Genomic DNA, 49,694 nt, shown 5'->3' with positions numbered 1-49,694 from the left:
CATCTTCGAGAAGGACCGTGCGCTGGCACGGCGCTTCCAGAAGGTGGACGTCAGCGAGCCATCGGTCGAAGACACCGTGGGCATTCTGCGCGGCCTGAAGGGGCGTTTCGAAAGCCACCACAACATCGAGTACAGTGACGAAGCCCTGCGCGCCGCCGCTGAACTGGCCTCGCGCTACATCAATGACCGGCACATGCCGGACAAGGCCATCGACGTAATCGACGAAGCCGGCGCCTACCAGCGTCTGCAACCGGAGGCCAACCGCGTCAAGCGCATCGATGTGCCGCAAGTCGAGGATATCGTCGCCAAGATCGCGCGGATTCCGCCGAAGCATGTCAGCAGTTCCGACAAGGAGCTGCTGCGTAACCTTGAGCGCGACCTGAAACTGACCGTGTTCGGCCAGGACCAGGCAATCGACTCGCTGTCCACCGCGATCAAGTTGTCTCGTGCCGGCCTCAAGTCGCCAGACAAACCGGTTGGTTCGTTCCTGTTCGCTGGCCCCACTGGTGTCGGCAAGACCGAAGCGGCGCGGCAGCTGGCCAAGGCGCTGGGCGTGGAACTGGTGCGCTTCGACATGTCCGAGTACATGGAGCGCCACACCGTGTCGCGCCTCATCGGTGCGCCGCCTGGTTATGTTGGTTTCGACCAGGGTGGTTTGCTGACCGAGGCGATTACCAAACAACCGCACTGCGTGTTGCTGCTCGACGAAATCGAGAAGGCTCACCCGGAAGTCTTCAACCTGCTGTTGCAGGTGATGGACCACGGTACCCTGACCGACAACAACGGGCGCAAAGCCGACTTCCGTAACGTGATCCTGATCATGACCACCAACGCCGGTGCCGAAACCGCGGCGCGGGCGTCGATCGGCTTCACTCATCAGGACCACGCGTCCGATGCCATGGAAGTGATCCGCAAGAGCTTCACGCCAGAGTTCCGCAACCGCCTGGATACCATCATCCAGTTTGGCCGCCTGAGCACAGAGACGATCAAAAGCATCGTCGACAAGTTCCTTATCGAACTGCAGGCGCAGCTGGAAGACAAGCGTGTGCTGCTGGAAGTCAGCGATGATGCGCGTGGCTGGCTGGCGGTTTCGGGGTACGACGCGCAGATGGGTGCGCGGCCGATGGCGCGGCTGATCCAGGACAAGATCAAGCGGCCGCTGGCCGAGGAGATCTTGTTCGGCGAGCTGGCCGAGCATGGCGGCGTGGTGCACGTCGACCTGCGCGATGGCGAACTGGTGTTCGACTTCGAGACCACGGCTGAGGTCGCGTGATGCAGGGGGGGCTGCAAAGCAGCCCCCTTGTAATCTGGCAGGCACAAAAAAGCCCGGCACATGGCCGGGCTTTTTCATGGCTGGAGCTTAGCGCGCACGGTAGGTGATGCGGCCTTTGCTCAGGTCATAAGGCGTCAGCTCGACGCGGACCTTGTCGCCAGTGAGAATACGGATGTAGTTCTTGCGCATCTTTCCGGAGATGTGCGCGGTTACGACGTGCCCGTTTTCCAACTCCACGCGGAACATGGTGTTGGGCAGGGTGTCGACGACAGTACCTTCCATTTCGAAGCTGTCTTCTTTCGACATGCAGTAGAGCCCTCGGATCCAGTGTTGGCCCGACGCATAACCGCACCGGGCAAAAAAGTGGCGTGGATTATGCCGGAAAACTGCGTGTCAAGCCAATGTCTTTCAGTTGAGGGTGACCCAACGCTGGTTTATCAGCAGCTCGATAGGCCGATACTGCGTCTTGTAGTTCATTTTCTTGCAGTTCTTGATCCAGTAACCCAGGTACACCGCTTCCAGGTCCTGGCGCAGGGCTTCGGTGATCTGCCAGAGGATGGCGAAGCGGCCAAGGCTGCGGCGTTCCTCATCCGGCTCGTAGAAGGTGTACACCGCTGACAGGCCATTGGGCAGCAGGTCGCACACGGCCACCGCCATCAGGTGGCCTTCGAGGCGGAACTCGTAGAACCAGCAGAACGGCAGGTCACGTACCAGAAAAGTGGAGAACTGGTCGCGGCTGGGTGGGTACATGTCACCGTCGGCGTGGCGCGTTTCGATGTAGCGCCGGTAGAGCTCGAAGTACTCTTCCTTGAACGCCGGGCGAGCTGCCGTCACGGTCAGGTCGGCGTTGCGTTTGAGGATGCGCCGCTGCTGGCGGTTGGGGATGAAGCGCGCCGCCGGGATGCGCGCCGGCACGCAGGCGTTGCAGTTCTGGCAATGTGGGCGGTACAGGTGGTCGCCGCTGCGTCGAAAGCCCATTTCCGACAAGTCGGCGTACACATTCACGTCCATCGGCTGGCTGGGGTCGAGGAACAGCGTGGTCGCCTGCTCGTCTGGCAGGTAGCTGCAGGAGTGGGGTTGAGTGGCATAGAACTTCAACCGCGCCAGCTCTGTCATGATCAACCCCCCTCGGTGAGACTTTGATTTAAGTGTAAGCCAGCTACGGCAACTCGCCTAGGCAACCCATGTAGCGCTGTTGGGCTGGTCGAGGTGGCGTGCCAGGTAATCGGCGAACTCGGCGCGGCTGATGGCATGGGCACCCAGGCTGTGCAGGTGGTTGGTGGGCATCTGGCAGTCGATAAGCGCAAAGCCCGCATCGCGCAGGTGGTTGACCAGGGTGACGAAGCCGACCTTGGAGGCGTTGTCGGCGCGGCTGAACATCGATTCGCCAAAGAACAGCTGGCCCATGGCCAGGCCGTACAGGCCGCCGACCAGCTTACCGTCCTGGCGTACCTCCACCGAATGGGCGATGCCGCGGCGGTGCAGCTCGCAATAGGCGTTGCGCATGGTGTCGGTAATCCAGGTGCCGTCGGCGTAGTCGCGTGGCGCAGCGCAGGCGGCGATCACGGCCGGAAAGTCGGTGTCGAAGCTGACCTGGTAGCGGCCTTGGCGCATCAGCTTGGCCAGCGAGCGCGACACGTGCAACTGGTCGGGGAGCAGCACTGTACGTGGGTCGGGTGACCACCACAGGATCGGCTGGCCGTCCTGGTACCACGGGAAGCAGCCATGGCGATACGCTTGTACCAGGCGCTCGGGGCTCAGGTCACCGCCAGCGGCCAGCAGGCCGTTGGGGTCATGCAGGGCCTTTTCCAGGGGTGGGAAGGTCAGCGAGTCGCGAGTCAGCCAGGTAAGCATGGTCTATCGTGCGGTGGGGGAGGGGAGAGGGCAGCATGGCGCGGGTGAAATGCAGGGTCAATCTCTTTGGCTTCTTCGCGGGCGATGAAAACAGGCAATTTAAGACACATTCATCAAGCCGCAGGCACCATCCGCTACATTTGCTGTCACACCTGTGCAAAAACACAGCATAAGCCTTTGTCACAAAAGAAAATGCGTGCTCAAATTGCAGCTATATGATTCGCCCCCGCTCAAACACCCATACGGCGTGCCGTCATGGCGGCTGGCGGGCAGTAATGTTAAAAGTAGTGGTTCATTGGTCGCGCAGCGGCCGATCACTATTGGACGCGCACCACGCGCAGGAATAGACGCGTTTTGAAGAAATCCACCGCAACCCCAGCTCCCTTGCCTGTGCCTCTGTGGCGGCAGCAGCTGCATTATCGCCTCAAGGAAGGTGCGTTGATCGCTGTCGGCGCCCTGTGCCTGTACCTGTGGATGGCGCTGCTGACCTACGACACCTCGGACCCAGGCTTCAGCCACACCAGCAACGTCGACCAGGTGCAGAATGCTGCCGGGCGTGCCGGTGCCTACTTCGCCGACATCCTGTTCATGGTGCTGGGCTACTTCGCCTATATCTTCCCGCTGCTGCTGGCGGTCAAGACTTGGCAGATATTCCGTGAGCGCCACCAGCCGTGGGATTGGAGCGGCTGGTTGTTCTCCTGGCGGCTGATCGGCCTGGTGTTCCTGGTGCTGTCGGGGGCGGCGCTGGCGCATATCCACTTCCACCCGCCGGCGAGCCTGCCGTTCTCCGCCGGTGGTGCACTGGGCGAAAGCCTCGGCGACCTGGCGCGCAACCTGCTGAACGTGCAGGGCAGCACGCTGATGTTCATTGCCCTGTTCCTGTTCGGCCTGACCGTGTTCACCGATCTGTCGTGGTTCAAGGTGATGGACCTGACCGGCAAGATCACCCTCGACCTGTTCGAACTGGTGCAAGGGGCGGCCAATCGCTGGTGGGAAGCGCGCAACGAGCGCAAGCGCCTCGAGGCACAGCTGCGCGAGGATGAGCCAGTGGTCAGGGCTGCACCCATGGCCACCGAGAAGCGGGAACCGGCCAAACCGGCGCTGCGTGAACGTATCTTCAAGCGTGAAGCGTCGCCCGCCCCGGTGGTTGAACCCCGTGAGCCAACCCTCGGCCGCGAGCCTGCCGCCCCGCCGCGCGAGCCAACCCTCGCCCGTGAGCCGGTCGTGCCGCGTGACGCGGTGGTGCCACGTGCGCAGCCTGCAACCCCGATGATCGTGCCACCGGCAGCCGACAAGGCGCCGGAACCGAGCAAGCGGGTGATGAAGGAGAAGCAGGCGCCGCTGTTCGTCGACAGCGCCGTGGAGGGCACCTTGCCGTCGATTTCCATTCTCGACCCGGCCGAGCAGAAGAAGATCGAGTACTCGCCGGAGTCTCTGGCCGGTGTCGGTCAGCTGCTGGAAATCAAGCTCAAGGAATTCGGTGTGGAAGTGGCGGTGGACTCGATCCACCCGGGCCCGGTGATTACCCGCTACGAAATTCAACCGGCCGCCGGTGTGAAGGTCAGCCGCATCGCCAACCTGGCCAAGGACCTGGCGCGTTCGCTGGCCGTGACCAGCGTGCGGGTGGTCGAGGTCATCCCTGGCAAGACCACCGTCGGTATCGAGATCCCCAACGAAAACCGCCAGATGGTGCGCTTCTCCGAAGTGCTGGCCACGCCGCAGTTCGACGAGCAGAAATCGCCGGTCACCCTGGCCTTGGGCCACGACATCGGCGGCAAGCCGGTGATCACCGACCTGGCGAAGATGCCGCACCTGCTGGTGGCCGGTACTACGGGTTCTGGTAAGTCGGTGGGTGTCAACGCGATGATTCTGTCGATCCTGTTCAAATCCAGCCCGGAAGACGCGCGGCTGATCATGATCGACCCGAAAATGCTCGAACTGTCCATCTACGAAGGCATCCCGCACCTTCTGTGCCCGGTGGTCACCGATATGAAGGACGCCGCCAACGCCTTGCGCTGGAGCGTGGCCGAGATGGAACGGCGCTACAAGCTGATGGCGGCCATGGGCGTGCGTAACCTGGCCGGCTTCAACCGCAAGATCAAGGACGCCCAGGAAGCCGGTGAAGTCATCCATGATCCGCTGTATCGCCGCGAGAGCATGGACGACGAGCCGCCTACACTGAAAACCCTGCCGACCATCGTGGTGGTGGTGGACGAGTTCGCCGACATGATGATGATCGTCGGCAAGAAGGTCGAAGAGCTGATTGCCCGTATCGCGCAGAAGGCGCGGGCAGCCGGTATCCACCTGATCCTCGCCACGCAGCGCCCGTCGGTGGACGTGATCACCGGCCTGATCAAGGCCAACATCCCGACCCGTATGGCGTTCCAGGTGTCGAGCAAGATCGACTCGCGCACCATCATCGACCAAGGCGGCGCCGAGCAGTTGCTGGGCCACGGCGACATGCTGTACATGCCGCCGGGCACCAGCCTGCCAATCCGCGTGCACGGTGCGTTCGTTTCCGACGACGAAGTGCACCGCACGGTCGAAGCGTGGAAGCTGCGCGGCGCCCCGGACTACAACGACGACATCCTCAACGGCGTCGAAGAGGCCGGCAGCGGCTTCGATGGCGGCGGCGGTGGTGGCGATGGTGACGATGCCGAAACCGATGCACTGTATGATGAAGCGGTGCAATTCGTGCTTGAGAGCCGTCGTGCTTCCATTTCTGCAGTGCAACGCAAGTTGAAGATCGGCTACAACCGTGCTGCGCGCATGATCGAGTCGATGGAGATGGCTGGCGTCGTCACCCCGATGAACAGTAACGGCTCGCGGGAAGTGATTGCCCCAGGTGGCCCGCGCGACTGATGAACACCCTGTCGGGCGCCAACGGTGGTGCCCGGCCTTTTCAACGCTCAATGAGGATTCCCATGCGCGCGATTCGCATGCTGTTGGTTTCTGCCCTGGCTCTGGGCACTGTTACGGCTTATGCCGGTGAGCAAGATGTACAACGCTTGACCCAGCTGCTGGAGAAGTCGCAGACCATCGAGGCCAACTTTTCCCAGCTGACCCTGGGCGCCGATGGCACCAGCCTGCAGGAAACCTCGGGCAAGATGACGGTCAAGCGCCCAGGCCTGTTCTACTGGCACACCGATGCGCCGCAGGAGCAGGTGGTGGTGTCGGATGGCAAGAACGTCACCCTGTGGGACCCGGACCTGGAGCAGGCCACCATCAAGAAGCTCGACGTGCGTCTGAACCAGACCCCGGCTCTGCTGCTGTCCGGTGACGTGTCGAAGATCAGCCAGAGCTTCGATATCGCCTCGAAGGAGCAGGGCGAAGTGATGGACTTCACCCTCAAGCCCAAGACCAAGGACACGCTGTTCGATTCGCTGCGCGTCTCGTTCCGCAAGGGCCTGATCAATGACATGCAATTGATCGACAGTGTTGGTCAGCGCACCAACATCCTGTTCAATGGCGTCAAGGCCAACCAGGCGGTGCCGGACAGCAAGTTCACGTTCGACATCCCCAAAGGCGCCGACGTGATCAAGGAGTAACCAGAGCCCGTCATGGACCTGTTTCGAAGCGAACCCGTCGCCCAGCCCCTGGCCGCCCGCCTGCGCCCGTCCAACCTGGATGAATACGTTGGCCAGGAGCACCTGCTGGCGCGCGGTAAACCGCTGCGCGAGGCGCTGGAGCAGGGGGCGCTGCACTCGATGATTTTCTGGGGGCCACCTGGGGTGGGCAAAACCACCCTGGCGCGGCTGCTCGCGCAGTTCTGCGATGCGCACTTCGAAACGGTGTCGGCGGTGCTGGCTGGGGTGAAAGAGATTCGCCAGGCGGTGGAGGTGGCCAAGCAGCAGGCTGGTCAATATGGCCGCCGCACCATCTTGTTCGTTGACGAAGTGCACCGTTTCAACAAGTCGCAGCAGGACGCCTTTCTACCCTATGTGGAAGACGGCACACTGCTGTTCATCGGCGCCACCACCGAAAACCCGTCGTTCGAGCTGAACAACGCGTTGTTGTCGCGGGCGCGGGTCTACGTGCTCAAGAGCCTGGACGAGGCGGCCCTGCGCAAGCTGGTCAACCGTGCGCTGACCGAAGAGCGTGGCCTGGGCAAGCGCAACCTGCGGGTGGGTGACGAAGCTTTCAAGATGCTGATGGCCGCCGCCGACGGTGATGGCCGGCGCATGCTCAATTTCCTCGAGAACGCTTCGGACCTGGCCGAAGATGGCAGCGAGATCGACGTCGAGATGCTGCAGAGCCTGCTGGGTGACAGCCGTCGCCGTTTCGACAAGGGCGGCGAGGCGTTCTACGACCAGATTTCCGCGTTGCACAAGTCGGTGCGCGGCTCCAACCCCGATGGTGCTTTGTATTGGTTCGCCCGCATGCTCGACGGCGGCTGCGACCCGCTGTACATCGCCCGCCGCGTGGTGCGTATGGCCAGCGAGGACATCGGTAATGCCGACCCGCGCGCGCTCAGCCTGTGCCTGGCAGCCTGGGACGTGCAGGAGCGCCTTGGCAGCCCCGAGGGTGAGCTGGCGGTGGCCCAGGCCATCACCTACCTGGCCTGTGCGCCCAAGAGCAACGCGGTGTACATGGGCTTCAAGACGGCGCTGCGAGAAGCCGCCGAACATGGGTCGCTGGAAGTGCCGCTGCACCTGCGCAATGCCCCGACCAAGCTGATGAAGCAACTGGGCTATGGTGACGAGTACCGCTACGCCCACGATGAACCCGACGCCTACGCCGCCGGTGAGGATTACTTCCCCGATGAGCTGGAGCCACGCCAGTACTACCAGCCAGTGCCCCGTGGCCTGGAACTGAAAATTGGCGAGAAACTGCGCCACTTGGCCGACTTGGACCGAAACAGCCCCCGTCAGCGGAGAAAACCATGATCGCACTCATTGCCGCGGTCAGCGCGGGCGGTGTTGCTGGCACTTTGTTGCGCTTCGCTACCGCCAATTGGGTCGCGGCCCACTGGCCACGGCACTTCTATGCCGGTACGCTGGCGGTCAACCTGGTTGGCTGCCTGCTGATCGGCCTGCTCTATGGCTTGTTCTTGCACAAGCCGCTGGCGCCGATCGAATTGCGCGCTGGCTTGATTGTCGGCTTCCTCGGTGGCCTGACAACCTTTTCCTCTTTCTCGCTCGATACCGTGCGCCTGATGGAAAGCGGGCAAGTGCCCCTTGCCTTGGGCTATACCAGTATCAGCGTGGTGGGTGGGCTGCTTGCAACCTGGGCTGGCCTGTCCCTGACCCGATTCTGAACCAACACTTACATATAACGAGAGAACGATATGCTCGATTCCAAACTGTTACGCGGCCAACTTCAGGAAGTGGCGGATCGCCTGGCCTCCCGTGGCTTCAGCCTGGATGTCGCGCGCATCGAATCACTGGAAGAACGCCGCAAGGCGGTGCAGACCCGCACCGAGCAGCTGCAGGCCGAGCGTAACGCCCGCTCCAAGTCCATCGGTCAGGCCAAGGCCAAGGGCGAAGACATCGCGCCGCTGATGGCCGACGTCGAGCGCATGGCCAATGAACTGGCCGCCGGCAAGCTTGAGCTGGACGGCATCCAGGCCGAGCTGGACGGCATTCTGCTGACCATCCCCAACCTGCCGGACGCCAGCGTACCGGTCGGTGCCAGCGAAGACGACAACGTCGAAGTGCGCCGTTGGGGCACGCCGAAGGCGTTCGACTTCGAAATCAAGGACCACGTCGCCCTTGGTGAAGTCAGCGGTGGCCTGGACTTCGAAGCGGCTGCCAAGCTGTCCGGCGCCCGTTTTGCTGTGCTGCGTGGCCCGATCGCCCGCCTGCACCGCGCCCTGGCGCAGTTCATGATCAACCTGCACACCGGCGAGCACGGCTACGAGGAACACTACACCCCTTACCTGGTGCAGGCTCCGGCCCTACAGGGCACCGGCCAGTTGCCGAAGTTCGAGGAAGACCTGTTCAAGATCACCCGCGAAGGCGAGGCTGACTTCTACCTGATCCCGACCGCCGAAGTGTCGCTGACCAACCTGGTAGCGGGTGAAATCCTCGACGCCAAGCAACTGCCGCTGAAACTGGTTGCCCACACCCCATGCTTCCGCAGCGAAGCCGGTGCTTCCGGCCGCGACACCCGCGGCATGATCCGCCAGCACCAGTTCGACAAGGTCGAGATGGTCCAGGTGGTAGAGCCGGCCAAATCGATGGAAGCCTTGGAAGGCCTGACTGCCAACGCTGAGCGCGTGCTGCAGTTGCTGGAGCTGCCGTACCGCGTGCTGGCCCTGTGCACCGGCGACATGGGCTTTGGTGCAGTGAAAACCTACGATCTGGAAGTGTGGGTGCCGAGCCAGGACAAGTACCGCGAAATCAGCTCGTGCTCCAACTGCGGCGACTTCCAGGCGCGCCGCATGCAGGCCCGCTGGCGTAACCCGGAAACCGGCAAGCCAGAACTGGTGCACACCCTCAACGGCTCTGGCCTGGCCGTAGGCCGTACTTTGGTTGCCGTACTGGAAAACTACCAGCAGGCCGACGGCTCGATCCTGGTGCCGGAAGTGCTGAAGCCGTACATGGGCGGCGTCGAGGTCATCCGCTAAATGAATTACCTGCCGCTGTTCCACAAGCTGCAGGGCGGCCGCGTGCTGGTCGTCGGCGGCGGTGAGATCGCCTTGCGCAAGGCGCGCCTGCTGGCCGATGCCGGCGGTGTGCTGCGCGTGGTGGCGCCGGACGTCGACGGCCAGTTGGCCGCGTTGGCCCGGGAAGGTGGCGGTGAGGTGCTGGTGCGTGGCTATCAGGCAGCCGACCTTGTCGGTTGCCGGCTGGTGATCGCGGCTACCGACGACCCTGGGCTCAATGCCCAGGTGTCGGCCGATGCGCAGGCCCTCAGCCTGCCGGTCAACGTGGTGGATGCGCCGGCCCTGTGCACGGTGATCTTCCCAGCGATCGTCGACCGCTCGCCGCTGGTGATTGCGGTTTCCAGCGGTGGTGATGCCCCAGTGCTGGCGCGCTTGATTCGCGCCAAGCTGGAGGCGTGGATCCCTTCGGCCTACGGCGAGCTGGCCGGGCTGGCGGCGCGTTTCCGGCACAAGGTCAAATCCTTGTACCCAGACGTCAACCAGCGCCGCGGCTTCTGGGAAACCGTGTTCCAGGGGCCGATCGCCGAGCGCCAGCTGGCCGGGCAGGGCGCTGAAGCCGAGCGCCTGTTGCAGGCGATGGTAGAAGGCGCGCCGGTGCAGCAGGGCGGTGAGGTGTACTTGGTAGGTGCTGGCCCGGGCGATCCGGACTTGCTGACCTTCCGAGCCTTGCGCCTGATGCAGCAGGCCGATGTGGTGCTGTACGACCGCCTGGTGGCGCCAGCCATTATCGAGATGTGCCGGCGGGATGCCGAGCGCATCTACGTGGGCAAGCGCCGCGCTGAGCATGCCGTGCCGCAGGATCAGATCAACCGCCTGCTGGTCGATCTGGCCCAGCAGGGCAAGCGGGTGCTGCGCCTGAAGGGTGGCGACCCGTTCATCTTCGGCCGGGGAGGCGAAGAGATCGAGGAACTGGCCGAGCATGGCATCCCGTTCCAGGTGGTGCCGGGCATCACGGCGGCCAGTGGCTGTTCCGCTTATGGCGGCATTCCGCTGACTCACCGCGACTATGCCCAGTCGGTGCGTTTCGTCACCGGGCACCTGAAGGATGGCACCAGCAACTTGCCATGGAATGACCTGGTGGCGCCAGCGCAGACCTTGGTGTTCTACATGGGCTTGGTGGGTTTGCCGACCATTTGCGCCGAGTTGATTCGCCATGGGCGAGCGGCCAGCACACCGGCTGCTTTGGTTCAGCAGGGGACGACGCGAAACCAGCGGGTGTTCACCGGTACCCTGGCAGACCTGCCGGGCCTGGTGGCCCAGCATGAAGTGCATGCGCCAACCCTGGTGATTGTCGGGGAAGTGGTGCAGTTGCGTGAAAAGCTGGCCTGGTTCGAAGGTTCGCAGAACAGCTGACAATGCTGGGGCTGCAAAGCAGCCCCGGCTTTCTCAAGCCTGCCAAATCCCCTTGCCCGCCAGCCGCTCCCGATCATGCGGCGCGCCAAAGTCCTGCAAAGGCCCTTTAGGCACTATCCCGTTCGGGTTGATGGTCTTGTGGCTCATGTAGTAGTGCTTCTGTATATGCTCCATATCCACAGTGGCCGCTACCCCTGGCCACTGGTACAGCTCGCGCAGCCAGTTCGACAGGTTGTGGTAGTCGCTCAGGCGCCGCAGGTTGCACTTGAAGTGCCCGTGGTACACAGCGTCGAAGCGCACAAGCGTGGTGAACAGGCGTACATCGGCCTCAGTCAGGTACTCACCCGCCAGGTAGCGATTGCGGCTTAGCAAGTCTTCCAGGTAATCCAGTTCGTTGAACACATCATCAAACGCCGCTTCGTAGGCGTCTTGCGTGGTGGCAAAGCCTGCCCGGTAAACGCCGTTGTTCACCGCCGGATAAATGCGCTCGTTCAGCGCCTCGATGACCGGTCGCAGTGGTTCGGGGTACAAATCCAGGGCGTTGCCAGTCAGCTCGTTGAACGCGCTGTTGAAGATACGGATGATCTCCGACGATTCGTTGTTGACGATGCGCTGCTCTTTCTTGTCCCACAGGACAGGCACGGTCACCCGGCCGGTGTAATGCGGGTCATCCTGGGTATAGCGCTGGTGCAGATACTGCAGGGCGCCAAGGTGGTCGCCGCTGGAGCCTTGCTGCTGGTCAAAGGTCCAGCCATGGTCTTGCATCTGCCAACTGACCACCGACACATCGATCAATGGCTCAAGGCCTTTGAGGGCGCGCAAGATCAGGGTGCGATGAGCCCATGGGCAGGCCAGCGAGACGTACAGGTGGTAACGGCCGGCTTCGGGGGCGGGGAGTTGATTGCGGCGTTGGGCGTTTTCGCGTTTGAACGTACCGTCCTTGCCGTTTTCATACCACTGGTCATGCCAGCGGCCGTCGATCAAAAGGCCCATGAGTGAGCTCCTCGGTACAAAGTGATTTGTCGTTGGAGCCCAGTCTAGGCCAAATCGTTCGAACAAATAGCGCAAAGATCGGGGTGATACGATCGGTTAAATCGATCGGTTTCGCGTGTTCCAGTAGCCTTGAGCTGTCGCAAACGCTTGTTCGCGGTCCCGCCCTAAGCCCCGCAATGCCAGGGCCATGGTGGCGATGACGGCCTTCTCGCCATAGCTGTCTTCAACCTCGCCACGCCAGAACGCCAGCAACTGTTCGGCCTGCAGGCTGGGCGGTTTGACATGTCGGCGCTCGCTCAGCGCTGGCCACTCTTCGTCCCACGCTTCGCCCGCCGTGGTGCCGTAGAGGTGGCTGATGACATCAGGGTTGACCTCGATCTCGCCACCGTCGCCCTTGATCACCACGGCATGATCGCCCAGCAGCCGGCTAGCCTCGCGGTGCACGGCCTGATAGCCGGGATGGAAGATGCTTTGCAGGCCACAGCGCGCACCCAGCGGGTTGAGCACTCGGGCCAGCGAGTGGATCGGTGAGCGCAGGCCCAAGGTGTTGCGCAGGTCGATCATGCGCTGCAATTGCGGCGCCCAATCGTGCAGCGGGAAGAACGCCAACTGGTGCTGGTCCAGTGCGTTGCCGACTGCATCCCAATCGCGGCATAGCGGGATCTGCAACCGTTCGAGCAACTGTTCGCTGTACATGCGCCCGGCGGTGTGCGCGCCACCGCCGTGCATCAGGATGCGCACGCCATTGTTGGCCAGGCACTTGGCAGCCAACAGGTACCAGGGCAGGTGGCGCTTCTTGCCGGCGTAAGTGGGCCAGTCCAGGTCCACGGCGATGCGCGGCGCCTGCAGGTGGGTGCGCAGGGCCTCGGTGAAGCCGGCCAGTTCTTCGGCGCTTTCTTCCTTGTGGCGCAGCAGCATGAGGAAGGCGCCCAGCTGAGTGTCTTCGACCTTGCCTTCCAGCAGCAGGGTCATGGCAGCACGGGCTTCTTCGCGGGTCAGGCCGCGCGCACCGCGCTTGCCTTTGCCGAGAATGCGCACGAATTCGGCGAACGGGTGTTCGGCGGGAGTTTCCAGGGTGAGCGGACGAGGGTCGGTCATATGCAGTTGGTCGGCTTGGGCAGGCCCGCCAGCTTGGCGGCGAGTTTGGCGGGGGTGCCGTTGAACAGGCGGTTCAGGTGCGGGCTGTTGCCCTTGTCCGGGCCCAGTTTCAGCGCCGTGTACTTGATCAGCGGGCGCGTGGCCGGGGACAGCTGGAATTCCTGGTAGAACTGGCGCAACAGTTCGAGGATCTCCCAGTGGTCCGCCGTCAGCAGGATGCCTTCGCGTTCGGCCAAGGCCTCGGCAGCAGCGTGGGACCAGTCTTGCAGGTCGACCAGGAAGCCGTCCTTGTCCAGGGCGATCGCTTGATCGCCAACGGTGAGCGTACTCATAGCCAGCTATTGACCTTGTCGTAGTGAAGCGACAGTTCGACGAACCCGGCGTAGTCCACGGCTTTGGCCAGTTCGTTGTCGATGGCGCGGGCTTGCAGGTCTTCGTTCAGGGCGAACAGGCGTGTGGCTAGGCCGGCACCTTGCAGCTGGCGGTGCGGCTCGCTGCCGCAGCGCAGGGCATACACCGCATCGCCGCACAGTAGCAGCGCGTCGTCGGCTCCGAGCAGGCGCAGGCAGCTGGCCAGGCGCTCGTCGCCAAACGGGGAGTGGGCAATTACATGCAGGGTCGTCATCAAAGTGTTATCACCTGGTCAAAACGGGCGATCAGCGCGGACAAGGCCGCGTCATCGAGCACTTGCACCGGCAGTGCCAGGGTATCGGCTGCAAGGCCGCGGCGGGTGAGGCTGTGGCTGCAAGCGAACAGTTCCTCTACACCGAACATCGGCAGCGCTTGCAGGTTAGCGGCCAGGTTCTTCTGTTGCACCTCGGTGGGTTGCTGGCCGGGAGCGAGCTGGAACACGCCGTCGTCCAGAAACAGCATGCCCAGCGGCAGGTCGAATGCCCCGCCGGCCAGGGCGATGTCCAGTGCCTCACGGGCCGATGGGCCGTTCCACGGGGCCTGGCGGCTGATGATCAACATGGATTTAGCCATTTCAATCGCCTCCGAAGCAGACAAGGCGGTCAGCAACCTGCGCCGCTTCATGCAGTTGGCCAAGCCCCGACAGTTCCCAAGGTTTGGGCAGGTTCACGGCCGGGCGCTGGTAACGGTTGGCTTCGGCTTCATCGAGCACGCCACGGCGCAGGGCAGCGGCGATGCACACCACGGCGTCCAACTGGTGGGTCTCGATAAAGGTACGCCACTGGCCAGCCACGTCCAGTTCGTCCTGGGGGGCGACCACGTTGGCCGAGGCGCTGTGCACCCCGTCCTGATAGAAGAACAGCCGGGCAATCTCATGCCCGCCGGCCAGCACTGCCTCGGCATAGCGCAAGGCACGCCGCGAGGAGGGCGCATGGGCCGGGGAGAACACCGCGATAGCGAATTTCATGGATAACTCATGCAAAGGAATGCTGCCATGATAAAGCAAAAAAGCCCGCGCCCGCTTGTGCAAGCGGCGCGGGCTTCTATTGATTCCCCAGGCCTGTGCGATCCCTTGCAGGAGCGGCCTTGTGTCGCGATGGGCTGCATGGCAGCCCCCATGGCCCTAACAGGTAGACACCAGACTTACGCCTGTTCCTTGCTTTCCGGCAAGAACCAGTTCAGCACCAGGGCACAGATCCCCCCGGTGGCCACACCCGACTCCAGCACATTGCGAATCGCCGCCGGCATGTGCGCCAGGAACTCCGGCACCTGCGCCACACCCAGGCCCAGTGCCAACGACACGGCAATGATCAGCAGCGCGCGACGATCCAGCCGGGTGCTGGCCAGAATGTTGATGCCCGAAGCCGCAACCGCCCCGAACATCACCATGGCCGCGCCACCCAGCACCGGCTCTGGCACCGCCTGGATCACCCCGGCAACGCTGGGGAACAGCCCCAGCAGCACCAGCATCACGGCAATCCACATACCGATATGGCGGCTGGCAATCCCGGTCAGCTGAATTACCCCGTTGTTCTGGGCAAAGATCGAACTAGGGAAGGTGTTGAACAAGCCGGCCAGCAGCGAGTTGGCGCCGTTGACCAGTACACCGCCCTTGATCCGCTGCATCCATACCGGCCCTTCGACCGGCTGGCGCGACACCTTGCTGGTGGCGGTCACGTCACCAATGGCTTCCAGCGAAGTGACCAGGTAAATCACCAGCATCGGAATGAACAGCGCCCAGGAAAAGCTCAGGCCGAAGTGCAGCGGCGTCGGCACCTGGAACAGCGCGGCCTCGTGCATGCCAGTGAAGTCCAGGCGGCCCATATAGCCGGCCAGCGCGTAGCCGACCGCCAGGGCGATGACGATGGCACAACTGCGCATCCACACCACGGGAATGCGGTTAAGGATCACGATAATCGCCAGCACCACGCCCGACAGCAGCAGGTTTTCGCCATTGGCGAAGGTACCGTTGGCCATGGCACCAAAGCCGCCACCCATGCTTATCAGGCCTACCTTGATCAAGGTCAGGCCGATCATCAGCACGACGATGCCCGTCACCAGCGGGGTGATCAGGCGTTTGACGAAGGGCAGAATGCGCGACACCCCCATCTCGACGAACGAGCCCGCAATCACCACACCAAAAATGGCCGCCATCACCCCTTCAACGGGCGTGCCTTGCTTGACCATCAGCGCGCCGCCGGCAATCAGCGGGCCTACGAAATTGAAGCTGGTGCCCTGAACGATCAGCAGCCCGGCGCCAAATGGGCCGAAGCGTTTGCACTGGACGAAGGTGGCAATACCGGAGATCACCAGCGACATGGAAACGATCAGGTTGGTATCACGCGCCGAAACGCCCAGCGCCTGGCAGATCAGCAGGCCAGGGGTAACGATCGGCACAATGATCGCCAGCAGGTGCTGCAGGGCTGCCAGCAGGCCGATCAACAGCCGTGGCTTGTCCTCAAGGCCAAGCACCAGTTCATTGGCAGGCGCCGCTGCGCCTGGGCTGTGTTCGTGTGAGCTCATTGCTGAAAGCTGCCCCGGAAGAAAAAAGGAGCGCATTCTACGGGGTGACGGAAGATTACGGTAGAGAAAAGCACGATAGCGGCATGATCGGCGGGTATGCATCCAATAAGCTGACTTTTAAGTCAATTCACTGGGTGCAAAAAAGCCCGCCGAGGCGGGCTTTCTCTTACACCAGTCAATCAGTCATCACGACCCATGATGCCAAACAGCTGCAGCAGGCTGACGAACAGGTTGTAGATCGAAACATACAAGCTGATGGTCGCCATGATGTAGTTGCGCTCGCCACCATGAATGATCGCGCTGGTCTGGAACAGGATGCACACCGACGAGAACAGCACGAAACCAGCGCTGATCGCCAGCTGCAGGCCGCTGATCTGGAAGAAGAAGCTGGCCACGACAGCGCCCAGCAGAACAAAGAAGCCAGCAGTGATGAAGCCGCTGAGGAAGCTCATGTCCTTGCGGGTAATCAGCACATAGGCCGACAGACCACCAAATACCAGCGCAGTCATGGCGAATGCCGAGCTGACCACTTCAGCGCCACCGGCCATGCCCAGGTAACGGTTGAGGATTGGGCCGAGAATGAAGCCCATGAAGCCGGTGAGGGCGAAGGTGGACACCAGGCCCCAGGCGGAATCACGCAGTTTATTGGTAAGGAAGAACAGCCCGTAGAAGCCGATCAGCACCACGAACACGTTCGGGTAGCCGACACGCATCTGCTGGGCAACGAAAGCCATGACACCGCTGAAGGCGAGGGTAAGCGCCAGCAGGCTGTACGTGTTGCGCAGGACCTTGCTGATCTCCTGCTGCTCGACCTGCTGGCCGTGGTGTACGGCGTAATCCTGTTCGCGCATGGCGACACTCCTTGGTAAACCTGTGGTTTCGAACGTTCAGATGCTAGGAGTCTATCAGAGCTCCTGCAACCCGCGACACAGAGAGTTTGACAGCGTGTTTCATTACGGTATGATGGCGGCCGCAAAACGAGCTGGAAGCGTGGCCGAGTGGTTTAAGGCAACGGTCTTGAAAACCGTCGATGGGCAACTATCCTAGAGTTCGAATCTCTACGCTTCCGCCATATTCAAAGCCCTGATTATTCAGGGCTTTTTGCGTTTTTAGGGCCTGTAAGAACGGGCCTGTGGAGTGGGGCGGTTCGACTTTGCGCCCAGAGATCTCTCGCACGCCGGCGCTGCGTAGGCTGTGCCCCTCACGATCTATGCCGTTCGCACCTGGAGGCCGAAATGAACAAGCTGATCCTGCCCGCCGCCATTTTCGTAAGCGTGATCATCGCCGGGAAGATAGCGGAGCACTTCGGCCTGGAAGGGGGTTGGAAAATAGGTGTGCTTTGCCTAGTGGCCGGTGTTGTTCAAATCGCAGTTACCCGTTTTCAACGTGCCCCGCGCAACAACGCCTAATTTTGAGCGCAGCGCACATGCGCAGCTCGGCATCATCCATCACCGCCTTGGCCAATGCGCAGCCCAAGGCCTAGCCTGCTGCGATTGCGGGCTGGGGTGGTGGGATAGTGGGTGTTGCTGGTGTCTTGGGGGCTGCAAGGCAGCCCCCCGGATTTCAGCGTTACATCAACAATTGCCGGGGCTGCTTCGCAGCCCTTTCGCGACACAAGGCCGCTCCTACACAGGTCTGCGTCGATCAAAACATCACTTGATCAGCGGCACACCACTCAGCTTCTGCAGCTCGTCAAAGTCGATTTCCGCGCAAATCTCGACCACTTTCAGGCCTTCAGGCGTTACTTCCAGCACGGCCAGGTCGGTGTAAATGCGGCTGACGCAACCAATACCGGTCAGCGGGTAGGTGCACGCGGGCACCAGCTTGCTTTCGCCGGTCTTGGTCAGGTGGTCCATCATCACGAACACCTGGCGGGCGCCGGTGGCCAGGTCCATCGCACCGCCTACGGCGGGGATCGAACCTTCGGCACCGGTGTGCCAGTTGGCCAGGTCGCCCTTGACCGACACCTGGAAGGCGCCCAGTACGGCGATGTCCAGGTGGCCGCCACGCATCATCGAGAACGAGTCGGCATGGTGGAAGAATGCACCGCCGGTCAGCAGGGTGACGTGCTGCTTGCCGGCGTTGATCAGGTCATCGTCTTCCTCGCCCGGCGCTGGGCTTGGGCCCATGCCCAGCAGGCCGTTCTCGCTGTGCAGGAAGACTTCCTTGTCGCCCAGGTAGTTGGCCACCAGGGTCGGTGCGCCAATGCCCAGGTTTACGTACGCGCCTTCTTGAATGTCTGCGGCCACGCGTTGGGCCATCTCGGTGCGGGAGAGCTTTTTGGTGATGGTCATGGCAGGCCTCAGACAGCTTTGGCAATCGAAGAAGCGGCAGCGCCGGTGACGGCGACCACGCGCTGGACGAAGATACCCGGAGTGATGATGTGTTCCGGGTCCAGTTCACCGAGTTCGACAACCTGGTCGACCTGGGCGATGGCAGTCTTGGCGGCCATGGCCATGATCGGCCCGAAGTTGCGCGCGGCTTTGCGGTAGGTCAGGTTGCCCCAACGGTCACCCTTGTGCGCCTTGATCAGTGCGAAGTCGGCGTGCAATGGCATTTCCAGCACGTACATGCGGCCATCGATTTCACGGGTTTCCTTGCCTTCGGCCAGCAGGGTGCCGTAGCCGGTCGGCGAGAAGAACGCACCGATGCCCGAACCGGCTGCGCGGATACGCTCGGCCAGGTTGCCTTGCGGCACCACTTCCAATTCGATCTTGCCGGCCCGGTACAGTTCGTCGAACACGTAGGAGTCGGATTGGCGCGGGAACGAGCAGACCACCTTGCGCACGCTGCCTGCCATGAGCAAGGCGGCCAGGCCGATCTCGCCGTTACCGGCGTTGTTGCTGATGATGGTCAGGTCGCGGGCACCGGTTGCGATCAGGCCATCGATCAGCTCGGACGGCATGCCGGCAGTGCCGAAGCCACCGACCATGATGGTCGAACCGTCGGTGATTCCTTCCACCGCGCTGGCGATGGACTCGTACGTTTTATTGATCAAGGCGAGCTCCTGGTTGTTCCTGGAGTTGTGGTTGTCGGGCTGGCCGGAGCGCGTGAAGCGATGGGGCCTGTCAGCGCTTGAAAGTGTTTGCTGACTTTCGGTATAGCGTGCCGCAAGATAGGGCAACAGTAGAGGGGGTTTGGCTGAATTTGTGCGATTATCGAACCGTTGTGCGATGTGCGAGCAGCTGCAGTGGGCATCAGAACCCCATCAACCAAAGGAGACCCCATGATCCGGCTGGCCGTAGCAACCGATGAGCCCGAGATCAGAAAGTGCGCCGAGCAGGCCTATGCTCGCTATGTGCCACTCATCGGACGCAAGCCAGCCCCGATGACCGCACATTTCGCCAGGCAGATCGCGCAAGGGGTGGTCTACGTAGCGACGGATGACCAGGCGACCTTTCAAGGCTTCATTGTCTTCTATGCCGAAGAAGGGCATTTGCTGCTGGAAAACGTGGCGGTCCTGCCCCGTGCAGCCGGGCGTGGTGTAGGAAAGGCGCTGATCGGCTTCTGCGAAAATGCCGCCCGGCGATTGGGGATAAGCACCGTCCATCTATACACCAACGAGATGATGACCGAGAACCTGTCGATTTACCCCAAGCTCGGCTACGTAGAGGTGGGGAAACGTACAGAGGACGGTTTCAATCGGGTTTACTTCGAGAAAACCCTCGCTCCCTGATACCCCGTTCATGCGCGCGTACAAAGCATGCCCCGCACGCAGGCAATGCGTCATGCACCCCAGGTTCAGGCATCATGTACCCAGCCCCATTCAGAAAGCTGAACCCGCCCAATGCCAGAATCCACCAACCCCAACCGAGCCATCTACGACCTGGACATGCTCCGCACCGTGGTCATGGTGGCCGACTGCGGCAGTTTCACCGCCGCCGCTGCACGCCTGCACTCCACCCAATCGACGGTCAGCCAGAAGGTGCGCCGGTTGGAGGAAATGGTCGGCCACCAGTTGCTCGACCGCAGCAACCGCGAGGTGCACCCGACCGATGCCGGGGAAACATTGCTGGGTTTCGCACGGCACCTGCTGGCAGTGAGCAGCCAGTTGACCGAAGCCATGTCAGGCGGGGTGACGGTTACCGTGCGTATCGGCCTGCCGGACGATTTTGTCGCGGGCAAGACGATGCAGGCGTTGGCAGCGTTCAATCGGCGTAACCCGACAGTGAAGCTGGAGATCACCGGTGGCCTGAGCCGGGATTTGATGAGCACCTACGACCGTGGCGAACTGGACCTGGTGCTGATCAAGCAGCGGCGGCATAGCCGGGAGGCCAATGCCTGCCAGCCGGAGTGCATCGAGTGGATCGACAGTGCGCAGTACCCGTGTTTTGCCCAGGATCCGATTCCGCTGGTGACCTTTCCGCCGCGGGGGCTGTACCGGGATGACATGATCGGTGCGGTCGAGGCGATGGGGCGCAGTTGGCGGATTGCCTTTACCAGTTCGAGCCTGGCAGGGATTCAGGAGGCGGTGGCCAATGGCCTGGGGGTGAGTCTGTTGCCTTCGCGCGTGGTGACGGCCAGGCATCGAGTTTTGGGGGCGCAAGAGGGGTTCAAGCCGATCAAAGTGTTTGAGGCGGCAATTTTCCATCGGCCTACGGCGGACCCGATGGTGATGGAGCTGGCTGAGATTCTGATTGGGATTTTGCGGGCTGAGGCAGAGTAAGCACGGGGCTGGAAACCAGCTGGGGCGATGAGGGCTGCCAGGCAGCCCATCACCGGCAAGCCAGCGCTGACCTCAACGGCGCAGCTCGTTGGCAAACTGCGTAGCCTTCAACCGCAATTGCGCAGGCCCGCCCCAGAATGCGCCGTGGCGCACGATCACGCGTTCATGGAGGGCTGCCGCCACCGCCGCCGCCGCATTCGGCGCCTTGAACAGCACGAAACTGGCCTCGTTGCCGACCTTCAAACCGTAGTCTTGTTTGCCCATCACTCCGGCGCTGGCCTCAGTGGCCATTTCCAACGCAACCCGCAATTCTTCGTCGGTGTTGAAGCCCGAGCGATAGCTGATCAGCATCGCCCGTTGCAGCATGTCGCCATTGCCATACGGCCACCAGGCATCCTGGATATTGTCGTTACCGGTGAACACCCGCACACCGCCTGCACGCAGGCGTAGCACAGGCGGGAAGGCGTGTTCGCCGGGTGCGTTGGTCATGATCGATACGCCGGCGCCGGCCAGCAGCTCGGCCGTGCGGTCGACCACCGCGTCGGATACATCGCCCAGGCCATAGGCGTGGCTGACTGCCACCAAGCCTTGCATGCCCAAGGCGGTGGTGCGCGCGGTGATGCGTTCAAGCTGGGCGATGCAGATGTCGCCGGGTTCATGCAGGTGGATATCGACCTTCACGCCGTGCCGGTCGGCAATGCCGAACACGATGTCCAGCTGCGCTTCGGCGTCGCCATCCAGGGTGGTTGGGTCGATACCGCCGACGACCTGCACACCTTCGCGTATAGCCGCTTCCATCACGTCGGCAGTGCCGGGGCAGGTCACCACACCGGCCTGGGGGAAGGCCACAAGTTCGATGTCTATCAGGTCTTTCCAGGTGTCCCGGGCTTCGAGCATGGCGCGCAAGTTGGTCAGGCCGGTGGTGGCGTCCACGTCCACATGGCAGCGCATGGCCACGGTGCCGTAAGAGGCGGCCTGGCGCATCAGCGCGTCGGCGCGCTCGAGGATCGGTGGGGCGCTGGCAAGTTCGCGTTTTTCCACGGCCAGGCGCTCACGCAGGCTGGCGACGGGTTGGTGTGGGCGCCAGCGGTCGCCGACGAAGCTTTTGTCCAAGTGGATGTGGCCGTCGACGAAGCCGGGGAGCGCCAGCAGGCCTTCAAGGTCGATGGTCTCGCGGGCGGGTGTGCTGGCGCGTTGCGGGCCGATGTGGCTGATGCGGCCGTTGCTTACGGCGATGTGCAGGGGCAGGCCATCGGCGTCGATGGCATTGATGAACTCACGGTCGTTCATGAACGGGCCTTTTTTACTGAGGCTTGGGTGACGTACCACGGTAGGGCGGATGCGGGTATGTCTCCAATTAATTATCAGGATCCTATGCAGTGCATTTCTGGATGCAGGCAGGGCGCGTCAGCCTGCATTAAAAAGCCCACTGAAGTCGATTTCGATAATTAACTTTCCAAGCCTTCGCTCTCGGCCCAGGATTGCCCACGGGACCCGCCCGCCGCCAGCTACGGCGCCTTTCAGGGCCGGTCGCCACACACAATAAAAACAAATGCCGTGTCGGAGTCCCCATGACCCATGATTCCAAGCTGCTGCGTGCCGCGCTGATTTTCATTGCCTGTACCTCCTTCATTGTTTGTGGTGTGCAACCCATCTTCATGGGGTTGGTCACCGAACAGCTCAGCCTGTCACTCGACCAGCAAGGTTGGGTGGTGTCGGTCGAGATGATTGGCATGACCCTGGGCACCTTGCTGTGCCCACTGTTGATGAAGCGCCACGGCGGGCGCGGCTTGTGTCTGTTCGTAGGTGGGCTGTGCGTGGCGCTTAGCATCGCCACGGCTTTTACCAGCAGCAACGCGATGTTGCTGGGCGTGCGCCTGGCGGCCGGCACCTGCGCGGGGCTGGTGTATGCCTATGCGGTGTCCACGTTGGGCCGCCTGCCCAATCAGGACCGTTCGTTCGGCCTGATGCTGTTACTGCAAACGCCGGAGTACTCGCTGTTTTCCGCAGCGCTGCCATTGCTTGCCGCGCAGAGTGGAACGGTAACCGCCTTGTGCGCGTTTGGCCTGTGGTACCTGTTGATCTGCGGCGCCAGCCTGGTGCTGCCGCGTCGCCCGGCAGTTTCGTTGGCCAATGACGAAGGTTCGCCCGCCCAGGGTGGTTCGGCGCGTACGGGACGCACTGCACTGGTGGGCATGCTGTTCATGCAGATCGCCATCTATTGCGTGTGGGGCTTCATCGACCAGCTGGCGCGAGACCAGGGTATCGAAGGTGTCGACATTGGCTGGGCATTCGGCCTGTCTGCCATTGGTGGCCTGCCTGGGGCAGGGCTGCCGAGTTTGCTGGGCGCGCGGGTAAACCGGCAGTTGATGATTGCCGTAGGCTTGGTGGCAGTGTTCATTTCCATTGCCATGCTCACCGGCCATACCCGCACACCGATGCAGTTGTTCGTGGCGCTGTTACTGATCAACTTTGGCTGGGTGCTGTCGTTGTCGTACTACATGGCGCTGATTACCACCAACGACCCGACCGGCAAGCTTACGCCGCTGGTCAGCATTACCTTGATGGGCGCGGCGGCCGTGACGCCTGCGCTGATTGCCTTGTTGGTGGAAGGGTCCAATCAACAACTGATCTTCTTGCTGGGGACGGGGGCGTTGGTGATTGCTTTTGCGGTTACCTGCCTGGGGGCCGGGGTTAGAGGTGTGCGTAGAAAGGCTGTTTACTGAGCGTTCGCGGTTGAGGCTGCGCCGCAGCCCCAAGGTGCATGACGATTGGCGCAAGATCATGCATCCGAGAACAAGTCGAACATCAATTGTCGAAGCCAGCGGTTGGCCGGGTCCTTGTTGTACCGCCCATGCCAGAACAGGTTGATTTCGATGTTCGGCAATGCCACCGGGGGTGGCATAACGCTCAACCCGAACGGTGCCTCGCAACTGGCGGCAAACCGCTCTGGCACCGTTGCCAACAAATCACTGTGCTGCAGGATGTGCCCCACCGCCACGAAGTGCGGCACTTCCAGGCGAATGTTGCGCACCACCCCAGCCCGCGCGTAATACGTGTCGACCTCGCCATGCCCGGTATTGGCCGCCACTACATTCACATGCTCGAAGCTCATGAAGCTCTCCATGGTCAGGGGCTGCTGCGTAGCGGGGTGCCCTTTACGGCACAGGCACACATAGCGATGGTGAAACAGCCGCCGTTGAAAGAACCCCGCCTGCAGATGCGGTAACAGGCCAACCGCCAGCTCAATAGTGCCGTTCTGCAGCCCTTCGGCCAGGGTGTCAGCCGAGTTGCGCAATGTGCTGATGGTGCAGCCGGGCGCCAGTGCGGCAAACGCGTCCATCAGCTTGGGCATGAAGTAGATCTCGCCAATGTCGGTCATAGCCATGGTGAAGCGGCGATTGCTGGTGGCCGGGTCGAAAGTGTCCTGCCGGCTGAATGCGTCGCGTAGCGTTTGGATGGCTGTGGTAATCGGCTCCGCCAACTGCAGGGCGTAAGGAGTGGGCTCCATGCCCTGGTAGGTGCGCACGAACAACTCGTCCTGCAGCACAGTGCGCAGGCGCTTCAGGGCATTGCTCATCGCCGGTTGGGTCAGGCTCAGGTTTTCGGCGGCGGTCGAAACTTTGCGGTCGATCAGTAGCTGGTTGAAAACCAGAAGCAGGTTCAGGTCTAGATCGCGTAAATCCATGATACCTCTCAGGTATTGGTCGAGACGCGATGGGTATTGTTTTCAGGGTTTATCTGCGTCCGAATGCAACGCTACCGGAAACGAGACTCACTGGGTATGCATAAACAGTATTCATACCCGAAATAGCCACTATTCGAGTGGCTGCATATCAGCCGTGTCGCGCCTTGGTCATGATGGATCGCGCTAGCCAATTTGGGGGCATGCCCCATCCATAACAACTACAAGAGCGATGCCATGCGAAATATCAATGCAGCGGCCCTGCTGGAACGGGCCCGGTTCAATGCCTTTCACGCGCGTTTACTGTTCTGGTGCGCGCTGATCATCATCTTCGACGGCTATGACTTGGTCATCTATGGCGTGGTACTGCCATCGCTGATGGCCGAATGGGGCCTGAGCGCGGTACAGGCGGGGGCACTGGGCAGTTGCGCGCTGGTCGGGATGATGGCGGGGGCGCTGTTCTTCGGTTCGCTGTCGGACCGGATCGGGCGGCGCAAAACCATCATGACCTGTGTCTTGCTGTTCAGTGGCGTCACGGCCTTGAATGGGTTGGCCACTTCACCCGAAACCTTCGCGCTGTGCCGCTTTGTTGCCGGGCTGGGGATCGGCGGTGTCATGCCCAATGTGGTTGCGCTGATGAACGAGTACGCACCCGGCAAGATGCGCAGCACCTTGGTGGCGATCATGTTCAGTGGCTATTCGCTGGGCGGCATGCTGTCGGCTGGGCTGGGCATGCTGTTCATTCCCCAGTGGGGCTGGCAGGCGGTGTTCTATGTGGCTGTGATACCGCTGTTGCTGCTGCCGTTGCTGATCCATCAATTGCCCGAGTCCATGGACTTTCTGTTGCGCAGCGGTCAGGCCGAACGCGCCAAGGTTTTGCTGGCCCAGGCCACATCAGACTATTTGCCGGAGCACGATGACCAACTCAGCTTGGTCGCTACGCGGGCTGGGAAAGTGTCGATTCGGGAGATTTTCAGTGAAGGGCGGGTGGTAAACACGCTGACGTTGTGGGCGGCATTCTTCTGTTGCCTGTTGATGGTTTATGCATTGAGTTCGTGGCTGCCAAAGTTGATGAGCAGTGCGGGCTATGGGCTGAACTCAAGCCTGGCATTTTTACTGGTGCTCAACTCGGGTGCGATCGTTGGGGCGATTGCGGGTGGCTGGCTGGGTGACCGTGTGGGTATCGCCAACGTGTTGCTGTGCTTCTTCGCCTGCGGTGCGCTGTCGCTCAGCCTGCTTGCGCTAAAGGCGCCCGTGGCGGTGCTGTACCTGCTCATCGCCGTGGCTGGCGCTTCTACCATTGGCACGCAGATTTTGGCCAATGCCTGCGCGGTGCAGTACTACCCGCCACACATCCGTTCCACCGGACTTGGGTGGGCAATGGGTATAGGGCGGCTGGGGGCAATCGTCGGGCCGGTACTGGGCGGGGTGCTGCACAGCGCGAATCTGCCTTATCAAAGCAGTTTCCTGGCGTTTGCCATACCGGGCGCCATTGGCGCCGTCGCCATTCTGCTGTTTATCCGGCGTCAGGTTGTGGCAACGCGAAGCCGGGGCGTTCAGCGAGTTATCGGCTGAGGAATATTCAGGTAGGTGATGGCGTTTATGGGTTTGGCGATATTTATCAATGGTCTGCCAGCAGTAATGATCGGCTCACTCCAATAACAATCAGCCCCGAGGTACCTTGCAATGCAACAGGCTACTGCACTTGAAGTTTCCATTGTTGGCGGTGGTATCGCAGGTGTCGCACTTGCGCTCGATCTTTGCCGCCATGCGCACTTGAACGTCCAACTGTTCGAATCGGCTGCGGCCTTCGGTGAAGTAGGCGCAGGCGTCTCTTTTGGTGCCAATGCGGTGCGTGCCATTGCCGGATTGGGCATTGCCGAGCCCTATGCCAGGATCGCCGACAGCACGCCGGCACCTTGGCAAGATGTGTGGTTCGAATGGCGTGATGGGCGTGACACGCAATACCTGGGCAGCAGTGTGGCAGAAGGGGTTGGGCAGTCGTCGGTACACCGGGCTGATTTTCTCGATGCGCTGGCCAGCCAGTTGCCGCCGGGCATCGCCCAGTTCGGCAAGCGTGCGCAGCAGGTCGAGCAGGTGGGGGAGCGTGTGCGGGTGTGCTTTACCGATGGCACGGAGCATCACTGCGACGTGTTGATTGGTGCCGACGGCATCAAGTCATCCATCCGTGACCACGTGCTCGACGGCCTGGGTGTTGCGCGGGTGGCGCCGCGTTTCAGTGGCACATGCGCCTACCGTGGGCTGATCGACAGCGCGCAGTTACGTGAAGCCTGTTGGGCGCGCGGCGTGGGTGAGCACTTGGTCGATGTGCCGCAGATGTACCTGGGGCTCGACGGCCATATCCTGACCTTCCCGGTCAAACAGGGGCGGTTGATCAATGTGGTGGCGTTCGTGTCGGACCGCAGCCAGCCGAATCCAGCCTGGCCAAGCGATGCGCCTTGGGTGCGTCAGGCAAGCCAGGCCGAAATGCTCAAAGCGTTCGAGGGCTGGGGTGATGCGGCGCAGGTACTGCTGGAGTGCATCGCCACGCCTTCCCTATGGGCACTGCATGATCTTGCTGAACTGCCGGGGTATACCCACGGCCGAGTGGGGCTGATTGGTGATGCTGCTCACGCCATGCTGCCGCATCAGGGCGCGGGGGCCGGCCAGGGGTTGGAGGATGCCTGGTTGCTGGCACGGTTGCTGGCCGACCCGAATGTGCTCGGTAGCCCTGTGCAGGCAGTGCTTGAGGCGTATGACGCGGTACGGCGACCGCGTGCTTGCCGGGTGCAGCGCACCTCATGGGAAGCGGGTGAGCTGTATGAGTTCCGTGACCCTGCCGTGCTGGACGATCCGCAGTTGCTCGGCAAGGTGCTGGGCGAGCGGTTCGATTGGTTGTGGAACCATGATCTGCAGGATGACCTGAAACGCGCCCGTCAATTGTTGGGGTTGCAGGTGCAGGCTGCCTGAATGGCAGGGGGCCGTGGTGCCAGGCGTTACAACGCATTTCGCGCCTTGCCCCGGTATACCCGCAGCACATCCGCCATCACCGCCAGCGCAATCTCCGCTGGCGACTTGCTGCCCAGGTCCAGCCCGATAGGCATGTGCAGCCGTTCGATCTGTTCGTTCGTCAAGCCGCCAATCCGCTGCAACCGCTCGGCGCGGCGGGCTGATGTGGCTACCGAGCCCATGGCGCCGATGTAGAACGCCGGCGTATGCACCGCCTCCATCAAGGCCAGGTCATCGATTTTCGGATCGTGAGTCAGCGCCACCACGGCCGTAGCGGCATGGCAACCACCCGCCGCGATGAACAGCGAAGGCAGTACCCGGTGCATCTGTACGCCTTCTATCTCGACACTCGCCATCTCCTCGCGCGGGTCGCAGGCAATGACCTCGCAGCCCAGCGTGCGAGCGATATCGGCACAGGCCTCGGCGACCGGCGACAGCCCGGCCAGCACCAGCCGCAAAGCGGGGCCGATACCGATGTGCACGGCGCCGTCGTCCATGCGCACGGCAACGCTATTGTCACCATGCAGGCTGACACTACCCGCCGGCAGACAGACCTTGCGCGTCACCCGTTGCTGGCCCAGCAGCGCCCCGCGAAGGGCCTGCAGATGCTCCAGCCACGCGCCATCTGCCTGCCGCCGCTCTACCAGCACCACCAGCACGCCGCCGCAGGGCAGGCGCAAGCGCCGGCTCTGCTCGTGCCCGTCGCCATAGCGCATTACCTGTGCCGGCTGGGTGAATGCACCGTGCGCCAGGCTGGCGAGGAACTCCTCTTCCACGCAGCCGCCGGACAAAGAACCGACCCACTCATGCGCGCTGCGGCAGGCCAGCATCGCGCCGGGCGAGCGGGGGGCCGAGCCATAGGTGGACAGCACCGTGCACAGCCACACCGTATCGCCGGCACGGGCCCATTGCAGGGCTTTGTCGATTACCTGCAGGTCGAGATGCTGCATGTTCCGCTACCTCGCTCGTATCGTGTCAGCCCAGCCGAAAAAGCCGCGCAATGGCCCAACGTCTGTGGCAGTGTTGGGTATCTGGCCAGCCCCACAGGGACCGACATGCAAACTCGCAAAACCGGTGTTCGCGCCCAGCAGGCCGACCGCACCCGGGACAACATTCTCAAGGCTGCCGTGAAGGTCTTCAGCAAGGAAGGCTTCACCGGTGGGCGCATCGAGCAGATCTCCACGCTGGCCAAGTCCAACGACCGGATGATCTATTACTACTTCGGCAGCAAGGAAAAGCTGTTCATCAGCGTGCTGGAGCACATCTACGCCAGCTTCAACCAGGCCGAAGCCAAGCTGCGCCTGGACCTCGCCGACCCGGAACAAGCCCTGCGCGAGCTGGTGGCGTTCATTTGGGACTACTACGTGCGCCACCCCGAGTTCGTCACCATCCTTGCCACCGAAAACCTTCACCAGGGCCAGCACGCGCGCAAGTCGCAAAACCTCAGGGCGCTGTCCGGCGAGGCGGTCGGCGTGCTGCGGCCGATCATCGAGGCCGGCCAGGCCAAGGGCCTGTTCCGGGACGACATCGACATCACCCACGCCTACCTGATGATTGCCTCGCTGTGCTACTTCTATAACTCCAACCGCCATACTCTCAGCTCGTTCCTGGCCGTGGACCTGGCCGACAAGCAGGCCAAGGCCGACTGGCTTGCCTTTATCAGCGACCTTGCCTTGCGTGGCCTGCGCCGCTGAACCTCAGTGGCTGCCGGGGTTGGCGCGTATTTGCGCGGCCTTGGCCGCCAGCCCTTGCCAGGCGGGCTTGTCGGCGGCAAAACGCTGGCGCAGGTAGGCCGCCAGGTCGGCTACCTGACGGTCCGACAGGCTGTCCTTGAAGCCGGGCATGTAGCCCAGGTCGGGGGTTGCCGGGGTCGCAATGCCGTGCAGCACCACGCGCAGCAGGTTGTCCGGCAGGTCGCTGTGGACGTTGCTGTTGACCGCCATCGACGGGCTGACACCAAACAGTTTTGGCCCCAACCCATCGCTGTGGCAGGCCATGCATGCGCCTTTGAAAACCCGCTCGCCGTTGCTCAACGACACTTGCGTGTCCGCCTGAGGCGCGGCCTTGGCCACCTGTGCCTGTGGCTCACCATCGAGTGAGCTGAGGTAATGGGCAATGGCCCGCACATCGCTTTTGGGCAGGGTGGCCAGTTCGCTGACCACCGGCCCCATGGGGCCGGCCGCCACGCCGTGCTTTTCCGAAAAGCCGGTGCTCAGGTAGCTGAACAGTTCATCTTCGCTCCACGGCGTCGCTGACTTGCCCAGGGCGTTCAGGGCCGGGGCTTCCCAGCCATCGACCATGCCGCCGGCGAGGTAGCTGCTGCCGGCTTTTTCGGCACCCATCAGGTTGCGCGGCGCGTGGCAGGCCGTGCAGTGCCCCAAGCCGTCGACCAGGTAGGCACCACGGTTCCACTGTTCGCTGCGTTGCGGGTCGGGCTGGTATTCACCGCGTTGCAGAAACAGCGCGTTCCAGCCGGCCATCAGTGGCCGCTGGTTGAACGGGAAGCGCATCTGGTTGGCCGGCGCTGCCTGGCGTACCGGCGTTTGCGACATCAGGTAGGCGTACAGCGCTTGCATGTCGGCGTCGTTGATGTTGCGAAACGAGGTGTAGGGAAAGGCCGGGTACAGGTGCCGGCCATCGCGGCTGATACCCTCGCGCATGGCCCGCTCGAAGGCGGCGAATGACCAGCGGCCGATGCCGGTTTCCGGGTCGGGGGTGATGTTGGTGCTGTACAGCGTACCGAAGGGCGTGTCCATTGCCAGCCCACCGGTATTCACCTTGCCGCCGCTGACCGTATGGCACACGGCGCAGTCGCCGGCCGCTGCCACCTGGCGCCCGCGTTCGAGCATCGCGGCGCTCCAGCTGCCGGCGCCAGGCGGGGTTACCGGGGCGATTTCGGCACGCCAGGGCAGGGCGGTGGCAAGCATGCCCAAGGCGGCACCGAACACCCCGGCGAGCGAGCCGAACCACCATTTGGAGCGTTTGGTCGTCGGCTGCGCTGGCGCGGGCGCATCAGGCCCCTGGCCTTCACCGCCGAGGGCGGCACGCACCCGTTCGGCCGTGATCGGCAGTTCGCGAAAACGAATGCCGGTGGCGTCGAAAATGGCATTGGCGATGGCCGCCGCGCTGGGTACCGAGGCCGACTCGCCACTGCCCATTGGCGGCTCGTGCTGGCGGGGTAGCATCATCACGTCGATAGCTGGCAACTCGGGGAAGGTCAGGATCGGGTAGCCACCCCATTCCTTGCTTGCCACCGTCGACTCCTCGAAGCTGACCTGCTCCTTGAGCACCCGGCTGGTGGACTGGATGACGTTGCCGTGGATCTGGTGACGCACGCCCTCGGGGTTGACCATCATCCCGGCATCGTGACCGATCACTACACGGGTGACGGCGACTTCACCGGTGCGCCGGTCTACCGCGACATCCGCCACCCATGCCGCCCAGGCTGCGCCGAAGCCGGGGAACTTGCTGTGGATGTAGCGGGCATAGGCAAAACCTCTGCCGCGCAGTACGTCACCGTCGGCCTGCGCCTGCCTGGGCTGGGTATGTGGCTGCCATTGAGCACGTTCGGCGGTGGCCTTGACCAGGTCGATGGCGCGCGGATCGGACAAGTGCTTGAGGCGGTATTCGACCGGGTCGACGGCTGCGGCGAAGGCCAACTCGTCGATGTACGATTCGTGGGCGAAGCTGTTGGGCATGGCCGACACTCCGCGCATCCACGAAGCGCGCACCAGTGGCGTCATGTCGTTGATGGTGACGCGCATGTGTTCGTAGTCATAAGGCGGGATCGAGGTGCGGTCGCCCATTTCGAACAGTGCCGGCACCGGCTCCACGGCGCCGGTCAGCAACAGGGCCAGGGTAGGTGCGCCATTGGACGGGTAGCTGGTCTGGAAGTCGTAGGCGGCCACGCTGCCGTCGGCGTTAAGGCCGCCGTCGATCTCCATCAGTTGCGCGGTGCCCTTGGGCTCCCAAACGTGTTCCTGTTCACGGGTCAGCTGCACTCGCACTGGGCGCTGCACCGCACGCGACAGCAGCACCGCATCGGCACACACGTCATCGGCGCAATTGCGGCCATAGCAGCCGGCGGCCTCCATGCGGATGATCTCGATGCGCGCTTCGTCGCACGCCAGCAACCAGGCCAGGTCGGCGCGCAGCAGGTGCGGGTTTTGCGTGCCGGACCACACGCGGATCGGCCCCTCGGTGAAGTCGGCCAGCGCGCACGACGGGCCGATCGAGGCATGCAACTGGTAGGGCCACAGGTAGCTGCGGCTCAGGCGCTGGCTGGCGTTGGCGAGGCCACCGTCCACATCGCCCTGGTCCAGCACCGTGCGCTGCACGCGTGGGTTATCGCGGATGGCCTGGGCGATATCGCTTAGGTCAGGCAGCTTGCCTGTGAATGGCTTCCAGCTGATTTTCAGCTCATGGGCTGCACGGATCGCTTGCTCTTCGCGCTCGGCCACCACGCCGACGAAATCGCGGATGACCACCACGGCCACCACGCCAGGTATGTGGGCGATGGAGGACTCATCCACCGCCAGCAGGCTGTTGCCGACGAAGTCGCCGCTGTCGTGGCCGGCGTAGGGCGGGCGGATCACCCGGCCGTGAAGCATGCCGGGCAGCCGCATGTCGTGCACATAGGTCAGCTCGCCGGTGGCCTTGCCGGGGATATCTACCCGTGCCGTGCTGCGCCCGACCAGGCGGTAGTCCTCGATGGCTTTGAGCGGGGCGTCGTCGGCAATAAACAATTGATGATTTTCACCCTGCACCAGTTCGGCAAAGCTCAGCGTGCCGCCGTTGCTGCCGATAACGGCGCCGTCTTCAATGCGCAGCGCTTCGGGCGCGCAGCCAAACCGTTGCGCGGCCTGTTGCAGCAGATGGCGCCGCGCCGTCGCGGCGGCCTTGCGCAGGGGCACGGCGGAAATCTGCAGGGTGGCGCTGGCGATGGTCGCGCCCTGGTTCGGTGCCCGCTCGGTGTCGCCCAGCACCATGTGCACCTGGTCCATACGCAGGTCAAGCTCTTCGGCGACGATCTGCGCCAGCGAGGTGCGGATGCCGGTGCCCAGGTCGACGTGGCCGTTGAAGGCGTAGACCATGCCGTCGTCGCTGACGGCGATGAACAACGCCAGCTCGCGCTCCTTGACCACAGGTGTCACGCCCTTGGCCACGGGGCCCGAGGGCGGGGTGATGTGGTCGACGATCAGCAGTACGCCGGTCTTGGCCAGCAACTGGTCGCGGCTGGGCACCTGTTGAGAGTGGTTCATGCTTTTCTCCGGGTCTCGGCGGCGCGGCGCACGGCGCGCAGGATTTCGACGTGGGTACCGCAGCGGCACAGGTTGCCGGACAGCTCGTTGCGAATCTGTTCGTCGGTGGGGTCGGGAATGCGGTCGAGCAGGGCCTTGGCGGTCATGATCATGCCGTTCATGCAGTAGCCACACTGGGCCGCCTGTTCGTCGATGAACGCCTGTTGCACGGGGTGTGGCGCAGCCTTGTTGCCCAGCCCTTCGAGGGTGGTGATGTCGCGGCCTGCAGCGCCGGCCAGGGGGATGACGCACGAGCGTGCGGCCACGCCGTCGATGATCACCGTGCACGCCCCGCATTCGCCCAGGCCGCAGCCGTACTTGGGGCCATTCAGGCACAGGTCGTTGCGCAGGATCAGCAGCAGCGGGGTGTCGGGCATGGCGCTGACGTCGACCGGCTGGCCGTTGATCCGCAGGGAGATGGTTGTTTGCATTGTTGGCTCATCTCTGGAGGTTGCTTGCGCTACCAAAGGACTCAAATGGTGCGTGAGTTTCGGTAAGTACTCACTACATGAAGTGAGTGAGCAAGAAGCAGGCCAGGGATGAATTCAGAGGGAGGGTGCAGCCTTGTTTCGGAGTGCAGGGAGGCCTGTGCAAGCGGCCTTGTGTCGCGAAAGGCCGCTTGCACAACCGGTCAACCCGCGCTGTCGTCGCTGTCGATCATCTTGCGCAGCAGGTACAAAATGGCCACGCGCTCACCGGCATTGAGGCTGCCCATGCTCAGTTCGCTGATCTGCCGGGCGCAGGGGATCATTGCATCGAGCAATGCCGCACCGCTGGCGGTGAGTTCGACGATGACCTTGCGCCGGTCGCCCGGGTCGGGCGAAAGCTGCACCAGTTCGCGTGCCTTGAGGCGCTCGACGATGCCGCGGATGGTGGCCTGGTCCACAGCGGTGGCTTTGATCAACTCGGCCTGGGAGCTGGGGCCGTGGTCGCGCAGGGCGCACAGGGTGACGAACTGAATCGAGGTAAGCTGCGGGTCGCAGGCCTGCTGCTGGAAAATCGCCGTGTGCCGCTGATAGGCCTTGCGCAGCAGGTGGCCGACCTGTTCGGTGACGTCGTAGGGGGTGGTGTCGAGCGGGGCGCTGCTGGGTGTGGTTTTGTTCGGCATAGGATGGCTTGGGCTGGTGGAAAGGTGCTGGCCGGCCGCCAATAGCGGAGCGCCCGGCCAGTATAACCCCTATCGCGCGCGCGACTCCTCTGGTGCGACTACATCGCCCGCCAGCACCACGGCCTTGTCATCCAGGTAGATGTCGCAGTTGCGCAGTGGGATGTCCAGGTGGCACGGGGTCTTGCGTTTGCCGCCGACCTCGGTGTTGGGGCCGGTGGAGAACAGGAAGTTGCCGTAGAACGCACGGGCATCCATGCACATGCCGTCGTTGCGGTCGTGCAGGCCCATGGCTGTCCACTGCGCGCGCGGCTGCAGGCCCCAGCCGATGTGCGAGATGCCGTACACCTCGGGGTCATTGAAGTACTTCATGTAGTCGCGCAGGTACTCGGCCTCGAAACCGCCATGGATGCCGGTGATGAAGCCTTTTTCGATCTCCAGGGTAATGCGCTCGCGGCAGTAGTTCTTGAACGGCAGGATGATGTCACCCACGTCCAGCACCAGCGTGCCCTCGGCGCTGTCCTCGTTCGGCCAGGTGAACAAAAAGCCGCTGGGCCAGTGGTCCCAGCGCCCCGGCTCGTCGGCATAACCGTACTCGGTCACGGCCGGGTACTGGCCAAGCGGGGCGTGGAAATCGCTGCCGGCCTTGGACCGTACATGCAGGCTGCGCGCCTGCTTCAGCAGGGTTTCGGCGGCCAGTACCCGACGTTTGTCGTCTTCGCTCGGCAGCATGCGCGCCAGCACTTCTGGCGGCTCCACGGCCAGCAGGATGCGCGTGCCGGTCTTGAGGATCTGCTCCTGCTCAGGCGAGTGCAGCAGCATCATGGTGTCGACCACCAGGTCAGCTGCCTCCAGCGCCCGCTGCGCCGCCAGGTTGCCGGTGAGCGCGGTGTCGCCGCAGTAGGCGGTCATGTCGTTGCCCATGGCGGTCGGGTGGTTGAACGCCGGCAGCTCTACCGCATACACCTTGGCCTTCAGGCGCTGCGCGGCCTCCATTGCGGCGTTGACCGTGCGCGGGTCGGAGTAGTGGCTCTTGAGCACGGCCACGCTTTGCGTCTCGTCCACGCGGGACAGCTTCAGTACGTGCTCGAACATCTGGGTCAGTTGTGCATTGCTCACCGGCATCGGGGTTCTCCTGGTGGCGTTGACGGGGATGCACCGGGGCGGTGCCTGGCGCTTCATCTCGGTGCAAAGTAATAGTGTGTACACCCTACTTTTGCAGATGAAAGCGCATCCCGCCGGCAAGCGCAAGTGCTCTCTAAAACGTTACCTATCCACACATTTGCTCAACGTTTGCGGTAACAATCTGCCATTTATCGTTTCGGTCAGGTGTTTGAAAAATATTTTCAAGAACCTCTTTCCAAAAATCATTTACAGCGTATACGCTCTAAATCGTCAGGCGGTCGAACCGCTGGCCACACATCAGAACAAGAGGAGAGATACCCATGCGGGGTAGGCAGAAAATCGCAATCGTCGGTGCAGGTCTGGGTGGGGCAGCCGCCGCCACGTTGCTGCAGCAGGCCGGGTTCGATGTCGAGGTGTTCGAGCAGGCGCCAGAGTTCACCCGCCTGGGGGCGGGCATTCATATCGGCCCTAACGTGATGAAGATCTTCCGCCGCATGGGGCTGGAGCAGAAACTGGAACTGATGGGCTCGCACCCGGACTTCTGGTTCAGCCGCGATGGCCACAGCGGCGATTACCTGTCGCGCATCCCGTTGGGCGAGTTTGCTCGCCGCGAGTACGGCGCCGCCTACATCACCATCCACCGTGGCGACTTGCACGCGTTGCAGATCGAGGCGATCAAGCCGGGCACCGTGCACTTTGGCAAGCGCCTGGAAAAGATCGTCGACGAAGGCGACCAGGTCCGCCTGGACTTCGCCGACGGCACCCACACCGTGGCCGACATCGTCATCGGTGCCGACGGCATCCACTCGAAGATCCGTGAAGAGCTGCTGGGTGCCGAAGCGCCGAACTACAGCGGCTGGGTGGCGCACCGCGCGCTGATCCGCGGGGTGAACCTGGCGCAGCATGCCGATGTGTTCGAGCCTTGCGTCAAATGGTGGTCCGAGGACCGCCACATGATGGTCTACTACACCACCGGCAAGCGCGACGAGTACTACTTCGTCACCGGTGTGCCGCACGAAGCCTGGGACTTCCAGGGCGCGTTCGTCGACAGCAGCCAGGAAGAAATGCGCGCCGCCTTCGAAGGCTACCACCCCACCGTACAGAAACTGATCGACGCCACCGAATCGATCACCAAGTGGCCGCTGCGCAACCGCAACCCGTTGCCTTTGTGGAGCCGTGGGCGCCTGGTGCTGCTGGGCGACGCCTGCCACCCGATGAAGCCGCACATGGCCCAGGGCGCGTGCATGGCCATCGAGGACGCGGCCATGTTGACCCGCTGCCTGCAGGAGGCGGGGCTGTCCGACCACCGCACCGCGTTCGCGTTGTACGAGGCCAACCGCAAGGAACGGGCATCGCAGGTGCAGTCGGTTTCGAACGCCAACACCTGGCTCTACACCCAGGAAGACCCGGCTTGGGTCTATGGCTACGACCTGTACGGGCAGCAGCTGAAAAGCGGGGAGGCGGCATGAGCACCTTCGTCGCCGGCGGCAACGTCAGCGCCAATGGCATCCGCCAGCATTACCTGCGCTATGGCGGCAAGGGCCATGCGCTGATCCTGGTGCCGGGCATTACCAGCCCGGCGATCACCTGGGGCTTCGTCGCCGAGCGCCTTGGGCAGCACTTCGACACCTATGTGCTGGATGTGCGTGGGCGCGGCTTGTCTTCAAGCGGCCCGGAACTGGATTACGGCACCGACGCTTGTGCCGCCGACATCCCGGCCTTTGCCGCAGCGCTGGGCCTGGACAGCTACCACCTGGTCGGGCACTCGATGGGCGCGCGCTTCGCCATTCGCGCGGCAGCCCGAGGCGCACCGGGGCTGCAGCGGCTGGTACTGGTCGACCCACCGGTGTCCGGGCCGGGCCGCCGCGCCTACCCGAGCAAGCTGCCGTGGTATGTCGATTCGATCCGCCAGGCCACGGTTGGCATGAGCGGCGATGACATGCGTGCCTTCTGCGCTACCTGGAGCGACGAGCAACTGGCGCTGCGTGCCGAATGGCTGCACACCTGCTACGAGCCGGCGATCGTGCGCGCCTTCGACGATTTCCATGAGGTGGACATCCACCAGGACCTGCCCACCGTGCGCCAGCCGGCGCTGCTGATGGTGGCCGGGCGCGGCGGGGTGATCGAGCCACGCGACATTGCCGAAATCCGCGAGCTCAAGCCGGATACCCAGGTGGTAACGGTAGACAACGCTGGCCACATGATCCCTTGGGATGACCTTGAAGGTTTTTTTGCCGCCTTTGGCGATTTCCTCGACCAACCCCTTGTCTGACGGAGCACGAGACATGACCAAGCTATACCGCATCGGCCAGATCGTGCCGAGCTCGAACACCACCATGGAAACCGAAATCCCGGCGATGCTCCACGCGCGCCAGGCGATCCGCCCCGAACGCTTCACCTTCCATTCCAGCCGCATGCGCATGAAGCAGGTGAAGAAGGAGGAGCTGGCCGCCATGGACGCCGAGTCCGACCGCTGCGCCGTCGAGCTGTCCGACGCCAAGGTCGATGTGCTGGGCTACGCCTGCCTGGTGGCGATCATGGCCATGGGCCTGGGCTATCACCGCCAATCGGAAAAGCGCCTGCAGCAGGCCACTGCCGATAACGACGCACTGGCACCGGTCATCACCAGTGCCGGGGCGTTGGTCGAAGCCTTGCATGTGATGAAGGCCAAGCGCATCGCCATCGTCGCACCGTACATGAAGCCGCTGACCGAGCTGGTGGTGAACTACATCCGCGAGGAAGGCTTCGAGGTGCAGGACTGGCGCGCGCTGGAAATCCCCGACAACCTCGCCGTGGCCCGCCACGACCCGGCCAACCTGCCGGGCATCGTCGCCGGCATGGACCTTGAGGGCGTCGATGTGGTGGTGTTGTCGGCCTGCGTGCAGATGCAATCGCTGCCGGCGGTGGCCAAGGTCGAGGCGCAAACCGGCAAGCCGGTGGTCACTGCCGCCATCGCCACCACTTACGCCATGCTCAAGGCGCTCGACCTGGAACCGGTCGTGCCGGGTGCCGGTGCCCTGCTGTCGGGTGCCTACTGAAATCGGAGACGGACATGAGCGACGCACAAAGCGCCCGTGACAACTACCAAGGGGTGTGGGGCCAACGCATTGGTTTTGGCCGCAAGCCGGCCCTGTTGATGATCGACTTCATGCAGGGCTATACCACCCCTGGCGCACCGCTGTACGCGCCGGGCGTGGTTGCGGCGGTCGAGCAGGCCGCCGGCCTGCTGGCGCTGGCCCGCGACTGCGGCACTTTGGTGGTGCACACCAACATTCGCTACCAGCCGCCGCATTTCGCTGACGGCGGCGTGTGGGTGCGCAAGGCACCGGTGATGAAGGACATGGTCGAAGGCAACCCGTTGGCCGCCTTCTGCCAGGCCGTCGCGCCACAGGCAGGGGAGGTGGTGCTGAGCAAGCAGTACGCCAGTGCCTTCTTTGCCACCAGCCTGGCCCCGCTGCTGCATGCGCAAGGGGTGGATACCGTGGTGCTGGCGGGCTGCTCGACCAGTGGCTGTATCCGCGCCAGTGCGGTGGATGCCATGCAGCACGGGTTTCGAACCATCGTGGTGCGCGAGTGTGTCGGCGACCGCCACAACGACCCGCACGAAGCCAACCTGTTCGACATCGACAGCAAGTACGGCGATGTCGTCACCCGGCAGGATGCCATGCAGCAACTCAGGCAACTGGCCGGCTGAACGCCGGGCAGCCCTGAGCCAATAACAATCAAGGAACGGTGCGGGAAGCCCGTCCATGACCGCCTGCTGTCCGGGCGGTCGCCCCGCAGGAGCACTCGGGGTATTCAGGCGTTGCCCAGGCACGCCGCGTATAGTGCGCGGGGTGCCCGGCGCGTCGAAAACTGCTGGCCTTAAAACAACCACAAAGTCGCCCGCCAGGAGACAGGAAATGCCAATTGCGAATGCAACCACGGTCCACAGTGACATCGACCATGGCACGAAAGCGCTGTACAGCAAGATCACCTGGAGGCTCATCCCCTTCCTGTGCTTCTGCTACCTCGCAGCTTATCTGGACCGCATCAACGTCGGCTTCGCCAAGCTGCAGATGCTCGAAGACTTGCAGTTCAGCACAGCGGCCTATGGCCTGGGTGCCGGGCTGTTCTTCGTCGGCTACATCATCTTCGAGGTGCCGAGCAACCTGATCCTGCAGCGCGTTGGCGCCAAGCTGTGGATCGCCCGCATCATGATCACCTGGGGCCTGCTGTCGGCCTGCACCATGTTCGTCACCAGCACCACCCAGTTCTATATCCTGCGTTTCCTGCTGGGGGCGGCCGAGGCCGGCTTCCTGCCCGGCGTGCTGTTCTACCTGACCATGTGGTACCCCACCTATCGGCGCGGGCGCATCATTGCCCTGTTCATGATCGGGCTGCCCTTGTCGAGCGTGATCGGCGGGCCGATTTCTGGCTGGATCATGGGGCATTTCGACCAGGTTCACGGTTTGCACGGCTGGCAGTGGCTGTTCCTGCTGGAGGCGATCCCCAGCGTTTTGCTTGGCATCCTCACGTTCTGGGCATTGCCTAACCATTTCCAGCAGGCCAAGTGGCTGTCGGTTGACGACAAGGCACAATTGGCGGCGGACCTGGCGGCTGATGATGCCGAGGGCAAGGACAGCAAGCACAGCTTCCGCGATGGCTTCTTCAACCTGAAGGTGTGGATGCTCGGGGGTATCGACTTTTCGATCCTGCTCAGTGCCTATGCCATGGGCTTCTGGATGCCGACCTTCATCCGTGATGCGGGCGTCAGCGACACGTTCCATATCGGCCTGCTCACAGCCATTCCGAGCCTGGCTGCACTGGCCGGCATGCTGATGATCGGGGCCAGCTCCGACCGCCATCGCGAACGCCGCTGGCACATCATCGTGCCGTTCATCATCGGTGCAATCGCCATGGCCAGCAGCACCTTGTTCAGCCACAACCTGGTGATGACCGTGGTGTTGTTCGCCATTGCCTCGGCAGCGATCATTGGCGCGGTGCCGGTGTTCTTCAGCCTGCCGGCGACCTTCCTCAAAGGCACTGCTGCCGCCACTGGCTTTGCCCTGGCCTGCTCGGTGGCCAACATCGCCGGCCTGGTGAGCAACTCACTGATGGGCGTGGTCACCGACCTCACCGGTACCTCGCACGCTGCCCTGTGGGTGTTTGCCGGCTGCCTGATCCTCAGCTGCTTCCTGGTCATCGCCTTGCCGGCGAAGCTGGTCAACCGCTAGCGGCCCAGCGCTTCACGCAACGGCAGGGCAGGCGGGCCGGGTGCCCGCCTGCCCGCCCTCTCTCGATGCAACCCGCACGTCGGTGGCCTTATCAGGCCACCGCGCCGGGTTGCTGTTGCCCGAATCCAGGAGTAGCCCCATGCAAGGTTTCACTGCACCGCGTTTTTCTTCGTCTGCGCGTCTTGCCGGCGGTTGTATTGCCGCAGCGTTGTGTGCCGAGGCTTCGGCAGAAGAGGCCGGTTTCATCGAAGGTGCCCGCGCCACACTGCAAGCGCGCAATTACTTTTTCAGCCGCGATTATGCCGATATCAAGGGCGCGAGCACCCAGTCGCGTACTCAGGAATGGGCACAGGGTTTTATCCTCAATGCCAGCTCCGGTTACACCCAGGGCACCGTTGGCGTCGGTGTGGATGTTACTGGCCTGCTTGGCTTCAAGCTCGACAGCAGCCCGGCGCATGCCAAGTCCGGTTTGCTGCCCAGCCTGGACAGCGGCAAGTCGGCGGACGAATACAGCCGTTTGGGGGCGGCGATCAAGTTCAAGGTGTCGCAGACCGAGCTGAAGGTGGGCGAGTTGATGCCCAACCTGCCTGTGCTGTTGTTCAGCGACTTGCGCCTGCTGCCGCCGACCTATCAGGGCGCGATGCTGGAATCGCGCGAGATAGCAGGGTTGACCCTGAATGCTGGCCAGTTCCGCTCCACCAGCCTGCGCGACTCGTCCAACAGCCAGAAGATGTACGCACTGGTCAACGACCCGATCAACCCGGCGCGGTTGGCGCGCTTTACCAGCGACCGCTTCAACTACGTGGGCGCCGACTATGCCTTCAACGACAACCGCACCAGCGTGGGGGTGTGGCAGGCGCAGTTGGAGGATATCTACCAGCAGCGCTTCTACAGCTTCAAGCACGCCGAGCCGCTGGGGGACTGGACGCTTGGGGTCAATGCCGGCTATTTCGATGCACGCGAGGACGGGCGCAAGATTGCCGGCGATTACGACAACCATGCGTTGTTCAGCCTGTTCTCGGCCAAGACCGGTGGGCATACCTTTTACCTGGGTTACCAGCAGATCGGCGGCGATGATGGTTTCATCCAGGTGGGTGCCAACACCAACCCGATGGGCAATACGCTGCCGACCTATGAGTTCTCGGCGCCGGGTGAACGCTCGTGGCAGGTGAGGCATGACTACAATTTTGTCGCTTTAGGCGTTCCGGGCCTGACGTCGACCCTGCGCTATGTGAAGGGGCGGGACGTGGACACCGGGCTGGGCTTCGAGGGGCGTGACCGCGAGCGCGATCTGGACCTGGCCTATGTGGTGCAAAGCGGGCCGCTGGCTGGGCTGGGGATACGCGTGCGCAATGTGATGGCGCGCTCCAATTACCGCACCGATATCGATGAGAACCGCTTGATCCTCAGTTACACGGTCAAGCTGTTCTGAAGTCGATTGCCAGTGCAGCGCGGCCTTTCGCGACACAAGGCCGCGCTGCGCGTCTGCGGCATGCTTTGCAGGAGCGGTGACGATCACTGCAAGGTTACGGGCTTCAATGAAGCCGGTAACTGTGAAACCGCAGCCTCCAGCCGCTCGATCGGCCCAGCGAGCAGGTCTGCTTCCTTTTCCTTGCCCTCACTTCTCAGGCGATCGCGCTCACCACGCAGGTTAAGCAAGTTTTTCTGTAGCTTCAGGGCCGAGGCGTTGAACGGGTCCATGCTTTTCTCATGCTGTAGGCGTCCGTGCCGTTGTAGGAAAAATGGACCGTAGCAGCTCGAATTTGCTGAAGAAACTGATGTTTCATACAGGCAAATTCCGCTGCTACATTACTTCCTACACTGCCAGGTAAAAGATCCTACAGCCTGCGTTTCAACTCATGTCTTCATAATCACGCTCAACGTCCAGTGTTTGCTGGGCTCAATCGCCTTTCGACGGATAGATCGTTCAACCTGGCCAAGCCCAGAGTCTGTCGTGCCTTTGAAACCTTACGTAGCAATTGCCGTCCGCAGGCTACATGTGGTCCGCATCGACCACCGCCTTGGCAAACGCCTGTGGTGCTTCCTGCGGCAGGTTGTGGCCGATGCCACCGCTTATCAGCCGATATTCGTACTTGCCGGTAAAGCGCTGCGCATACGCTTCGGCCGGTGGGTGCGGGGCGCCGTTGGCGTCGCCTTCCAAGGTAATGGTCGGTACCGTGATGCTGGGGAAACTGGCCAGCTTGGCTTCCAGGGGGTCATAGCGTGTTTCGCCCTGGGCCAGCCCCAGCCGCCAACGATAGTTGTGCACGGTAATCGCCACGTGGTCGGGGTTGTCCAGGGCCTTGGCGCTGCGCTCGAAGGTGGCATCGTCGAAGGCCCAGCTGGGCGAGGCGGTTTGCCAGATCAGTTTGGCGAACGCATGCCGATTCTGTTCATAGCCAGCCTGGCCGCGTGGGGTCGCGAAGTAGTACTGGTACCACCACTGCAGCTCGGCGCTGGGTGGCAGCGGGGCTTTGGCGGCCTCCTGGCTGCTGATCAGGTAGCCACTGACTGACACCAGTGCTTTGACCCGCTCGGGCCACAGCGCCGCGACGATATCGGCGGTGCGTGCACCCCAGTCGAAGCCGGCGAGTACAGCGCGCCGGACATGCAGCGCATCCATGAACGCAATGACATCGCTGGCCAGCGCCGTGGGCTGGGCATTGCGTGGCGTTTGCGCGGACAGGAAACGGGTCTGGCCGTAGCCGCGCACGTAGGGCACCAACACTCGGTACCCTTTTGCCGCCAGGTCAGGTGCAACTTGCTCAAAGCTGTGAATGTCATAGGGCCAGCCATGCAGCAGGATCACTACCGGGCCATCGGCAGGACCTTGCTCCACGTAGGACACGTCGAGCACGCCAGCGTTTATGTGTTTCAGCGGGCCGAAGTTGTCTGTCACCACTGTTGCCTCGGGCTGCGCGGGTGCAGCGGTGGCGAGGTTCACGGCCATCAACCCAAGCGGCAACAGGGCGCAGGCAAGCAGGGTATGGCGGGAACGGCGTGGCGGGGTGGTGGTCGAGTGATGGGCGGGCATCGGGCGTCTCCTTGGCAAAGCCAGCGGTGCGAGGTGATGGGGCCAGTAAAGATGACGCCTGTATCGCCGATATGTCCGAGTAGCCTGCAGGAAACGTTCTTGTGTATCAGGTCTCAATTTGTACACATAACGATACAAGTACCGTGCAGCGGCGGGATGTTCCGCCTCTGCTACGATCGATGGTTTTCCGGCCAAGGAGAGGCCCATGCATTACGTAGTCATCGAACCCCACCGCAGCGAGTACCCCCAGCCTATTCGCTTTGCCAAGGGCACCTTGCTGGACATCGGCCCGCGCTACGAAGGCGAGCCAGGCTGGCAGGACTGGTACCTGTGCACCTGCGCAGGCCAAGCGCCAGGCTGGGTGCCGGCGCAGCTGATCGAGCGGCTCAGCGTGTGCCAGGGTAGGGCGCTGGACCATTATTCAGCGCACGAGCTGGATGTCGACCCAGGGCAGCGGGTGCAGATGGTGCGTCCGCTCAATGGCTGGGTCTGGTGCCGACGCCAGGGTAATGGCGAGTTGGGCTGGCTGCCTGCAGAAAAGCTTCAGAGGGTTTCCATCTGATCTGCTTTTTTTCCACAAACCTGAATCTGTAACCGTATCAGCCCAGGCCCGACAATATGCCCATCCCCGCATCACAACTGTAGAGGTTCCAATGGGCAAGCTGGCGCTGTTCCTGGGTGGTTTTCTGCTACTGACCATTCTGATTGGTATTCTTGGCACCATTCCGCCAAGCTGAGTTCAACTGCTTTCCTCCTGCGCGGCCCGTCTACTTCTTACGGCGGGCCCAATCTTTAGGCAAATGGCCACTCCCCCTCTTGTTGCACGGCTGGACCAGCGGTAGGTGCAAGTCATTCTCAAGTGCAAAAGGCTCGTGTAGTCTCCCGCCGCCGCTCATTCGGCGGTCTTTTTGCCTTGGAGTCGATACATTAATGGAATGCAAGAAAGGCACTTCAGCCATGCTGGAGTGGCGTAGCCGTTTTCTCGCCGAGGGCGCGCTTGATGAGCAGGGCTATGACCAGGCTCTGCGCTATGCCGAGGCGTTGGAGCAGGCCGGAGTAGTCAGCACGCAGGAATGGATCGAGCTGGTCAAGCTGGCCAATTCGGCATTGCTGCTTGAGCGATAAGTCTTTCTTTGTGCGGGGAAATCTGTCCACAAAAAACGTGGGTAGGTCTGTGGATAAAGTGCTGCAGGCCAGGCCCACGGCGGGCTCTGTTAAATTGAGCAGAAATTGAACAGCCGTTTTTGGCTCTGTTTCAACAGCCCATGCCTGCACGGCGCAGGGCTGCCAGCAAGTCACGCACCCGCGCCGGCAGCTCGCCAGCAGGGTACACGGCATGCATCTGTGGGTCCTGGCCGCTGCTCGACGTCAGGCGGTAATGCGGGCACACCCGCACCAGGCGCCCGACGTTGACCTGCGCCTCACCGACCCAGGCGGCCAGGCGAGCGATACCGGCGCCGGCCAGGGTGCTGTGGTACACCGCATGACCCGAGCCCAGGCGCAGCCTGGGCCTGGGGCGCAGGCTGGTGATCTGGCCGTCGCGACAGAAGTGCCAGGCCTTGAGGATACGTGGCGCGGTATGCAGGATCAGCGTATGCCCCTCCAGGTCCTCTGGATGCTGCGGTGTGCCGGCCAGGGCCAGGTACGCCGGGCTGGCATACAAATGGCGCTGGTAGGGCCACAGCGGATAACCGATCAGTTCGCTCGATTGCGGGAAGGCACCGCGCACCACGAAATCGAATTTGCCCTGCAGCGGGTCGAGGGCTTCGTCGCTGCACTGTACGTCCAGGGTCACTTGAGGGTGACAGCGGGAAAACTCGGCAAGCACCTGCGGCAGCACATGTTCCCCCAGCAGTTGTGGCACGGCAAAGCGGATCCAGCCCTGGGCGCTGCCGCTTAGCGCGGCCAGTTCATCGGCAGCATCGCGTTGCACATCCAGCAAGCGTTCGGCGTGTGGCAACAGGCGCTCGCCGGCTTCGGTCAGGGTCACGGCGTTGGCGTTGCGGTTGAGCAGCTTGCTGCCGGCATTGTCTTCCAGGGTTTGCACCGCGCGCGTAACTGCACTGGGTGAGCGCCCCAGTGCACGGGCGGCGGCTACGAAGCTGCGTTTGTGCGCCACGCTGACGAACGCTTGGATTTCTCGCAACATGTCCAATGCCATTGCCTGCTCCTTGTTGCAGTTATTGCAATATGGCATTTCAACACAACGGCACCACTTTGATTAGCCTTGCAGGCGTCTTCACTGCCTGGAACCGCGTCATGATGGATATTGCTGTGCTTTGCGTGTTCGCCTTCGCCGCTGGGCTGATCGATGCCGCCGTGGGTGGCGGTGGGCTGATCCAGATCCCTGCGTTGTTCAACGTGCTGCCCACCGCGCAACCGGCGGCATTGCTCGGCAGCAACAAGCTGGCGTCGGTATGTGGCACGGCCTTCGCGGCGCGTTCGTTCATCCGCAAGGTGACGCTGGACTGGGGGTTGATCGTGCCGGCGGCACTCAGCGCCTTTGTCATGTCGTTCGCCGGAGCTGCCACAGTGTCGCTAGTGCCCTCCAGCGTGATGCGCCCGGCTGTGCTGGTGCTGATCGTGCTGATGGCCATCTACACCTTCTGCAAGAAGGACTTCGGCACCCTGCACAAGCCTGCGCGGATCGGCCGCAAGGAGCAGTGCCTGGCGGTGCTGATCGGCGGTGCGATCGGCTTTTACGATGGCCTGTTCGGCCCGGGTACCGGTAGCTTCCTGATCTTCCTGTTCATCCGCTTCTTTGCCCTGGACTTCCTGCACGCTTCGGCGTCGGCCAAGGTGGTGAACATTGCCACCAACCTGGCGGCGCTGGTGTTCTTCGTACCGACGGGCAACGTGCTGTATGCCATCGCCTTGCCGATGGCGGTGTGCAACATCCTTGGTGCGCTGACCGGTACCTGGCTGGCCGTACGCAAGGGTGCCGGCTTTGTCCGCGGGCTGTTCCTGCTGCTGTTGTGTGTGCTGATCGCCAAGCTGTCGTGGGACTTGCTGGCCGGCTAGTTCAGACCACCTGGCGCTGTGCTTCGGCCTGTTCGACGCGGTTGCGGCCGTGGGCCTTGGCCCGGTACAGCGCCTGATCGGCACTCGCCAGCAGTTCGTCCAGGCTAGGGGCTGGCATGTCGGCATCGCAGCCAGCCAGGCCGATACTCACGGTAATCTGCAAGCGTTGGTCGGCCTGCATTACATGCAGGTCCTGCACGGCGCGGCGCAGGCGTTCGGCGGTGAACTTGGCCCGCTCTGGCGCAAGGCCGGGGATGATGACCGCGAATTCCTCACCGCCCAGGCGCGCGAACAGTTCGTCGTTGTGCAACTGATCCTGCAGGGTGCCGGCGAACTGGCGCAGCACCTGGTCACCGACCGCATGGCCATGAGCATCGTTGACCGACTTGAAATGGTCGATGTCCAGCATCATCAGGGTCAGCGGGAGCGCCTGGGCGTGCTGCTGGCGGCTGTCGAGCAGCGCGTTGGCACGACGGGTGAAAGCGCTGCGGGTGAGCACGCCGGTGAGGTGATCGATGGTGGCCTGGCGCGCCAGGCGGGCCATGAGGCTGCGGTTGGCCTGGCTGACGCAGGCCACCACCAGCGGCCCTAGCACCAGCATGGCGATGCCAAGGCGAGCCGACATCAGCGTGGTGACCCCCGGTTCGCTCTGCGGCACGCTGAAGTGCATGAGGTTTTGTGCCACCGCTACGATCAGTGTGCTCCCGGCCGTGAGCGTCAGTAGTGAAACCAGGAACGGTGAATAGGTCCAGGCACACCACAGCAACGCGGCAATCGGGAAGGCAATGGCCCCAGGCCCGCCAAACGCGATGCTGAACGCCAGCGAGGCCAACAGCACCAGCAACGGTGCCAGACGGATGGGCTGTGCACCGCCACGCACCAGGGCGCGCAGCGAGGGCGCTGTAAGCATTACCGGCAGCACCAGCACGCTGGTCGAGAATTGTTCGCTGAACCAGGCGAGCCAGGTGGCACGCAACGACTGTTCGAACCAGGGGGCAGCCATTACCGCTGCCATGCTGGCTGCCACCATGGCGGCGGCGGCGCAGGCGGCGAACACGCTGAGCACGCCGTGTGGGGTGCGCATGCGCCGATGCAGCCGTGGCAAGCGAGAAAGCAACTGCCAGAGGGTGACCACCACGCCAAGATTGCACAAGTTGAACCACAGGGCCGGCACCCAGGCACTGCCGCACAGCAAGTCGGCGCCGACCATGGCCAGCCACACCAGGCTGAAGCCGGTAAACGTGGCTTGGCGGGGGTAGCGCAGCAGTACGCCGGCCAGTACCGCATTCACCGGCCAGAACAGCGACAGCGATTCGATCGGGCGTGCCAGGATGCCGCCCAGGGTAAGGGCAAAGGTCAGGCAAAGCAGAAAGACATAAGGCATCAAGCGCGATTGGGCTGGAAAAACCATGAACTCGACCGGCAAGCGGAAACGAAATCCAGGACAACGCCTTGAAGCACCTGGGGCAATAACCCGCAGTGTGTTTCGTCAGGGTAGTTGATGTCAATCTGCCGCGATCGGTCGAGATAATGGCAAATTGCCGCCACTCCCTGCCGCTATCCTCAAAGCCCGAAGAACCACGGCACCATCACGATGGTTACCAGCATTACCAGTATGGTGAACGGCACGCCGATTTTGACGAAGTCGGCGAAGCGGTATTGCCCCGGACCCAGCACCAGCGTGTTGACCGGCGATGAAATAGGCGTCATGAATGCCGCCGACGCGGCCAATGCCACGGTCATCGCGAATGGGTAGGGCGACATGCCCAGCTGCGCTGCAGTGCTGACGGCCACCGGTGCCATCAGCACTGCGGTGGCGGTGTTGGAAATAAACAACCCGATCACCGCCGTGACGGCGAACAGGCAGGCAAGAATGGCGCTGGGGCCGGCACCGCCCAGTACGCTGACAAGCCCGCCCACTGCCAGGTCGATACCGCCGGTTTTCTGTAGCGCCTGGGCAAAGGGCAGCATGCCGACGATCAGCACCAGGCTTTGCCAGTGGATAGCCCGGTAGGCGCTGTTCATGTCGATGCAACGGCCCGCGCCCATCAACAGGCAGCCGATCAGCGCGGCGATGACATTGGGCACCGCGCCGCTGACCATCAGCCCGACCATCACCGCCAGGCTCAGCAACGCCTGCGGCGCACGGGTGCGGGCGGGGGCGACCAGGTCGATTTCGGCGGGCAGGCTCAGTACCAGGAAGTCTTTGGGCTTGCTTTGCAACTGGCGTACAGCCTTCCACGGGCCGACCACCAGCAAGGTGTCGCCCAGGCGCAGCTTTTCCTCCACCAGTTGCTCTTCGATGGCCGCCTGCTCGCGGCGCAGGCCGACCACGTTGAGGTCATAGCGGGTGCGAAACGCCAGTTCGAGGATGCTCTTGCCGATCAGCTGCGAGCCCGGCGGTAGCGAGACCTCGGCCATGCCAAGCTCTTGGGACTGGTCGATGAAGTAGGCAGCCTTGAAGTGCAGCGGCTCCAGTTGCATGGCCTGGCACAGGCTGCGCAGGTCGTCGCGGTTGGCGAACAGGTCGAGCAGCAGCACGTCGCCCTGATGCAGCACGGTACTGGAGTCGGCAGCGATCACCCGCGTGGTGAACTTGTGCTGGCGTTCGATACCAATCACGTTGGCGCCGTGCCGGGTGCGCAGCTCCAGTTCGCCAAGGGTGTGCCCTATCAGGGGGGAATGGGGGCGGATGCGCAGGCGCCGTTCACGGCCGTTGAGCTTGTAGTCCAGCACCAGGTCCAGCAGGGTGCGGCGGCTTTCCACCCGGCCGTCCTTGCGTACCTCGCCGTTGAGCCAGTGCCGGGTCAGCAGCATGTAGCCAATGCCCAGCACCAGTACCACCAGGCCGAACGGGGTAAAGCTGAAGAAGCTGAAGCCTGCTTGGCCATTGCGTACCAGCTCGCTGTGTACCACCACGTTAGGCGGTGTGGCGACCAGGCTGAGCATGCCGCTTATGAGGCCGGCAAAGGCCAGTGGCATCATCAGGCGGCTGGGCGAAATCTGCAGGCGCGCGGCGATGCTCAGCACCACCGGGATGAAAATGGCTACCACACCGGTAGAACTCATCATCGACCCGAGCCCGGCCACGGCCACCATCAGCAGCACCAACAGGCGCGCTTCGCTGTTACCGGCCCGCTCGCTCATCCATTCGCCGATGCGGTAGGCAATGCCGGTGCGCACCAGGCCTTCACCGATCACGAACAGGGCAGCGATCAGCACCACGTTGGGGTCGCTGAAACCGGCCAAGGCCTGTTCCACGGTGAGGATGCCAAGCAGCGGCAGGGCAAGAATCACCAGCAGCGCGACCACGTCCATGCGTGGGCGGTTGATGACGAAGAGGAAAATGACGATGGCCAGCAGGCCGAGGACCCAGAGTAGCTCTTGGTTCATGGGGAGGGGGTGTTCCTTCACACGGAGG

At 62.8% G+C, this 49,694-nt stretch carries 49 protein-coding genes and 1 tRNA gene; 25 read left to right on the top strand and 25 right to left on the bottom strand.

Going from position 1 to position 49,694, the window contains the following annotated elements; all coding sequences use genetic code 11:
* A partial coding sequence (locus APH35_RS19825) for an AAA family ATPase (RefSeq protein WP_156341228.1) occupies nt 1-1,273 on the top strand: 1,273 nt, incomplete at its 5' end.
* Between the two features lie 87 nt (nt 1,274-1,360).
* On the opposite strand, the gene infA is transcribed toward APH35_RS19825, so the two are convergent.
* The 3 genes from infA to aat all read right to left on the bottom strand — a co-directional run bounded on the left by infA (nt 1,361) and on the right by aat (nt 3,127).
* Nucleotides 1,361-1,579, bottom strand: a complete 219-nt coding sequence (gene infA, locus APH35_RS19820) for a translation initiation factor IF-1 (RefSeq protein WP_002553999.1) — start codon at nt 1,577-1,579, stop codon at nt 1,361-1,363.
* A 102-nt stretch (nt 1,580-1,681) separates the two neighbouring features.
* A complete protein-coding gene (locus APH35_RS19815; protein WP_012273215.1) occupies nt 1,682-2,389 on the bottom strand; it encodes an arginyltransferase in 708 nt (235 codons plus the stop codon).
* Nucleotides 2,390-2,446: 57 nt separating this feature from the next.
* Entirely contained in the window at nt 2,447-3,127 is a 681-nt protein-coding gene (gene aat, locus APH35_RS19810; RefSeq protein ID WP_060493186.1) for a leucyl/phenylalanyl-tRNA--protein transferase, read from the bottom strand.
* A gap of 294 nt (nt 3,128-3,421) precedes the next feature.
* Here aat and APH35_RS19805 point away from each other — a divergent pair, with 294 nt between their 5' ends.
* From APH35_RS19805 to cysG, 6 genes are all read left to right on the top strand, one after another.
* Nucleotides 3,422-5,989 carry a DNA translocase FtsK gene (locus tag APH35_RS19805; RefSeq protein ID WP_370739312.1) on the top strand — a complete coding sequence of 856 codons (2,568 nt, stop codon included), beginning with the start codon at nt 3,422-3,424 and terminating at the stop codon, nt 5,987-5,989.
* 62 nt (nt 5,990-6,051) lie between these two features.
* Entirely contained in the window at nt 6,052-6,675 is a 624-nt protein-coding gene (lolA, locus tag APH35_RS19800; RefSeq protein ID WP_012273212.1) for an outer membrane lipoprotein chaperone LolA, read from the top strand.
* 12 nt (nt 6,676-6,687) lie between these two features.
* A complete protein-coding gene (locus APH35_RS19795) occupies nt 6,688-8,013 on the top strand; it encodes a replication-associated recombination protein A (protein WP_012273211.1) in 1,326 nt (441 codons plus the stop codon).
* Nucleotides 8,010-8,384 carry a fluoride efflux transporter CrcB gene (gene crcB, locus APH35_RS19790; RefSeq protein WP_012273210.1) on the top strand — a complete coding sequence of 125 codons (375 nt, stop codon included), beginning with the start codon at nt 8,010-8,012 and terminating at the stop codon, nt 8,382-8,384. Before APH35_RS19795 ends, crcB begins: the two co-directional genes overlap by 4 nt.
* 30 nt (nt 8,385-8,414) lie before the next feature.
* Entirely contained in the window at nt 8,415-9,695 is a 1,281-nt protein-coding gene (gene serS, locus APH35_RS19785; RefSeq protein WP_012273209.1) for a serine--tRNA ligase, read from the top strand.
* The gene (gene cysG / locus APH35_RS19780; RefSeq protein ID WP_012273208.1) at nt 9,696-11,087 is read left to right on the top strand and encodes a siroheme synthase CysG; all 1,392 of its coding nucleotides are present in this window, start codon (nt 9,696-9,698) and stop codon (nt 11,085-11,087) included.
* Between the two features lie 33 nt (nt 11,088-11,120).
* On the opposite strand, the gene APH35_RS19775 is transcribed toward cysG, so the two are convergent.
* The 8 genes from APH35_RS19775 to APH35_RS19740 form a co-directional block, all read right to left on the bottom strand.
* The gene (locus tag APH35_RS19775) at nt 11,121-12,080 is read right to left on the bottom strand and encodes a glutathione S-transferase family protein (protein WP_060515328.1); all 960 of its coding nucleotides are present in this window, start codon (nt 12,078-12,080) and stop codon (nt 11,121-11,123) included.
* A 96-nt stretch (nt 12,081-12,176) separates the two neighbouring features.
* Nucleotides 12,177-13,178: a glycosyl transferase family protein gene (locus APH35_RS19770; RefSeq protein WP_060515327.1), complete on the bottom strand. Its 1,002-nt coding sequence runs from the start codon at nt 13,176-13,178 to the stop codon at nt 12,177-12,179.
* Nucleotides 13,175-13,510, bottom strand: coding sequence for a TusE/DsrC/DsvC family sulfur relay protein (locus tag APH35_RS19765; RefSeq protein ID WP_012273205.1), 336 nt, complete (start codon nt 13,508-13,510; stop codon nt 13,175-13,177). The genes APH35_RS19770 and APH35_RS19765 overlap by 4 nt, the downstream gene beginning before the upstream one ends.
* A complete protein-coding gene (gene tusB, locus APH35_RS19760; protein ID WP_012273204.1) occupies nt 13,507-13,803 on the bottom strand; it encodes a sulfurtransferase complex subunit TusB in 297 nt (98 codons plus the stop codon). Before tusB ends, APH35_RS19765 begins: the two co-directional genes overlap by 4 nt.
* Nucleotides 13,803-14,162: a sulfurtransferase complex subunit TusC gene (gene tusC / locus APH35_RS19755; protein ID WP_012273203.1), complete on the bottom strand. Its 360-nt coding sequence runs from the start codon at nt 14,160-14,162 to the stop codon at nt 13,803-13,805. Before tusC ends, tusB begins: the two co-directional genes overlap by 1 nt.
* Before the next feature lies 1 nt (nt 14,163).
* Nucleotides 14,164-14,556: a sulfurtransferase complex subunit TusD gene (gene tusD / locus APH35_RS19750; protein ID WP_012273202.1), complete on the bottom strand. Its 393-nt coding sequence runs from the start codon at nt 14,554-14,556 to the stop codon at nt 14,164-14,166.
* A 176-nt stretch (nt 14,557-14,732) separates the two neighbouring features.
* Nucleotides 14,733-16,112, bottom strand: coding sequence for a nucleobase:cation symporter-2 family protein (locus APH35_RS19745; RefSeq protein WP_012273201.1), 1,380 nt, complete (start codon nt 16,110-16,112; stop codon nt 14,733-14,735).
* Between the two features lie 179 nt (nt 16,113-16,291).
* Entirely contained in the window at nt 16,292-16,963 is a 672-nt protein-coding gene (locus tag APH35_RS19740; protein ID WP_003251184.1) for a Bax inhibitor-1/YccA family protein, read from the bottom strand.
* Between the two features lie 133 nt (nt 16,964-17,096).
* On the opposite strand from APH35_RS19740, the gene APH35_RS19735 reads away from it, so the two are divergent.
* Nucleotides 17,097-17,184, top strand: a tRNA-Ser gene (locus APH35_RS19735).
* 163 nt (nt 17,185-17,347) lie between these two features.
* Complete coding sequence (locus tag APH35_RS29085) at nt 17,348-17,521, top strand: hypothetical protein (protein ID WP_012273200.1); 174 nt, start codon at nt 17,348-17,350, stop codon at nt 17,519-17,521.
* Between the two features lie 243 nt (nt 17,522-17,764).
* Here the strand turns inward: APH35_RS29085 and APH35_RS19730 are convergent, their stop codons facing one another.
* Together APH35_RS19730 and APH35_RS19725 are read right to left on the bottom strand one after the other, a co-directional pair.
* Entirely contained in the window at nt 17,765-18,406 is a 642-nt protein-coding gene (locus APH35_RS19730; RefSeq protein ID WP_060515326.1) for a 3-oxoacid CoA-transferase subunit B, read from the bottom strand.
* Nucleotides 18,407-18,414: 8 nt separating this feature from the next.
* A complete protein-coding gene (locus APH35_RS19725) occupies nt 18,415-19,110 on the bottom strand; it encodes a 3-oxoacid CoA-transferase subunit A (RefSeq protein ID WP_010954768.1) in 696 nt (231 codons plus the stop codon).
* A 228-nt stretch (nt 19,111-19,338) separates the two neighbouring features.
* On the opposite strand from APH35_RS19725, the gene APH35_RS19720 reads away from it, so the two are divergent.
* Nucleotides 19,339-19,788, top strand: coding sequence for a GNAT family N-acetyltransferase (locus tag APH35_RS19720; protein WP_012273198.1), 450 nt, complete (start codon nt 19,339-19,341; stop codon nt 19,786-19,788).
* Between the two features lie 111 nt (nt 19,789-19,899).
* Nucleotides 19,900-20,778 (top strand): LysR substrate-binding domain-containing protein, encoded by an 879-nt coding sequence (locus tag APH35_RS19715; RefSeq protein WP_012273197.1) that lies wholly within the window; start codon nt 19,900-19,902, stop codon nt 20,776-20,778.
* Nucleotides 20,779-20,850: 72 nt separating this feature from the next.
* Here the strand turns inward: APH35_RS19715 and APH35_RS19710 are convergent, their stop codons facing one another.
* Complete coding sequence (locus APH35_RS19710) at nt 20,851-22,068, bottom strand: amidohydrolase family protein (RefSeq protein ID WP_060515325.1); 1,218 nt, start codon at nt 22,066-22,068, stop codon at nt 20,851-20,853.
* Between the two features lie 281 nt (nt 22,069-22,349).
* Between APH35_RS19710 and APH35_RS19705 the strand changes: the two genes are divergently transcribed.
* Entirely contained in the window at nt 22,350-23,504 is a 1,155-nt protein-coding gene (locus tag APH35_RS19705) for an MFS transporter (protein ID WP_060492756.1), read from the top strand.
* A 56-nt stretch (nt 23,505-23,560) separates the two neighbouring features.
* Here the strand turns inward: APH35_RS19705 and APH35_RS19700 are convergent, their stop codons facing one another.
* On the bottom strand, nt 23,561-24,466 hold the full coding sequence (locus APH35_RS19700) for a LysR family transcriptional regulator (RefSeq protein ID WP_060515324.1): 906 nt from the start codon (nt 24,464-24,466) through the stop codon (nt 23,561-23,563).
* 234 nt (nt 24,467-24,700) lie between these two features.
* Between APH35_RS19700 and APH35_RS19695 the strand changes: the two genes are divergently transcribed.
* Together APH35_RS19695 and salA are read left to right on the top strand one after the other, a co-directional pair.
* Nucleotides 24,701-26,038 (top strand): MFS transporter, encoded by a 1,338-nt coding sequence (locus tag APH35_RS19695; protein WP_060515323.1) that lies wholly within the window; start codon nt 24,701-24,703, stop codon nt 26,036-26,038.
* Nucleotides 26,039-26,149: 111 nt separating this feature from the next.
* Entirely contained in the window at nt 26,150-27,433 is a 1,284-nt protein-coding gene (gene salA, locus APH35_RS19690; protein ID WP_060515322.1) for a salicylate 1-monooxygenase, read from the top strand.
* 26 nt (nt 27,434-27,459) lie between these two features.
* Here salA and APH35_RS19685 read toward each other — a convergent pair whose 3' ends face one another.
* Nucleotides 27,460-28,422 (bottom strand): XdhC family protein, encoded by a 963-nt coding sequence (locus tag APH35_RS19685; RefSeq protein ID WP_060515321.1) that lies wholly within the window; start codon nt 28,420-28,422, stop codon nt 27,460-27,462.
* Between the two features lie 105 nt (nt 28,423-28,527).
* Here APH35_RS19685 and APH35_RS19680 point away from each other — a divergent pair, with 105 nt between their 5' ends.
* Entirely contained in the window at nt 28,528-29,166 is a 639-nt protein-coding gene (locus APH35_RS19680; RefSeq protein WP_012273190.1) for a TetR family transcriptional regulator, read from the top strand.
* Nucleotides 29,167-29,169: 3 nt separating this feature from the next.
* Here APH35_RS19680 and APH35_RS19675 read toward each other — a convergent pair whose 3' ends face one another.
* The 4 genes from APH35_RS19675 to APH35_RS19660 form a co-directional block, all read right to left on the bottom strand.
* A complete protein-coding gene (locus APH35_RS19675; RefSeq protein ID WP_060515320.1) occupies nt 29,170-32,733 on the bottom strand; it encodes a molybdopterin cofactor-binding domain-containing protein in 3,564 nt (1,187 codons plus the stop codon).
* Nucleotides 32,730-33,203: a (2Fe-2S)-binding protein gene (locus APH35_RS19670; protein ID WP_012273188.1), complete on the bottom strand. Its 474-nt coding sequence runs from the start codon at nt 33,201-33,203 to the stop codon at nt 32,730-32,732. Before APH35_RS19670 ends, APH35_RS19675 begins: the two co-directional genes overlap by 4 nt.
* 200 nt (nt 33,204-33,403) lie before the next feature.
* Nucleotides 33,404-33,880 carry a MarR family winged helix-turn-helix transcriptional regulator gene (locus APH35_RS19665; RefSeq protein WP_012273187.1) on the bottom strand — a complete coding sequence of 159 codons (477 nt, stop codon included), beginning with the start codon at nt 33,878-33,880 and terminating at the stop codon, nt 33,404-33,406.
* A gap of 69 nt (nt 33,881-33,949) precedes the next feature.
* Complete coding sequence (locus tag APH35_RS19660) at nt 33,950-35,002, bottom strand: 2,5-dihydroxypyridine 5,6-dioxygenase (RefSeq protein ID WP_012273186.1); 1,053 nt, start codon at nt 35,000-35,002, stop codon at nt 33,950-33,952.
* Here APH35_RS19660 and APH35_RS29080 point away from each other — a divergent pair.
* The 7 genes from APH35_RS29080 to APH35_RS19630 all read left to right on the top strand — a co-directional run bounded on the left by APH35_RS29080 (nt 34,989) and on the right by APH35_RS19630 (nt 41,650).
* On the top strand, nt 34,989-35,333 hold the full coding sequence (locus APH35_RS29080) for a hypothetical protein (RefSeq protein WP_177335380.1): 345 nt from the start codon (nt 34,989-34,991) through the stop codon (nt 35,331-35,333). The genes APH35_RS19660 and APH35_RS29080 overlap by 14 nt on opposite strands.
* Nucleotides 35,323-36,471 carry a 6-hydroxynicotinate 3-monooxygenase gene (gene nicC / locus APH35_RS19655; protein WP_060515319.1) on the top strand — a complete coding sequence of 383 codons (1,149 nt, stop codon included), beginning with the start codon at nt 35,323-35,325 and terminating at the stop codon, nt 36,469-36,471. Before APH35_RS29080 ends, nicC begins: the two co-directional genes overlap by 11 nt.
* The gene (gene nicD, locus APH35_RS19650) at nt 36,468-37,274 is read left to right on the top strand and encodes an N-formylmaleamate deformylase (RefSeq protein WP_012273184.1); all 807 of its coding nucleotides are present in this window, start codon (nt 36,468-36,470) and stop codon (nt 37,272-37,274) included. The genes nicC and nicD overlap by 4 nt, the downstream gene beginning before the upstream one ends.
* Nucleotides 37,275-37,287: 13 nt before the next feature.
* Nucleotides 37,288-38,040: a maleate cis-trans isomerase family protein gene (locus APH35_RS19645; protein ID WP_012273183.1), complete on the top strand. Its 753-nt coding sequence runs from the start codon at nt 37,288-37,290 to the stop codon at nt 38,038-38,040.
* A 14-nt stretch (nt 38,041-38,054) separates the two neighbouring features.
* Nucleotides 38,055-38,696 (top strand): N-carbamoylsarcosine amidohydrolase, encoded by a 642-nt coding sequence (locus tag APH35_RS19640; protein WP_012273182.1) that lies wholly within the window; start codon nt 38,055-38,057, stop codon nt 38,694-38,696.
* A 208-nt stretch (nt 38,697-38,904) separates the two neighbouring features.
* Complete coding sequence (locus APH35_RS19635; protein WP_060492747.1) at nt 38,905-40,218, top strand: MFS transporter; 1,314 nt, start codon at nt 38,905-38,907, stop codon at nt 40,216-40,218.
* Nucleotides 40,219-40,357: 139 nt separating this feature from the next.
* Nucleotides 40,358-41,650 carry an OprD family porin gene (locus APH35_RS19630; protein ID WP_012273180.1) on the top strand — a complete coding sequence of 431 codons (1,293 nt, stop codon included), beginning with the start codon at nt 40,358-40,360 and terminating at the stop codon, nt 41,648-41,650.
* Nucleotides 41,651-41,733: 83 nt separating this feature from the next.
* On the opposite strand, the gene APH35_RS19625 is transcribed toward APH35_RS19630, so the two are convergent.
* Both APH35_RS19625 and APH35_RS19620 read right to left on the bottom strand, forming a co-directional pair.
* Nucleotides 41,734-41,919, bottom strand: coding sequence for a hypothetical protein (locus APH35_RS19625; protein ID WP_060515318.1), 186 nt, complete (start codon nt 41,917-41,919; stop codon nt 41,734-41,736).
* Between the two features lie 292 nt (nt 41,920-42,211).
* On the bottom strand, nt 42,212-43,252 hold the full coding sequence (locus APH35_RS19620) for an alpha/beta fold hydrolase (RefSeq protein WP_060515317.1): 1,041 nt from the start codon (nt 43,250-43,252) through the stop codon (nt 42,212-42,214).
* A 205-nt stretch (nt 43,253-43,457) separates the two neighbouring features.
* Between APH35_RS19620 and APH35_RS19615 the strand changes: the two genes are divergently transcribed.
* A complete protein-coding gene (locus tag APH35_RS19615) occupies nt 43,458-43,814 on the top strand; it encodes an SH3 domain-containing protein (RefSeq protein ID WP_012273177.1) in 357 nt (118 codons plus the stop codon).
* A gap of 368 nt (nt 43,815-44,182) precedes the next feature.
* Nucleotides 44,183-44,377: a hypothetical protein gene (locus APH35_RS19610; protein WP_012273176.1), complete on the top strand. Its 195-nt coding sequence runs from the start codon at nt 44,183-44,185 to the stop codon at nt 44,375-44,377.
* 130 nt (nt 44,378-44,507) lie between these two features.
* Here APH35_RS19610 and APH35_RS19605 read toward each other — a convergent pair whose 3' ends face one another.
* Nucleotides 44,508-45,413, bottom strand: coding sequence for a LysR family transcriptional regulator (locus tag APH35_RS19605; protein ID WP_012273175.1), 906 nt, complete (start codon nt 45,411-45,413; stop codon nt 44,508-44,510).
* A 98-nt stretch (nt 45,414-45,511) separates the two neighbouring features.
* Here APH35_RS19605 and APH35_RS19600 point away from each other — a divergent pair, with 98 nt between their 5' ends.
* A complete protein-coding gene (locus APH35_RS19600) occupies nt 45,512-46,273 on the top strand; it encodes a sulfite exporter TauE/SafE family protein (RefSeq protein WP_012273174.1) in 762 nt (253 codons plus the stop codon).
* Between the two features lies 1 nt (nt 46,274).
* Here APH35_RS19600 and APH35_RS19595 read toward each other — a convergent pair whose 3' ends face one another.
* Nucleotides 46,275-47,699 (bottom strand): GGDEF domain-containing protein, encoded by a 1,425-nt coding sequence (locus APH35_RS19595; RefSeq protein ID WP_041166545.1) that lies wholly within the window; start codon nt 47,697-47,699, stop codon nt 46,275-46,277.
* Between the two features lie 137 nt (nt 47,700-47,836).
* Nucleotides 47,837-49,666: an SLC13 family permease gene (locus tag APH35_RS19590; RefSeq protein WP_012273172.1), complete on the bottom strand. Its 1,830-nt coding sequence runs from the start codon at nt 49,664-49,666 to the stop codon at nt 47,837-47,839.
* Between the last annotated feature and the right edge of the window lie 28 nt (nt 49,667-49,694).

This window comes from Pseudomonas sp. NBRC 111132 (assembly GCF_001320565.1).
Taxonomy (GTDB): domain Bacteria; phylum Pseudomonadota; class Gammaproteobacteria; order Pseudomonadales; family Pseudomonadaceae; genus Aquipseudomonas; species Aquipseudomonas putida_P.
The sequence above is the reverse complement of the archived record's forward strand: the minus strand, read 5'-3'. Positions and strand labels throughout refer to the sequence as shown.

Bases quoted from the DNA above. Each gene is read 5' to 3' on its own strand.
- APH35_RS19625 (WP_060515318.1), bottom strand. From the start codon at position 41,919: ATGGACCCGTTCAACGCCTCGGCCCTGAAGCTACAGAAAAACTTGCTT.
- APH35_RS19645 (WP_012273183.1), top strand. From the start codon at position 37,288: ATGACCAAGCTATACCGCATCGGCCAGATCGTGCCGAGCTCGAACACC.
- APH35_RS19685 (WP_060515321.1), bottom strand. From the start codon at position 28,422: ATGCAGCATCTCGACCTGCAGGTAATCGACAAAGCCCTGCAATGGGCC.
- APH35_RS19695 (WP_060515323.1), top strand. From the start codon at position 24,701: ATGCGAAATATCAATGCAGCGGCCCTGCTGGAACGGGCCCGGTTCAAT.
- APH35_RS19710 (WP_060515325.1), bottom strand. From the start codon at position 22,068: ATGAACGACCGTGAGTTCATCAATGCCATCGACGCCGATGGCCTGCCC.
- aat (WP_060493186.1), bottom strand. From the start codon at position 3,127: ATGCTTACCTGGCTGACTCGCGACTCGCTGACCTTCCCACCCCTGGAA.
- APH35_RS19720 (WP_012273198.1), top strand. From the start codon at position 19,339: ATGATCCGGCTGGCCGTAGCAACCGATGAGCCCGAGATCAGAAAGTGC.
- tusD (WP_012273202.1), bottom strand. From the start codon at position 14,556: ATGAAATTCGCTATCGCGGTGTTCTCCCCGGCCCATGCGCCCTCCTCG.
- serS (WP_012273209.1), top strand. From the start codon at position 8,415: ATGCTCGATTCCAAACTGTTACGCGGCCAACTTCAGGAAGTGGCGGAT.
- infA (WP_002553999.1), bottom strand. From the start codon at position 1,579: ATGTCGAAAGAAGACAGCTTCGAAATGGAAGGTACTGTCGTCGACACC.
- nicD (WP_012273184.1), top strand. From the start codon at position 36,468: ATGAGCACCTTCGTCGCCGGCGGCAACGTCAGCGCCAATGGCATCCGC.
- salA (WP_060515322.1), top strand. From the start codon at position 26,150: ATGCAACAGGCTACTGCACTTGAAGTTTCCATTGTTGGCGGTGGTATC.
- APH35_RS19675 (WP_060515320.1), bottom strand. From the start codon at position 32,733: ATGAACCACTCTCAACAGGTGCCCAGCCGCGACCAGTTGCTGGCCAAG.
- APH35_RS19745 (WP_012273201.1), bottom strand. From the start codon at position 16,112: ATGAGCTCACACGAACACAGCCCAGGCGCAGCGGCGCCTGCCAATGAA.
- APH35_RS19740 (WP_003251184.1), bottom strand. From the start codon at position 16,963: ATGCGCGAACAGGATTACGCCGTACACCACGGCCAGCAGGTCGAGCAG.
- APH35_RS19660 (WP_012273186.1), bottom strand. From the start codon at position 35,002: ATGCCGGTGAGCAATGCACAACTGACCCAGATGTTCGAGCACGTACTG.
- APH35_RS19700 (WP_060515324.1), bottom strand. From the start codon at position 24,466: ATGGATTTACGCGATCTAGACCTGAACCTGCTTCTGGTTTTCAACCAG.
- APH35_RS19795 (WP_012273211.1), top strand. From the start codon at position 6,688: ATGGACCTGTTTCGAAGCGAACCCGTCGCCCAGCCCCTGGCCGCCCGC.
- lolA (WP_012273212.1), top strand. From the start codon at position 6,052: ATGCGCGCGATTCGCATGCTGTTGGTTTCTGCCCTGGCTCTGGGCACT.
- APH35_RS19775 (WP_060515328.1), bottom strand. From the start codon at position 12,080: ATGGGCCTTTTGATCGACGGCCGCTGGCATGACCAGTGGTATGAAAAC.
- APH35_RS19615 (WP_012273177.1), top strand. From the start codon at position 43,458: ATGCATTACGTAGTCATCGAACCCCACCGCAGCGAGTACCCCCAGCCT.
- tusB (WP_012273204.1), bottom strand. From the start codon at position 13,803: ATGACGACCCTGCATGTAATTGCCCACTCCCCGTTTGGCGACGAGCGC.
- cysG (WP_012273208.1), top strand. From the start codon at position 9,696: ATGAATTACCTGCCGCTGTTCCACAAGCTGCAGGGCGGCCGCGTGCTG.
- APH35_RS19620 (WP_060515317.1), bottom strand. From the start codon at position 43,252: ATGCCCGCCCATCACTCGACCACCACCCCGCCACGCCGTTCCCGCCAT.
- APH35_RS19765 (WP_012273205.1), bottom strand. From the start codon at position 13,510: ATGAGTACGCTCACCGTTGGCGATCAAGCGATCGCCCTGGACAAGGAC.
- APH35_RS19705 (WP_060492756.1), top strand. From the start codon at position 22,350: ATGACCCATGATTCCAAGCTGCTGCGTGCCGCGCTGATTTTCATTGCC.
- APH35_RS19600 (WP_012273174.1), top strand. From the start codon at position 45,512: ATGATGGATATTGCTGTGCTTTGCGTGTTCGCCTTCGCCGCTGGGCTG.
- APH35_RS19670 (WP_012273188.1), bottom strand. From the start codon at position 33,203: ATGCAAACAACCATCTCCCTGCGGATCAACGGCCAGCCGGTCGACGTC.
- APH35_RS19680 (WP_012273190.1), top strand. From the start codon at position 28,528: ATGCAAACTCGCAAAACCGGTGTTCGCGCCCAGCAGGCCGACCGCACC.
- APH35_RS19605 (WP_012273175.1), bottom strand. From the start codon at position 45,413: ATGGCATTGGACATGTTGCGAGAAATCCAAGCGTTCGTCAGCGTGGCG.
- nicC (WP_060515319.1), top strand. From the start codon at position 35,323: ATGCGGGGTAGGCAGAAAATCGCAATCGTCGGTGCAGGTCTGGGTGGG.
- APH35_RS19630 (WP_012273180.1), top strand. From the start codon at position 40,358: ATGCAAGGTTTCACTGCACCGCGTTTTTCTTCGTCTGCGCGTCTTGCC.
- APH35_RS19590 (WP_012273172.1), bottom strand. From the start codon at position 49,666: ATGAACCAAGAGCTACTCTGGGTCCTCGGCCTGCTGGCCATCGTCATT.
- tusC (WP_012273203.1), bottom strand. From the start codon at position 14,162: ATGGCTAAATCCATGTTGATCATCAGCCGCCAGGCCCCGTGGAACGGC.
- APH35_RS29085 (WP_012273200.1), top strand. From the start codon at position 17,348: ATGAACAAGCTGATCCTGCCCGCCGCCATTTTCGTAAGCGTGATCATC.
- APH35_RS19815 (WP_012273215.1), bottom strand. From the start codon at position 2,389: ATGACAGAGCTGGCGCGGTTGAAGTTCTATGCCACTCAACCCCACTCC.
- APH35_RS19730 (WP_060515326.1), bottom strand. From the start codon at position 18,406: ATGACCATCACCAAAAAGCTCTCCCGCACCGAGATGGCCCAACGCGTG.
- APH35_RS19635 (WP_060492747.1), top strand. From the start codon at position 38,905: ATGCCAATTGCGAATGCAACCACGGTCCACAGTGACATCGACCATGGC.
- APH35_RS19610 (WP_012273176.1), top strand. From the start codon at position 44,183: ATGGAATGCAAGAAAGGCACTTCAGCCATGCTGGAGTGGCGTAGCCGT.
- crcB (WP_012273210.1), top strand. From the start codon at position 8,010: ATGATCGCACTCATTGCCGCGGTCAGCGCGGGCGGTGTTGCTGGCACT.
- APH35_RS19715 (WP_012273197.1), top strand. From the start codon at position 19,900: ATGCCAGAATCCACCAACCCCAACCGAGCCATCTACGACCTGGACATG.
- APH35_RS19770 (WP_060515327.1), bottom strand. From the start codon at position 13,178: ATGACCGACCCTCGTCCGCTCACCCTGGAAACTCCCGCCGAACACCCG.
- APH35_RS19640 (WP_012273182.1), top strand. From the start codon at position 38,055: ATGAGCGACGCACAAAGCGCCCGTGACAACTACCAAGGGGTGTGGGGC.
- APH35_RS19665 (WP_012273187.1), bottom strand. From the start codon at position 33,880: ATGCCGAACAAAACCACACCCAGCAGCGCCCCGCTCGACACCACCCCC.